Here is a 55285-nt window from a genome sequence, read left to right as displayed (position 1 = left end):
GAGGAGCTCGGCCTGAAGCCGGAGTTCGGCTGCCGGATGGGCATCTGCTTCTCCTGCACCCGCACCAAGACCGCCGGCACCGTCCGCAACGTCCTCACCGGCGAGGAGTCCTCCCTGCCGGACGAGGAGGTCCGCATCTGCGTCACCGCCGCCGCCGGTGACTGCCACATCGACCTCTGAGGAGACCTGATGAGCACCGACACCCTGATCGACGAGAAGTACCACGGCCTGACGGCCGACCAGATCGACCGGCTCGGCGCCGAGCTCGACGCCCTGCGCCAGCGCGTGATCGCCGAGCTCGGCGAGGAGGACGCGGCGTACCTGCGCAAGGTCGTGAAGACCCAGCGCAGCATGGAGGTCGCCGGCCGCGCGCTCTTCTACCTGCCCGTGATCGGCTGGCTGCCCGCCGTCGCCTGCCTGAGCGTGTCGAAGATCCTCGACAACATGGAGATCGGGCACAACGTCATGCACGGCCAGTACGACTTCCTGGGCGACCCGGCGTTCAACTCCCGGATGTTCGACTGGGACACCGTGTGCCCGGGCGAGCAGTGGAAGTACTCCCACAACTACATCCACCACACGTTCACGAATATCGTCGGCAAGGACCGCGACGTGGGCTACGGCATCCTGAGGATGGACCCCGAGCAGAAGTGGCGGCCCTACTACCTCGGCAACCCGCTCTACGCGTTCTTGCTGATGACCTTCTTCGAGTGGGGCGTGGCGCTGCACGACCTCGAGGTCGAGAACATCGTCTCCGGCAAGCGGACCCTCGCCGACAACAAGCCGCTCTACCCGGGCCTGCTGCGCAAGATCCGGCGTCAGGCGGTGAAGGACTACCTGCTGTTCCCGGCGCTGACCGGCCCGCTGTTCCCGCTCACCTTCGCGGGCAACGCGGTCGCCAACCTGGTCCGCAACGTGTGGGCGTTCAACATCATCTTCTGCGGTCACTTCCCGGCCGGCGTGGCGTCCTTCTCCGAGGAGGAGACCGAGAACGAGACGCGCGGCCACTGGTACCTGCGCCAGATGCTCGGCTCGGCCAACATCAAGGGCAGCAAGCTGATGCACCTGATGAGCGGCAACCTGTCGCACCAGATCGAGCACCACCTGTTCCCCGACCTGCCCGCGCGGCGCTACCCGGAGATGGCCGTCGAGGTCCGCGAGATCTGCGAGCGCTACGGCCTGCCCTACAACACCGGGCGCCTGCACCAGCAGCTGTTCAGCGTCTTCAAGAAGATCGTGCGCTACTCCTTCCCCGGCGGGCAGGCGAAGGTCGCGCCCGTGCGCGGACCGGGATCCGTGACCGAGGACTCGTTGGCAGCCTGAGGCCCCGCGAGGGAGACTGACGCCCATGAGCGACGGACGCGACCATCTGACCCGTGCCGAGATCGCCAAGGACGCGCTCCAGGCGGGCGCCGAGGCGGCCGCGCAGACCGTCGGCGAGGTCGCCACCATCGTGACCCGCGCCGTCGGTGACGTCGCGGCCGCGGTGGGCGGCTTCGCGACCGAGATCTTCGAGATCCGGGACTCCTCGCGGCGCGCGCTCGCCGACCAGGACGAGCTCGGGGCCGATGAGCTCGGTGCCGGCGAGGAGCCGGAGTCACTCGAAGTGCAGCCGGAAGCCTGACATCCGGAACGAGCCGAGCTGCCGCGCGTCCCGCAGGAACGCCAGCGGGCCGTCGGCGGCGAAGCTCCACCGGCCGCGACACGGCAGCGCCTTGGCGGTGCCCTTCATCACGACGTCGGCGACCTCGGGGTGCTCGGCGATGCCGGGCTGCTCGACCAGGCCCTTGAAGGGCACCCGCGGCGCCGCGCGGGAGATGTCGGTGAACCGCGCCTCGGCGATCGGACGCCGCTCCAGCGTGGTCGACCACTCGGTCGACGTGACCGGTCCGCGGAAGGACATGTCGAGGTCGAAGTCGCACAGGTCCTTCGGGATCGCCCACAGCTCGCGGCCGCCGGCCTGCGAGGCGGGGGAGTCGACCCAGATGTCGGTGATCGTCACGGCGCTCTCGCCGGCGCGGTTCTTCGTGGTCCGCGCGACCAGGAGCTCGTGGTAGGTGAGCGGGCTGGGCTCCTCGTAGGAGACCAGCGCGACGCCGTACACGCCGGCGGGGCGACGCTCGTCGACGTCGCTGCGCAGCCGGAAGGCCGTCAGCCACATCGAGCCGTGCATCTTCCAGGGGGCGGGGGGATAGAGGGTCACGCGTTCTCCTCGTCCAGGAACAGCTGGGCGGTCTGCTCGATCTCGGCCTCCATCGCCGCCGGCAGGGCGTCGGTGAGCTCGTCGGCGATCGGGCTCTTCTCCCGCGGCCCGAGTCCGGCCGCGGCGCGCTCGACCGCGCCGGCCACGTCGATCAGCGTCGCGTCGCGGACGTAGGGCTGCTTCAGCTCGCGTGCGACGTACTTGGCCACGAACCGGCGCAGCTCGCCCTCCACGTTCGCGGCGCGGCTGGTCAGCGACGCGCGCAGGCCCTGCGCCTTGAGCCGGACGACGACCTGCGCCGGGCTCGGCGGCTCGACGTCGAGCGCGATCGCCAGGTCGCTGCGGGCGTGCGCGGTGATCCGCAGGGGGAGCACGACGTCGGCGTCGAAGCGCTGCTTGTCCATGCCCAGGTCGATGGTGAAGGTGAGCGTCACCGGCAGGTCGACGTGGAAGGACACCGGGTCGGCGCCGACCCGCTCTCCGGTGGCGGTGCCGATCTCGCCCTTCGCGGTGACCTTCGCGATCCGTCCCGGGCCGACGCCCATCGGGCCGACGTCGATCGGGCGCCCGGCCAGGACGTTGACGCCCCGCAGCACCCGCTCGGCGGTGACGGCGGCGGCGAAGAACCGCTCGCCCCAGGCGGCGTAGTCGATCAGCTCCTCGCTCATCTGGGGAACCCTAGTGCGTGCCGGGCCCCTGGCGCGGCAGGCGCGATCGCGGGTCGGTGCGGGGGTGGGTGCCTCAGCGTCGGGCGTGCGGCCCCGTGGCGAGCCCGCGCTCGACCATGTCGAGCGTCCTCTCGATGGCGACCGCGCGCTCGCGCTCGCCCAGATCGGCCAGTGGTCCGTCGATGAGCAGCATCGCCAGTCCGTGGACGGCGGCCCAGGGGCCGGCCTCGGCGTCCGGCCGGTCGGCGGGCGCGAGGTGGCCGACGGCGACCAGCTCGTCGAGCATCTCGCCCAGCAGCAGGTACGGCGCCGGGTCGTCCAGGTCGGGACCCACGCCCTCGCGCGGACCGCCGGTGAAGCAGGTCCGGAAGATCCCCGGCTCGTCGACCGCGAACCGGATGTAGCCGCGGCCGGTCGACCGCAGCCGTGCCAGCGCCCGCTCCACCGGATCGCCGCCGGCCGGCACCTGGGCGAGGAAGTCGCCCATCGCCGCGACCATGCCGTCCATCGCCAGCGCGCGGGCGGCGTCGAGCAGCTCGGCCTGGTTCTCGAAGTGCCGGTACGCCGCGGTTGGGGTGACGCCGACCTCCCGGGCCGCGCCGCGGATGGTCACCGCGTCCGGCCCGCCGGTCGCGGCGAGCTCGGCCGCGGCGCGGGCGAGGGCGTTGCGCAGGTCGCCGTGGTGGTAGCCGCGCTTGCCGCCGGCGGTCGAGGAGGTGCTCACGACCACATGTTGACACCCGCACACATTCGTGCCAAGTTAACGCTTGCAAAGTTTACGGGCATACACATTTCTCCATCGCCTCGAGGAGGCAGGCATGTTCCGCAGGATCGGTGTGCTGGTCACCACCCGCTCGCGCTGGGTGCTCGGGCTCGGCGTCCTCGTCGTGGTCCTCGGCGCCTACGTCGGCATCGGTGCCTTCGCCAAGCTGCAGACCCAGGGCTTCGACGACCCCGGCTCCGACAGCAGCCGCGCCGCGGCCCTGCTCGCGGACCGCTTCGAGGGCACCGCCGACTACGTCTTCGTGGTCCGTCCCGCCGACGGCTCCGTCGACAGCCCGGCCGCGACCGCCGCCGGCAAGGTGCTCACCGAGCGGCTGCGCCGCGACGGCGACCTCGCCGGCGTCACGTCGTACTTCGACACGCAGGCGCCGCCGCTGCGCTCGACCGACGGCGCGCTCGCGCTGGTCACCGCGTCGATCAAGCCGGGCACGGAGGCCGATCCGGGCGCTGTCCTCGACCGCTACGCCGGCAAGGACGGCGCAATCGACGTCCAGGTCGGCGGCTCCGAGGTCGTCGGCGAGGAGATCGGCAGCCAGATCGGCAAGGACCTCGGGCTCGCCGAGAGCATCGCGATCCCACTCATCCTGGTGCTGCTCGTGCTCGCGTTCGGCAATGTCGTCGGTGCGCTCGTCACCCTCGGCATCGGGCTGGTCGCGATCCTCGGCACCTTCGCCGAGCTCTCGCTGCTCGGCTCGGCGACCGACGTCTCGATCTACTCGGTCAACCTCACCACCGGCCTCGGGCTCGGGCTCGCGGTCGACTACGGGCTGCTCATGGTCGCCCGGGTGCGCGAGGAGCGGGCCGCGCGGCGCGACCACCAGGCCGCCGTACGACGGGCGGTCGAGACCGCCGGCCGCACCATCGTGTTCAGCGCGACGACCGTGGCCGTGGCGCTCGCGTCGCTGCTGGTGTTCCCGATGTACTTCCTGCGCTCGTTCGCCTACGCCGGCATCGGCGTCATGCTGATCACGGCCTTCAGCGCCGTCGTGCTGCTGCCGGCCGGGCTGTCCCTGCTCGGCGACCGGATCGACGCCTGGCGCGTGCCGCGGGTGCGGGGCATCCGGGGCGAGGAGGCGCCGACCTGGGCGCGGCTCGCGCGCTTCGTCGTACGGCGCCCGGTGCTGAGCGCGCTGCCGGTCCTGGCCGGCCTGGTCGTGCTGGCCGTGCCGCTCGCCGGCATCAACCTCGGCACGCCCGACGACCGCGTCCTGCCGACGAGCGCCTCGAGCCGGCAGGCCGGGGACGCGCTGCGCTCGGAGTTCGCCGGCGACGGCACCCACCCGATCGAGGTGGTGACCACCTCCGCGCTCGGCGACCGGGCGCTGGCTGACTACGCCGAGCGGCTGGGCGGGCTGCCCCACGTGGTCCGGGTCGAGACCAGGCGCGGTCGCGACGCCGACCTGCTCGCCGTCGTCACCAGCCTCGACCCGCGCTCGTCGCAGGCGCGTCAGCTGGTCGAGGACGTGCGCGCCGTACCGGCTCCGGACGGGACGCAGGCCCTCGTCGGCGGTGCCTCCGCCGCGCTGCACGACCAGATGTCGGGGATCGGCAGCCGGCTGCCGATCGTGGCGGGCTGGCTGGTGCTGTCGACGCTGGTGATCCTGTTCCTGTTCACCGGCAGCGTGATCCAGCCGATCCGGGCGCTGCTGCTCAACGCGGTCGGCCTGGCCGCGACGCTGGGCGCGATGGTGTGGGTGTTCGAGGACGGCCATCTGTCCGGGCTGCTCGGGTTCACGCCGCAGCCGATGGACAGCTCGATGCTGGTGCTGCTGTTCTGCGTCGCCTTCGGCCTGTCGATGGACTACGAGGTGTTCGTGATGGGCCGGATCAAGGAGATGCGCGACCAGGGGATGAGCAACGAGCAGGCGCTGGTCCACGGCCTGGCCCACACCGGCCGGATCGTCAGCACCGCCGCCGCGCTGATCGCGATCAGCTTCTTCGCCTTCCTGGTCAGCTCGGTGAGCTTCATCCAGTTCTTCGGGCTCGGCACAGGGCTCGCGATCCTCATCGACGCCACCCTGATCCGCGGAGTGCTGCTCCCCGCCGGCGTCCGGCTGCTGGGGGAGCGGGCCTGGTGGGCGCCGCGTCCGCTGCGGACGCTGCACCGCCGGGTCGGGCTCTCCGAGGCTGTGCCGGTCTGAGTCCCCGAAAATGCCGCAACGTCATTCGTTCTGCGGGTGAGAGCCCACAGGACGAATGACGTCAGCGCGACAGGTTTGCGACTCAGTCGTCGTCCGGGTCGTCGAGCCGGGCGAGCCAGGTCGCGAAGCGCTCGATCGGCGTCTCGAACTCTGGGTGCACGTCGACGAACTCCTGCAGCCGCTCGCCGAGCCAGGCCAGGGTGACCTCCTCGTCACCCCGGCGCTGCTCGAGCTCCTCGATCCCGCGGTCGGTGAAGTACATCAGCTGAACGCGCGCTCGATCAGCTCGGCCTGCTCGGCCGCGTGCCGCTTGACCGTGCCGACCGCCGTGGTCGACGAGGCGGTGCGGGTGATCGGCTCGACCTCGCGGCCCAGCGCCGGCACCACGTTGAGGTGGTACGACGGCCACGGGCCCTGGTTGAAGGGCTCGTCCTGGACCCACTTGACCTTGGCGTTCGGGTACTTCGCGAGCTCGGCCTGGAGCGCCTCGACGGGCCACGGGTAGAGCTGCTCGACGCGCAGGATCGCGACGTCGTCGCGGTTGCTCTTGGTGCGCTCGACGACGAGGTCCCAGGTGAGCCGGCCGGAGACCAGCAGCACGGTGGAGACCTTGCTCGGGTCGACCGTGGCGTCGGCGATCACCGGGCGGAACTCGCCGCTGGTGAAGTCGGACGGCAGCGACGCCGCCTCCTTGCGCTTGAGCATCGACTTCGGGGTGAAGACGATGAGCGGCTTGTGCTCGCCGCCCAGCGAGTGCCGCCGCAGCAGGTGGAAGTACGACGCCGGGGTGGACGGCTGCGCGACGACCATGGCCTCGTCGGCGCACAGCGTGAGGAACCGCTCGATGCGCGCCGAGGAGTGGTCGGCGCCCTGGCCCTCGTAGCCGTGGGGGAGCAGGAGCACCACGCCGGAGTCCTGGCCCCACTTGGTCTTGCCGGCGGAGATGTACTCGTCGATGACCGACTGGGCGCCGTTGACGAAGTCGCCGAACTGCGCCTCCCAGAGGACGAGCGCCTCGGGGCGGGCCACCGAGTAGCCGTACTCGAAGCCGAGCGCGGCGTACTCGGACAGGAGGCTGTCGTAGACGAAGAACTTCGCCTGGTCCTCGGTGAGGTTGGCCAGCGGCGTCCACTCGTCGGCGTTGACCCGGTCGATGATCGTCGCGAAGCGCTGCACGAAGGTGCCGCGGCGCGAGTCCTGGCCGGCCAGGCGCACCGGGCGGCCGTCCATCAGCAGCGAGCCGAAGGCGAGGATCTCGCCGGTGCCCCAGTCGATCGGGCCGTCGGCGATCGCCGCGGCGCGACGCTGCAGCTGCGGCATCACCTTCGGGTGGACGGTGAAGCCGTCGGGCGGGGTGACGTAGGCGTCGGCGATCCGCTTGAGGACCTCGACCGGCACCGCGGTCTGGGTCTCGCCCGCGGGCTTGTCCGGGTAGTCGGGGACGGTGGTCCACTCCTTGGGCGCGGACGACGCCTCGCGCACCTCGGTGAAGACCCGCTCCAGCTGCTGCTGGTAGTCGCGCAGGACCTGCTCGGCCTCCTCGATCGTGATGTCGCCACGACCGATGAGCGACTCGGTGTAGAGCTTGCGCACCGAGCGCTTCTGCTCGATCAGGTCGTACATCAGCGGCTGCGTGTACGACGGGTCGTCGCCCTCGTTGTGACCGCGACGGCGGTAGCAGACCAGGTCGATGACGACGTCACTGTGGAAGGTCTGGCGGTACTCGAAGGCCAGCCGGGCCACGCGGATGCACGCCTCGGGGTCGTCGCCGTTGACGTGGAAGATCGGCGCCTGCACCATCCGCGCGACGTCGGTCGCGTAGAGGGTCGAGCGCGACGAGCCGGGCGAGGTGGTGAAGCCGACCTGGTTGTTGATGACCAGGTGGATGGTGCCGCCGGTGCGGTAGCCGCGCAGCTGGGAGAGGTTGAGCGTCTCGGCGACCACGCCCTGGCCGGCGAAGGCGGCGTCACCGTGCAGGAGCAGCGGCAGCACCGGGAACTTCTCGCCCTGGTTGAGCACGTCCTGCTTGGCGCGGGCGATGCCCTCGAGGACCGGGTCGACGGTCTCGAGGTGCGACGGGTTCGCGGCGACCGAGACCTTGATGGTCTCGCCGGTGCCGGCCACGAAGGCGCCCTCGGCGCCGAGGTGGTACTTCACGTCGCCCGAGCCCTGGACCGTGCGCGGGTCGATATTGCCCTCGAACTCGCGGAAGATCTGGTTGTAGGACTTGCCGACGATATTCGCGAGCACGTTGAGGCGGCCGCGGTGGGCCATGCCGATGGCGACCTCGTCGAGGCCGGCCTGGGCGGCGGCCTCCGCGATCTCGTCGACGACGGGGACGGTCGTCTCGCCACCCTCGAGCGAGAACCGCTTCTGGCCGACGAACTTGGTCTGCAGGAAGGTCTCGAAGGCCTCGGCCTGGTTGAGCTTGAGCAGGATCCGCAGCTGCTCCTCGCGGGGCGGCTTGCTGTGCGGCTGCTCGACGCGCTCCTGGATCCAGCGGCGCTGCTCGGGATCCATGATGTGCATGTACTCGATGCCGGTGGTGCGGCAGTAGGAGTCGCGCAGGATGCCGAGGATGTGGCGCAGCTTCATGAAGCGCCGGTCGCCGCCGCCGAAGGAGCCGGTGGGGAACTCGCGGTCGAGGTCCCACAGGGTCAGGCCGTGCGACTCGATGCGCAGGTCGGGGTGGCTGCGCTGCTTGTACTCGAGCGGGTCGGTGTCGGCCATCAGGTGGCCGCGCACGCGGTAGGCGTGGATCAGCTCGAGGATGCGCGCCTGCTTGTCGATCTCGTCGTCGTGGGACGTCGCGATGTCGTTGTTCCACCGGATCGGCTCGTACGGGATGCGCAGCGCACGGAAGATCTCGTCGTAGAAGCCGTCCTCGCCGAGCAGGTAGCGGTGCACCTGGCCGAGGAACTCGCCCGACTGCGCGCCCTGGATGACGCGGTGGTCGTAGGTCGAGGTCATCGTCATGATCCGAGAGATCGCGTTGCGCGCGATGGTCTCCTCGGACGCGCCCTGGAACTCGGGCGGGTAGTCCATCGAGCCGACGCCGATGATGGCGGCCTGGCCCTGCATCAGGCGCGGCACCGAGTTGTTGGTGCCGAGGCCGCCGACGTTGGTGAGGCTGACCGTCGTACCGGAGTAGTCCTCCATGGTCAGCTTGTTGTCCTTGGCCTTGCGCACGATGTCCTCGTACGCCGTCCAGAACTGCGCGAAGTCCATGGACTCGCACGCCTTGATGCTCGGCGCGACCAGCTGGCGGGAGCCGTCGGGCTTCTGCTGGTCGATAGCCAGGCCGAGGTTGATGTGCGCCGGCGTCACCATGGTGGGCTTGCCGTCGATCTCGGCGAAGGTGTTGTTCATCGAGGGCTGCGCCTTGATCGCCTTGACGATCGCGTAGCCGATCAGGTGGGTGAAGGACACCTTGCCGCCGCGGGCGCGCTTGAGGTGGCTGTTGATGACGATCCGGTTGTCCCAGAGCAGCTTGACCGGGATGTTGCGGACCGAGGTCGCGGTCGGGACCGACAGCGAGATGTCCATGTTCTTGGCCGTGGCCGCGGGGATGCCGCGCAGCACGGTCAGCGTGGGCTCGTCGCTGGCCGTCACCGGGGCGGGACGGGGCGCGTCCTTGGGGGTCGGCTTGGGGGCGTCGGCCTTGGGGGGCATCGGCGTGGTGGTGGAGGCCGGGCTGACCTGCGGGGCGGGCGTCGCCTTCGGGGTGGGCGCGGGCGCCGGCGCGGCCGCCGCGGCGGCGGCCGGAGCTGATGCCGGGGCGGCGGCCGGGGCCGGAGCCGTGGCGACCGGGGCGGCGGTCGCGGCCGTCGTGCCGTTGGCCGGGGCGCCATTGCCCCTGAAGAACGCGGCCCAGGCAGGATCGACACTGCCCGGGTCGGCCTCGAACCGCTCCTTCATCTCCTCCACGAGCCACTCGTTGGCTCCGAAGTCCGCAGGAACGGGAGATCCGGTGGACTGGTCTGACGACTGCGTCACGACGTGCTTCGCCTCTTCCGATGAGCTTGATCCGACCCGCCGCCGATAGCGGGCGCTGTCGGCAGCAAGGCTAGTCCCATGCCAAGGCAAATACCGACCCTCGGTCACCCTTTGGGGCAGGGTGTTGCGTATCAGACATCCCGGTCGGGTACCGGGGGTCCGACGGAGGGGGGTCTCAGACGTGTGGAGACGACCGGATCGAAGGGGCTGGGCGGTCTGCCTGACCGCGCTCTTGATCGTGCTCGGCATGGTCGTGAGCGGGTGCTCGGGCGGCTCGGACAAGCGGCCGCGGAGCGCCCCGTCGAGTGACGGAGGCAACGCCAGCGAGACCGTCGTCACCAACGCCGCGCTGGGGCGCGTGCGGGGTCCGCTCGGGCGCGCGAAGTCGGACGCCGTCCTGACCGGCGTCACCAAGGTGGTCGACGCCTGGATCGACGCCGCGTACGGCGGCGACTACCCGCGCACCGACTTCAAGGCCGGCTTCGGCGCGTTCACGCCGCAGGCCCGGCGGCTCGCGGTGAAGCAGTCCACGGTGATGACCAACGCCGAGGTCGGCGCGGGCCTGACCGGCGTCGAGCTGACCCGCCGCAAGGTGCTGGTCGACGTCCTCAGCGTCGGACGGCGGGCGAGGGGCGCGACCGCGCGGGTCTGGATCGAGATGCGGCTGGCGGGAAAGACGACCCGCACCGACCTGGTCACCGGCCGGCTGCTGCTGACCCCGACGAAGCAGGGCTGGACGGTCTTCGGGTTCGACGTCCGGCGGGGGAAGGGAGGCGCGTCGTGATGCGCAAGGTGGCACGTGTTCTCGTTCTCGGGCTGGTGCTCGCCGTGACGGCGCTCGTCGTACCGGACAGCACGCCGGCGCCGACCGAGTTCACCCTGGTCAAGCTCGACCGCGCGCGGGGAGTCGACGTCGACCCCGACGTGGTCTGGATCCTCGCCGTCGGCGCCGACACGCGCCCCGGGGAGGACCCGCTCCACAGCCGCGGCGACGCGTTGCAGATGGTCGGCATCGACACCCGTACCGGCGCCGCGACCGCGATCGGCATCCCGCGCGACAGCTGGGTGCCCATCCCCGGCCACGGCTCGAACCGGGTCAACGCCTCGCTCTTCTTCGGCGGCCCCAAGCTGCTCGGCCGGACCGTCGGCAACCTGCTCGGTGTCCAGCCCGACTACGTCATGCTCGCCACGTTCAGCGGCCTGGCCCGGCTGATCAGCAGCATCGGCGGGATCACCGTCGACAACCCGCGAGCCTTCTCCGACGCGCACCTCAACCCGCGCGGCTGGAAGGCGGGGAGGATCCGGATCAACGGCATGCGGGCCGTCGAGTTCGCGCGGGTGCGCAAGTCACTGCCGCGCGGCGACTTCGACCGCTCGGCCAACCAGCAGCGCGTGATCCGCGGCATCCAGCGCAAGATCGCCGCGAACGCCGACCGCCCCGGCTGGATCGAGGGCGGCGTCCTCAGCGTGCTCGCCCACCTGAAGACGCAGGGGGTGTCGCCCACGGAGCTGTTCCGGATCGCCCAGGCGATCGCGCAGGTCGACCAGCGCAGGATCTCGACCTGCGTCGTCCAGGGCGGGATCGGCAATATCAACGGCGCGAGCGTCGTCCTGCCGAACGTCGCCCTGGCCCGTCGCTACGGCGCCGACGCGCGGCACGACGCGACGATCAAGCGTTGCTGAGCGCCGGGCCCCCGTCGCGTGCCTCGCGGGCGCCCTGACCGGCGAGCGCGTCGGCCCGCTCGTTGCCGGGGTCGCCGTTGTGCCCCTTCACCCAGTGCCAGGTCACGTCGTGCTCCGCCGCCGCGAGATCGAGCCGGCGCCACAGGTCGTCGTTCTTGATCGGCGCCTTCGCCGCCGTCCGCCAGCCGTTGGACTTCCACTTCGCGACCCACGACATGATCCCGTTGCGGACGTAGCTGCTGTCGGTGTGGAGGTCGACCTCCGAGTGCCGGGTGAGCTTCTCGAGCGCCTGGATGGCGGCCATCAGCTCCATCCGGTTGTTCGTGGTGGCGGGCTCGCCCCCGTAGAGCTCGAGGGTGTGCTCGCCGTACCGCAGCACGGCGCCCCAGCCGCCCGGACCGGGGTTGCCGAGGCAGGCGCCGTCGGTGTGGATGGTGACGCGGGAGGCGGGGTCGGTCGGCACGGACGAAGCGTAGATGCCCGTCGTACCCGGCATTTCGGTCGGGTCGTCCCGCGAAAGGCGACCTGTCTGCCGGGTGGGACGACCCGCGGGAGCGCAAAAATGAAAGGGCGCCTCCGGCAGGATTCGAACCTGCGACACCTGGTACCGGAAACCAGTGCTCTATCCCCTGAGCTACGGAGGCATACGCCTCACCGAGGCGTGCTCCGGAACCTTACCGGTCCATATCCGTGCAAGAGAAACCGGTGGCCCTCGATACGCTGGGCGCGTGACTCCGGCCCAGCTCTCCACCACCATCGTCGACGCCCTCCAGAACCTCGTCGACCAGGGTTCGCTGACCCTGCCCGACGGGGTTCCGAGCGAGGTGACGGTGGAGCGACCCCGGCAGAAGGGCCACGGCGACTACGCGACCAATGTCGCGCTGCAGCTCGCCAAGAAAGCCGGCACCAACCCGCGGGCGCTCGGCGAGCAGCTCGCCGCCCAGCTGCGGGAGGCCGACGGCATCGCTGACGTCGAGCTCGCCGGCCCCGGCTTCCTCAACATCACCGTCGAGGCGGGCGCGCAGGGCAAGGTGGCGGCCGAGATCGTCGCCGCCGGCGCGGCGTACGGCCACACCGACACGCTCGACGGGCAGCACATCAACGTCGAGTTCATCTCCGCCAACCCGACCGGGCCGCTCCACCTGGGGCACACCCGGTGGGCGGTGCTCGGCGACGCGATCGCGCGGGTGCTGGCGGCGGCGGGCGCCGAGGTGACGCGCGAGTTCTACATCAACGACCGCGGCGTGCAGATGAACAACTTCGCCAACTCGATCATCGCCGCGGCGCTGGGGCAGCCCAAGCCCGACGACGGCTACGCCGGCGCCTACATCGAGGACCTGGCCAAGGCCGTCGACGCCGCGAGCCCGGGCATCTTCGAGCTCGAGGGCGACGAGCGGCTGGCCGCCGTACGGGCGAAGGGCTACGAGCTGCAGCTCAAGGAGCAGCAGGACCAGCTCGACACCTTCAACACCCACTTCGACGTGTGGTTCTCCGAGCTGTCGCTGCACGAGTCGGGCTCGGTGCCCGAGACGCTCGCCAAGCTCAAGGAGCTCGGCCACGTCTTCGAGCAGGACGGCGCGCTGTGGATGCGCACCACCGACTACGGCGACGACAAGGACCGCGTCCTCATCAAGTCCGACGGCGAGCTGACCTACTTCGCCTCCGACACTGCGTATTACCTCAACAAGCGGGCCCGCGGGTTCGACCGCTGCATCTACCTGCTCGGCGCCGACCACCACGGCTACGTCGGGCGGCTGCGCGCGATGGCGGCCTGCGCGGGCGACGACCCGGAGCAGACGCTCGAGGTGCTCATCGGCCAGCTGGTCAAGATCATGCAGGACGGCGCCGAGCTCAAGCTGTCCAAGCGGGCCGGCACGATCGTCACGCTCAACGAGCTGGCCGAGGAGATCGGCGTCGACGCGCTGCGCTACTCGCTGGCGCGCTACCCGGCCGACTCGCCGCTGACGCTCGACGTCGCCGAGATCACCAAGGCGTCCAACGACAACCCGGTCTACTACGTCCAGTACGCCCACGCGCGCACCTGCCGGATGCTCGCCAACGCCGCCGACCTCGGCATGAGCCTGCCCGACGACTTCGACCCGGCGCTGCTCTCCCACGAGCGCGACGGAGAGCTGCTGCGGGCGCTGGCCGAGTTCCCGCGGGTGGTCGCGAGCGCCGCCGAGCTGCGCGAGCCGCACCGGATCGCGCGCTACCTCGAGGACACCGCGTCGGTGTTCAACAAGTGGTACGACACCAAGGAGTGCCGGATGCTCCCGCAGGGCGACGAGCCCGTCGGCCCGGCCAACCTGGCGCGGATGGTCCTCGTCGTGGCGACGCAGACCGTGATCGCCAACGGTCTCGACCTGCTCGGCGTCTCCGCTCCGGAGCGCATGTGAGCGCGCACGTCTCCCCGGGCGGCTTCACCGGTACGTCGCCCGTCTGGCTGCGCGAGCCTGCCGACGTCAACGCGCTGATCCCGGCCCTGTGGTCGTCGTCGGCCCGCAAGGACGACGGCGTACTGCAGGTCGGGGGCCTCGCGATCCCCGACCTGGTCGCCGACGTCAACACGCCGGCGTACGTCCTCGACGAGGACGACTTCCGGTCCCGGGCGCGGGCGTTCCGCGACGGCTTCGCCGGCTACGACGTCTACTACGCCGGCAAGGCGTTCCTCTGCACCGCCGTCGCCCGGTGGGTGGCCGAGGAGGGGCTCTGCCTCGACGTGTGCAGCGACGGCGAGCTGACGGTCGCGCTGCGCGCCGGCACCGCCCCGGCGCGCATCGGCTACCACGGCAACAACAAGACCGCGATGGAGCTGCGTCGTGCCGTCGACGCCGGAGTCGGCCGGATCATCGTCGACTCCTTCCACGAGATCGAGCGGGTCGCCGACGTCGCGCGCCAGCTCGGCGTACGCCAGGGCGTGATGGTGCGGGTGACCGCGGGCGTCGAGGCGCACACCCACGAGTTCATCGCGACCGCCCACGAGGACCAGAAGTTCGGCTTCTCCATCTCGTCGGGCGACGCCTTCGACGCGGCCTCGCGGGTCGTCGCGCACGACAGCCTCGAGCTGCGCGGCCTGCACAGCCACATCGGCTCGCAGATCTTCGACACCTCCGGCTGGGAGGTCGCCGCCCGCCGGGTGCTCGCCCTGCACGCCCGGATCGGCGCCGAGCTCGGCCGGGTGCTGCCCGAGCTCGACCTCGGCGGCGGCTTCGGCATCGCCTACACGACTCAGGACGACCCGGCCGACCCCGCCGTCCTGGCCGAGCAGATCACCAAGATCGTCACGGGGGAGTGTGCCGCCCTCGGCATCCCCGTCCCGCACCTGTCGATCGAGCCCGGCCGCGCCATCGTCGGCCCCGCGATGTGCACCGTCTACACCGTCGGCACGGTCAAGCAGGTCGCCCTCGACGGCGGTGCCAGCCGCACCTACGTCTCCGTCGACGGCGGGATGAGCGACAACATCCGCACCGCCCTCTATGACGCCGACTACTCGTGCACCCTCGCCTCGCGCGCCTCCGCCGCCGCGCCGGTGCTGGCGCGCGTCGTCGGCAAGCACTGCGAGTCCGGCGACATCGTCGTCAAGGACGAGTTCCTGCCCGGCGACATCGCCCCCGGCGACCTGGTCGCGGTGCCCGGCACGGGCGCCTACGGCCGGTCGATGGCATCCAACTACAACCACGCCCTCCGCCCGCCGGTCGTCGCGGTCAAGGACGGCGCGGCGCGGGTGATCGTGCGGCGCGAGACCGTCGAGGACCTGCTCGCCACCGATATCGGCTGAACGGTGGGCTCGGCGTCAGAGCGCGCTTGTAACTCGGTGTTCGGTGATCTACCACGGTGCTGTGACATGTCACAGCACCGTGGTAGGTCACCGAACACCGAGTTACATGCCCCGCCCGCCAACCAGCCGCACCGGCCCGTCGCCGTACTGCTCGAGGACGTCGCCCGGGTTGGCCAGGTTGCACGACTTCAGTGACAGGCAGCCGCAGCCGATGCAGTCGTCAAGCGTGTCGCGCAGCCGCTCCAGGCGGGCGATCCGCTCGTCGAGGGCGCCGCGCCACGAGCGCGAGAGACGGGCCCAGTCGGCCTTGGTGGGGGTGCGGCCCTCGGGAAGGGTGGCGAGGGCGGCGCGGATGTCGGCGAGGGAGACGCCGACCCCCTGTGAGACCCGGATGAACGCCACCCTGCGCAGGACGTCGCGGTGGTAGCGGCGCTGGTTGCCGGCGGTGCGGATGCTCGCGATCAGGCCCTCGCGCTCGTAGAAGTGCAGGGCCGACACGGCCACGCCGGATCGGTGCGCCACCTCGCCGGGCGTCAGGTCGTGGCTCCGCAGGCTGCGGTTGATCTCGCTCATTGACCTCAACCATAGTTGAGGTTGTCGAATGCCGTCATGCACGCGATCCGCCACCATGCCTTCGGGCCCGCCGACCTGCTCCGAATCGAGGAGCTCCCCGACCTCCTGCCCGCGCCCGGGCAGCTGCGCGTCGCCGTCCACGCGGCGGGGGTGCACCTGCTCGACACGTCGATCCGGTCCGGCGAGTCGTTCGGCGCCGGGGAGCCGCCGGAGCTTCCGGTCGTCCCGGGGCGCGAGGTCGCCGGCGTCGTCGACCGGGTCGGCGCCGACGTCGACCCCAGCTGGCTGGGACGACGGGTGGTCGCGCACCTCGGCTTCGCCGGCGGTGGGTACGCCGACCAGGCCGTCGTCGACGCCGCCCGCGCGCACGTCCTGCCCGACGGCCTGGACGAGCCGACCGCGGTCGCCGCGATCGGCACCGGCCGGACGGCCGCCGGGATCCTCGACCTCGCCGGCATCGCCGCCGAGGAGCGGGTCGCGGTCACCTCCGCGGCCGGCGGCCTCGGCGTGCTGCTGCTCCAGGGAGTCCGCAACGCCGGCGCCTCGGCGCTCGGGGTGGCGGGCGGTCCGGACAAGCTCGCCGTCGCCACCAAGTACGGCGCCGACCCGGCCCTCGACCGCCACGACCCGGCCTGGCCGGCCCAGGTCGGCGAGCTCGACGTCGTCCTCGACGGCGTGGGCGGCGAGGTCGGGCAGGCGCTCTACGACCGGCTCGCGCCCGGCGGCCGGCTGGTCCGGTACGGCTGGGCGTCCGGCGTCCAGAACGCCTACGACGACCCACAGCGGCGGGTCGTCGACGTCCTCGGCCCGCCGATCATGAGCCGGCTCGCGGAGTTCGAGGCCGACGCGCTGGCGGCGGCGACCGACGGCTCCCGCGTCCCGTACGTCGGCGCGGTGTTCCCGCTCGCCGAGGCGGCCGCCGCGCACCGGGCGCTCGAGGCCGGCGCGACCGTCGGCAAGGTGGTCCTGCTCGTCGACCGGCCCGCCCGGTGACGGCGTACGCGGAGGCCACAGTCGACTCGCCGTGGCGGGGGCGGCATGGCCGGACCACCGTCGGCGTCTTCGCGTTGGCCTTCCTCTTCGCCTTCGAGGCGCTCGCGGTTGCGACCGTGATGCCGGACGTCGCGGCCGCCCTCGACGGCCTGCGCTGGTACGCCGTCGCCTTCGCCGCTCCGCTCGCCGCCTCGGTCGTCGCGGTGGCCGTCGCGGGCGCTCAGGTCGACCGCCTCGGCCCCGGTCCGGCGATGCGCCGTGGCCTCGTGCTCTTCTGCGGCGGCGTGGTGCTCGCGGGTCTGGCGCCGACGATGCCACTGTTCCTCCTCGGCCGCCTCGTCCACGGGTTCGGCGGTGGCGTCCTCGGCGTCGCGCTCTACGTCCTCATCGCGCAGGCCTACCCGGAGCGGCTGCGGCCGCAGGTGTTCGCCGTCCTGACCATGGGGTGGGTGCTGCCGGCGCTGGTCGGGCCGGTGATCGCCGCGCACGTCGCCGACGCGTTCGGCTGGCGCTGGGTCTTCCTCGGCGTCCCGGTCTTCGCGGTCGCGGCCTGGCTGCTCGTCGCCGACGCGCCGTCGCGGGCGGGAGGCGCGACCGAGCGCCGACCCGGGCGGATGCGGCTGTCCTTCCTCGCCGCCGGGGGAGTGCTCCTGGTCAGCGTCGCCGGCCAGCGCGCCGTCCCGGCCTGGCCCCTGGTGGCGATCGTCGGCGTGGTCGCGATCGGCCTCGGCGGCGCCCGGCTGCTGCCGCCGGGCGCCTGGTCGCTGCGCCCCGGACTGCCCGCCGTCCTCGGCGCCCGCGCCGGCGTCGGTACGGCGTTCGCGGCCGCCGAGATCTACATCCCGCTCCTGCTCACGCTCGACCGCGGCCTCACCCTGACCGAGGCGGGCTGGGTGCTCACCGTCGGCGCGCTCACCTGGTCGTCGGGCGCCGTGCTGTCCGCCCGCTGGCGACGGCTGGCGGACCCGCCGGGTCGCGTCCGCCTCGGCGCCGCGCTCGTCGCCGTCGGGATCGGAACCTTCGCGACGGTCGCGGTGCCCGGAGTGCCGCTCGCCGTACCGATCGTCGGGTGGGGGATGGCCGGCTTCGGGATCGGCATGGCGTTCTCGACGCTGTCGGTGCTCGCGCTCGCGACCGCCGCGCCCGGCGAGGAGGGGCGGGCGTCGTCCGCGCTCCAGCTCAACGACTACCTCACCAACAGCGCGGGCGTGGCGCTCGGCAGTGTCGTCTTCGCCGGTTTCGCGGACACCGCCCCGGTCGCCGCGGCCACCGGACTGGTCGTCGCGGCGGCCGTCGTCGGGGCGCTCGCGCTGGTGCCGGCGTCACGTCTGCGGGCCTGACCCGAGCGTGACCCGGGCCGTGAGAGAGCCGCAAGGTGTCCGCCATTCGCAGCGGGTGGCCGGACGGATCGCCTCCGCCGATACCCTTGCCTCGTGAACAGTCCTCTCAAGGTTGCCGTGCTCGGCTGCGGTTCCGTCGGGTCGCAGGTGGTGCGGCTCCTCGGCGAGCAGGCCGACGACCTGGCGGCCCGGGTCGGGGCTCGTGTGGAGCTGGTCGGCGTCGCCGTACGACGTCTCGACGCGCCGCGCGAGGTCGACGTCCCGGCCGATCTGCTCACCACCGACGCCGCGGCGCTCGTCGCCCGCGAGGACGTCGACGTCGTGATCGAGGTGATCGGCGGCATCGAGCCGGCCCGGACGCTCATCCTGTCCGCGCTCGAGAACGGCGCCTCGGTGGTCACCGCCAACAAGGCGCTGCTCGCCGAGGACGGCCCGACGCTGTTCCAGGCCGCCGAGAAGGCCGGCCGCGACCTCTACTACGAGGCCGCCGTCGCGGGCGCGATCCCGATCCTGCGGCCGCTGCGCGAGTCGCTCGCCGGCGACAAGGTCACCCGCGTGCTCGGCATCGTCAACGGCACCACCAACTTCATCCTCGACAAGATGGACACCTCGGGCGCCGGCTTCGCCGATGCGCTCGAGGAGGCGCAGGCACTCGGCTACGCCGAGGCCGACCCGACCGCCGACGTCGAGGGCTTCGACGCCGCGGCCAAGGCCGCGATCCTGGCCAGCCTGGCGTTCCACTCGCGGGTGACCGCGGCCGACGTCCACCGCGAGGGCATCGTCGACGTGAGCGCCGGCGACGTCCGCTCCGCGCGTGAGATGAACAGCGTCGTCAAGCTGCTCGCGATCGCCGAGCTGCGCAAGGGCGACGGCGACGAGGAGGCGGTCAGCGTCCGCGTCCACCCGGCGATGATCCCGCGCTCCCACCCGCTGGCGAGCGTCCGCGAGGCCTACAACGCGGTCTTCGTCGAGTCCGAGGCCGCCGGCCAGCTCATGTTCTACGGTCCCGGCGCGGGTGGCTCGCCGACCGCGAGCGCCGTCCTCGGCGACCTCGTCACGGTGGCCCGCAACCACCGTCAGGGCACGCGCGGCGTCGGCGAGTCGGCCTACGCCGACCGCGCGGTGCTGCCGATGGGCGAGACCCGCACCCGCTACCACGTCGCCATCGACGTCGACGACAAGGCGGGCGTGCTCGCGGCGGTGGCGCTCGCCTTCGCCGAGCACGGCGTCTCCATCCAGACCGTTCGCCAGGAGGGCCGGGGCGACGACGCCCAGCTCGTCGTCGTCTCGCACGAGGCCACGGACGCGGCGCTGGCCGCGACCGTCGACCACCTGCGTGACATGGACATCGTGCGCGAGGTCACCTCGGTGATGCGCGTCGAGGGAACCGAAGAGTGAGCATGAGCAACACCACCAACGGTCAGTGGCGCGGCGTCATCGAGGAGTACCGCGAGCTCCTCGACATCCCCGCCGGCACCCCCGCCGTCACCCTGCGTGAGGGCGGCACGCCCCTCGTCCACTCCGCGTGGCTCTCGAGCCTGACCGGGGCCCAGGTGTGGCTCAAGGTCGAGGGCAACAACCCGACCGGCTCGTTCAAGGACCGCGGCATGACCACGGCGCTCTCGGTCGCCGTCCACGAGGGTGCCAAGGCCGTCGTGTGCGCGTCGACCGGCAACACCTCGGCGTCGATGGCCGCCTACGCCGCCAAGGCCGGCGTCACCCCGATCGTGCTCGTGCCCGAGGGCAAGATCTCGGCCGGCAAGATGGCCCAGGCCGTGCTGCACGGCTCGCAGGTGATCCAGGTGCGCGGCAACTTCGACGACTGTCTGCGGATGGCGCGCGAGATGGCGGAGAAGTACCCCGTCGCGCTGGTCAACTCGGTCAACCCGCACCGCCTCGAGGGTCAGAAGACCGCCGCCTTCGAGATCGTCGACTTCCTCGGCGACGCGCCCGACTTCCACCTGCTGCCGGTCGGCAACGCCGGCAACATCTCGGCCTACTGGCTCGGCTACACGCAGTACGCCGCCGCGGGTCGGGCGACCAAGCGGCCCGTCATGCGCGGCTTCCAGGCCGAGGGCGCGGCGCCGCTGGTGACCGGCGAGCCGTTCCCCGAGCCCGAGACCGCGGCGACCGCGATCCGGATCGGCAACCCCGCCTCCTGGAAGCTCGCCGAGGCGGCCCGTGGCGAGTCCGGCGGCCGGTTCGCCGCCGTCTCCGACGCCCAGATCCTGGCCGCGCAGAAGGCGCTCGCCGCCAACGACGGCGTCTTCGTCGAGCCGGCCTCCGCGGCCGGTGTCGCCGGCCTGCTCGCCGAGCTCGAGGCGGGGGAGTCCTACGCCGGCGCCACCGTCGCGATCACCGTCACCGGCCACGGCCTCAAGGACATCGCGACGGCGCTCGACGGCCTGCTGCTCCCCGACGTCGTCGTCGACGCCGACGTCGACGCCGCGGCGCAGGCTGCGGGTCTGTGACCTTCGTCGACGGCCCGGTCCGGGTCCGCGTCCCCGCGACGTCCGCCAACCTCGGCCCCGGCTTCGACACCCTCGGCCTCGCGCTCGACCTGCGTGACGAGCTCGAGGCGGAGGTCATCGCCGACGGCCTGCTCGTCGAGGTCAGCGGCTACGGCGCCGGCCAGGTCCCGCTCGACGAGCGGCACCTCGTCGTCCGGGCCATGCGCGCGACCTTCGACCGCCTCGGCAAGCAGCCCACCGGCCTGCGGCTGACCTGCAAGAACGTGATCCCGCACGCCCGCGGCCTCGGCTCGTCGTCCGCGGCGATCGTGGCCGGCGTCTGGTTGGCGCGCGAGCTCGTCGCGGGCGGCCGACTGCTGCTCGACGAGGCCGCGCTGCTCGACCTGGCCGCGCAGCTCGAGGGCCACCCCGACAATGTCGCACCGGCGCTGCTCGGCGGCTTCGTGATCTCCGGCCAGGACGCCGACGGCTCGTTCTGGGCGGTCCCGGCCGGCGTCGACCCGCGGATCAGCGCGGTCGTCTTCGTGCCGTCGTCCCCGGTCTCGACCGAGGCCGCCCGCGGCCTGCTGCCCGCCGAGGTCCCGCACGCCGACGCCGCCGCCAACGCCGGCCGTACGGCGCTCCTCGTCGCCGCGCTCTCCGGCCGCCCCGAGGAGCTGCTCCGCGCCACCGAGGACCGGCTGCACCAGTCCTACCGCCGCTCGGCGATGCCGGAGAGCCTGGCCCTGGTCGAGGCGCTGCGCGCCGACGGCGTCCCGGCGGTGATCTCCGGCGCCGGCCCGACCGTCCTCGCGTTCGCCGACGGACCCGACTCCGCCGCCACCGAGGCGCTGCTCGCCCGCTGTCCGCAGGGATGGGGCGGCCTCGCGCTCGCGGTGAGCGACACCGGAGCCGTCTCGGCCTGACCCGGCGGTTCGCCGTGATGTTCGGCACCGTGGTGGTACATTGACGCAGCGCCGTGGTTCTCGGCGCCCGGCGGGCTCGGCCCGCCCTTCTTTCAGACTCGCCTCCCGGGTGACCGGACGGGTCTTCGCAGGACTCAACCAGTGCGCAGTGCCGCGCCCCTCGACTCGGGCCCGGAGCGCGCGAGATACGTGGGAAGGACTCACGTGACCGAAACTCCCGACTCCACCGCGCCGCAGGGCGACCTCTTCGACGGTGCCGCGGACAAGCCCGCGGCCGCCGCGAAGAAGGCGGCCGCCCCGAAGAAGCGCGCCGCCGGTGGTCTCAACGGCATGCTCCTCGCCGACCTCAAGGCGATGGCGACCGGCATGGGCATCCGCGGCGCCGGCAGCATGAAGAAGGCCGCGCTCGTCGACGCGATCAAGGCCGCCCAGGCCGGTGGCGGCGCGCCCAAGGCGCCCAAGGCGCCCAAGGCAGCCGCGCCGAAGGCCGAGCCCGCCCCTAAGGCCGACCAGGCGCCCCCGGCGGTGCAGGCGCCCAAGGTCGAGCAGGCCCGTCGGGCCGAGCGCGTCTCGAAGGCGGAGCCCGAGCAGCCGAAGGCCGCGCAGGCGCCGAAGGCCGAGGCGGCCCCCAAGGCAGAGCAGCAGCAGCCGAAGCAGCAGCCCGCCAAGCAGCAGCAGGGCAAGCAGCAGCAGAACGCCCAGCAGCAGAACGCCCAGCAGCCGAAGAAGCAGCAGCCGCAGCAGGAGCAGCCCAAGGCCGCCGCCGCGGCCGCGCCGGCGTCCCACACCGACGACGTCGATGGTGACGACGGCGAGGGCGGCGAGGGCGGCAGCCGCCGCAACCGGCGCCGCCGGGGCCGCGACCGCGACCGCACCACCCGCACCGCGGCCGGCCGCGAGCCCGACACCGAGGTCCGCGAGGACGACGTCCTGGTGCCGGCCGCCGGCATCCTCGACGTCCTCGACAACTACGCCTTCGTGCGCACCAGCGGCTATCTCGCCGGCCCGGACGACGTCTACCTGTCGCTGTCGATGGTCCGCCGCTACGGCCTGCGCCGCGGCGACTCGATCACCGGCCAGGTGCGCCAGCCGCGCGACGGCGAGCGCCGCGAGAAGTTCAACCCGATGGTCCGCATCGACACCGTCAACGGCGTCGACCCGGAGCAGGCGAAGAACCGGGTCGAGTTCACCGAGCTCACGCCGGTCTCGCCGACCGAGCGGCTGCGCCTCGAGACGACGTCCGACAACCTGGTCGGCCGGCTGATCGACCTGGCCGCGCCCGTCGGCAAGGGCCAGCGCGGTCTCATCGTGTCGCCGGCCCGCGCCGGCAAGACGACCCTGCTCCAGCAGGTCGCCGCCGCGATCACGACCAACAACCCCGAGTGCCACCTGATGGTCGTCCTCGTCGACGAGCGGCCCGAAGAGGTCACCGACTTCGAGCGCTCGATCAAGGGCGAGGTCATCGCGAGCACGTTCGACCGCCCCGCGGCCGACCACACCACGCTCGCCGAGCTCGCCGTCGAGCGCGCCAAGCGCCTGGTCGAGCTGGGCCACGACGTCGTCGTCCTGCTCGACGGGCTGACCCGCCTCGGCCGCGCCTACAACCTGGCGGCCCCGGCGTCCGGCCGGATCCTGTCCGGCGGCGTCGACGCCTCGGCTCTCTTCCCGCCCAAGCGGTTCTTCGGCGCCGCCCGCAAGATCGAGAACGGCGGCTCGCTGACCATCCTCGCCACCGCGGTCGTCGACTCCGGCTCGCGCGTCGACGAGGTGATCTTCGAGGAGCTGCGCGGCACCGAGAACCTCGAGCTGCGGCTGCGCTCCGACCTCGCCGAGAAGCGGCTCTTCCCGGCCATCGACGTGGTCGCCTCCGGCACCCGCCGCGAGGAGCTGCTGCTCGGCAAGGAGGAGCTCGAGATCGTCTGGAAGCTGCGTCGCGAGCTCGCCGACGGCGACCGTGTCGAGGCTCACGAGGCGCTGCTGCGCCGGCTGCGGAATACCAAGACGAACTATGAGTTCTTGATGCAGGTGCAGCGGGGCTGAAGATCGCCGTAACGTCACTCGCTGCGTGGGTGAGAGCCCACGAAACGAAGGACGTCAGCCCCGCACTCGGCACCCCGACCCGCCGGTTTGGGCGCCGCCCGGCACCGCCGTACAATCATCTGTTGGCTCCGGTTCACGTCCGTAACCCGCGTGACGACCCGGACCCCTGTGAGAGGACACCATGAAGAAGGACATCCACCCCGACTACGTCGTCACCCAGGTCACCTGCACCTGCGGTGCGTCGTTCACCACCCGCAGCACCGCGACGTCCGGCCAGATCCACGCCGACGTGTGCTCGCAGTGCCACCCGTTCTACACCGGCAAGCAGAAGATCCTCGACACCGGCGGTCGCGTCGCCCGCTTCGAGGCGCGCTACGCCAACGTCGGCAAGAAGTAGCCGGCTGACCGCGCCGGTCGTCCCGCCCCAGGGCGGGCGACCGGCGTTCGCCATTTTCGTCCCCACTTCCTGACGGGTTCTTGCGCTTCCTGCCCGTTGCAACCGTCAGGAAGTGCAGGAATCCCCGCTGAAGCGGGGATTCCTGCACCAACCGAGGAGCCAAGGTGTTCGAAGCCGTCGAGGGCATGCTCGCCGAGCACGCCGAGCTCGAGACGAGGCTCGCGCTGCCCGAGACCCACGCCGACGCCCGGCTGGCGCGCACGCTCAACCGCCGCTACGCCGAGCTCAACGCGATCATCGCCGCCTGGCGCGAGTGGCAGCAGTACGGCGACGACGCCGAGGCCGCGCGGGAGCTCGCGGCCGACGATCCCACCTTCGCCGAGGAGGTCGAGGTCCTGCTCGGCCAGCGCGAAGAGGCGGCCGAGCGACTGCGCCGGCTGCTGGTCCCGCGCGACCCGGCCGACGACAAGGACATCCTGCTCGAGGTGAAGTCCGGTGAGGGCGGCGAGGAGAGCGCGCTCTTCGCGGGCGACCTGCTGCGGATGTACAGCCGCTACGCCGAGCGCCGCGGCTGGAAGACCGAGATCCTCGACGCCACCGAGTCCGACCTGGGCGGCTACAAGTCCGTCACCGTGGCGGTCAAGAACACCGGCAGCGCCGAGCCCGGGCAGACGCCGTACGCGCTGCTGAAGTTCGAGGGTGGCGTGCACCGCGTGCAGCGGGTGCCGGTGACCGAGTCGCAGGGGCGCATCCACACCAGCGCCGCCGGCGTCCTGGTGATGCCCGAGGCCGAGCAGGTCGACGTCGAGATCAACGACAACGACCTGCGCATCGACGTCTTCCGCTCGTCGGGCCCCGGCGGCCAGAGCGTCAACACGACCGACTCGGCGGTCCGGATCACGCACCTGCCGACCGGCATCGTGGTCAGCTGCCAGAACGAGAAGTCGCAGCTGCAGAACAAGGAGCAGGCGATGCGCATCCTGCGCGCCCGGCTGCTGCAGGCGGCGCAGGAGGCGGCCGACGCCGAGGCGAGCGACGCCCGGCGCAGCCAGGTCCGCACGGTCGACCGCTCCGAGCGGATCCGCACCTACAACTTCCCGGAGAACCGGATCTCCGACCACCGCACCGGCTACAAGTCCTACAACCTCGACCAGGTGCTCGACGGCGACCTCCAGCCGGTGCTCGACTCCTGCGTCGAGACCGACATGGCCGCCCGGCTGGCCGCGCTCGAGGACTGAGATGGCGCCGAAGCAGCTGCTCCGCGAGGCGGCCGACCGGCTCGGGGCAGCCGGTGTCGCGAGCCCCGAGCACGACGCGGGCGAGCTGCTCGCCCACGTCCTCGGCACCACCCGCGGCCAGCTCTTCCTCGTCACCGAGGTCGACACCGCCCACGCCACCCGGTACGACGAGCTGCTCGCCCGCCGCGCTGCCCGCGAGCCGCTGCAGCACCTGCTCGGCGTCGCGTGGTTCCGCCACGTCGAGGTGGCCGTCGGCCCCGGCGTCTTCGTGCCGCGGCCGGAGACCGAGCTGCTCGCCGGCTGGGCGATCGAGCACGCCCGCGCCGTCGTCGCGGTGGGGGAGACCCCGGTCGTGGTCGACCTGTGCACCGGCTCTGGCGTGATCGCGAAGAGCATCGCCGACGAGGTGCCGCAGGCGCGGGTCCACGCGGTCGAGCTCGACCCGCCGGCGCACGCCTGGGCCGAGCGCAACCTGGCCGGCACCGGCGTCGAGCTGCGCCTGGGCGGCCTGGCCACCGCGTTCGACGACCTGGCCGGGCAGGTCGACGTCCTGGTCAGCAACCCGCCGTACGTGCCGCTGGAGGCGTGGGAGTCGGTCGCCGTCGAGGCGCGCGACCACGACCCCCACCTGGCCCTGTTCTCGGGCGACGACGGGCTCGACGCGATCCGTGTGATCGCGCGGCGCGGCGTCGTCCTGCTCAAGCCCGGGGGAGTGGTCGGCGTCGAGCACGCCGACGTCCAGGGCGAGGCCGCGCCGGCCGTCTTCAGCGGCAGCGGACACTGGGAGGAGGTCCGCGACCACCGCGACCTCGCCGACCGCCCGCGCTACCTGACGGCACGCCGCCCGCGGTGACGACGACCCCGATGGGAGGATGGAGAGCGTGAGTGCCGAGCGGTTCCCGACCCAGACCGACGAGGAGCGCGAGGCGGCGATCGACGCGGCCAGTCGCGCCGTACGCCGCGGACGCCTCGTCGTCCTCCCCACCGACACCGTCTACGGCGTCGGCGCCGACGCCTTCGACCCCGATGCCGTCGCCCGGCTGCTGGCCGCCAAGGGCCGCGGGCGGGAGATGCCACCGCCGGTGCTCGTCGGCACCAAGGGCACGCTCGACGCGCTCGCGACGCGGGTGCCCGCCTACGTCGCCCCGCTGGTCGAGGCGTTCTGGCCGGGCGCGCTGACCGTCGTGTGCCACCAACAGCCGTCGCTGCAGTGGGACCTCGGTGAGACGCGCGGCACGGTCGCCGTACGGATGCCCGACGACGACCTGGCCCGCGCGCTGCTCGACCGCACCGGCCCGCTGGCCGTGAGCTCCGCCAACCTCTCCGGCCGGCCGCCGGCGCTCGACGCCGATGCCGCCGAGGAGATGCTGGGGGAGTCGGTCGCCGTCGTCATCGACGGCGGCACGTCGCCTGGGGGCGTGGCCTCGACCATCATCGACGCGACCGGCGAGCGGCCCCGGCTGCTGCGCCTGGGGGCGATCGCGGTGGCCGACCTCGACGCCGTCCTCGCCGATCTCGAGCTGACCGTGGAGACCGAGCCGACCGATGCGTGAGTACGTCGTCGTCTTCCTCGTCGCGGCGATCGTCACCTACCTGCTGACGGTGGTCGCGCGGGAGATCGCGGTGCGGACCGGGGCGGTGGCCAAGGTCCGCGACCGCGACGTCCACGCCGAGCCGGTGCCCTATCTCGGGGGACTGGCCATGCTGGGCGGACTCTGGGCGGCGTACCTGGTGGCGCGCGAGCTGCCCTTCCTCGGCTCGCAGAACCCGTTCTCGAACGACGCCCTGTCGGTGCTCATCGCCGGCTCGCTGGTCTGCGCGGTCGGGGTGGTCGACGACATCATCGACCTCGACGCCCTGACCAAGTTCGGCGGGCAGGTGCTCGCGGTGGGCTTCCTGGTCTACTCCGGCATCCAGTTCCGCTACTTCTACCAGGCGCAGGGCGAGGTGCTGACCCTCGACACCGCGCAGGGGGCGCTGCTCACCGCGCTCATCGTCGTCACCACCGTCAACGCGGTGAACTTCATCGACGGCCTCGACGGCCTGGCCGCCGGCGTCATCGGCATCAGCGCCTCGGCGCTCTTCCTCTTCTGCTACTCGCTGGCCTATCTCAACGACGTGACCCGCGCGGTCACCGGGGCGCTGCTGGCCGCGGCGCTGGCCGGCGCGTGCGTCGGCTTCCTGGTCCACAACTTCCATCCGGCGCGCCTGTTCATGGGCGACAGCGGGTCGATGCTGCTCGGCCTGGTGCTCTCGGCGAGCGCGATCACGGTGACCACCCAGTTCGCGCCCGGTGACCTGACCCAGGGCGCCGACGGCGCCCGGTCGAGCCTGCTGCCGGTGCTGCTGCCGGTGGCGCTGCCGATCATGATCCTGATCGTGCCGCTCGGCGACCTGGTCCTGGCCGTCGTACGGCGAACCCGGGCCGGGCGCTCGCCGTTCGCCCCCGACAAGCAGCACCTGCACCACCGGCTGCTCGAGATCGGCCACTCCCACCGTCGTGCGGTCATCATCATGTGGCTGTGGGCGGGGATGATCGCCTTCGGCGTCGTCGTCGCCTCGGTGTTCACCGGACCGATCGTGTGGTCGGTGCTCGCGGCCGGGCTGATGATGACCATGGCCCTCACCTTCGCGCTGCCGCGGGTCAACGATCCGGCGGTCGCGGAGCCCCCGTTGGCGGCTCCCGATTCGGGTCCGACCGGCACCTTGTGATAACTTTCACGAACTCGGAAGGGCTCTTCGCGAACCCCTCCGACGCCCGCCTTTACGACGAGCAGAACGGCCGCCGATGATGACGACCGCGACCCGGACCGCACCCTCCGTGGTGAGCCGTGCGGCCGTTGCGTCCGTGATCACCGCGGTGGCCGGCACCGTCGTCGGAGGCCTCGCGGCCGGCTCCTCGGGCGCCGCCGGCGCCGCCGTCGGGGGAGTGATCGCGGTCGCGGTCTTCGCCTTCGGCGCCTTCGCCGTCGACGCCGTGGCCCGGCTGATGCCGGCCGCCTCGCTGCTGTTCGCGCTGGTCACCTACACCTTCCAGGTGGCGGCGATGGCGCTGGTGTTCGTCGCGCTCAACACCTCGGGCCTGCTCGACGACGGCACCCTCGACAGCACCTGGGTCGGCATCGCGATCATCGCGGGCGCCTTCGTGTGGATGGCCGTGCAGATCCGGATGGCCACCACCGCCCGCATCCCGGCCTTCGAGCCGCGCCCCGAGCAGGCCCCCGCGGCCGCCTCGGAGGAGCCCTCGGAGCAGCCTGTTGGCGATGCCTCGGAGGCGGGTGCGTGATGACCGGAGCCTGCTGCTATTGTCCGGGGCGCAATGAGTCAGCCCGAGGAGAAGCCCAAGGGCGATCCCTGGCATGCGTTCGGCTATGTCGTCGCGGGGGTCGCTTTCTACGGACTTCTGGGATGGCTCGCGGACCGCTGGCTGGGCACCACGTTCCTCGTTGCGGTCGGCATCCTCGTGGGCGCCGGCATGGGGATCTACCTGACCGCCGCGCGATTCCGCATGGCGCCACCGGATCCCCCCGACAGCCCGAAGTCCGAACATACAGACGAGCAGTGACCGCAGAGGAGACCTGGTGATCACCGCAGCCAGCGCCACCATCGCCGCCGAGGGCGGCGACGCGTACAACGCCCCGGGCCCGAGCATCTTCGAGCTCCCCGGCATCGCCGGCACCGACGTCACCAAGCCGATGGTGCTGCTGTTCCTCGCGGGCATCCTTGTCTTCGGGTTCTTCTACCTCGCCTCGCGCAAGCGCGCGCTGGTCCCCGGCAAGCTGCAGTTCGCCGGCGAGGGCGCCTACGGCTTCGTCCGCAACTCGGTCGCCCGCGACATCATCGGCAGCCACGACTTCCAGAAGTTCGTGCCCTACCTGGTGACCGTCTTCTTCTTCATCCTGGTCAACAACCTGTTCGGGTCCATCCCGTTCATCCAGTTCCCGACGTTCAGCCGCGCGGGCATGGCCTACGCGCTGGCCGGACTGTCGTGGCTGGTCTACAACGGCGTCGGCGTCTCCAAGCACGGACTGATCGGCTACCTCAAGCTGCAGAGCGTCCCCTCCGGCGTCAGCCCGGTGATGTACCCGCTGCTGGTGCCGCTGGAGTTCTTCTCCAACATCCTGGTCCGCCCGGTCACGCTCGCCCTGCGTCTGTTCGCCAACCTGTTCGCGGGTCACATCCTGCTGGTCCTCTTCTCGACCGGTGGCCTGTACCTCATCGAGCACGTCGGCGGCATCGGCTACGTGGCCGGTCCGGTCGCCTGGGTGCTGGCCATCGCGGTCAGCTTCCTGGAGATCCTGGTCCAGGTGCTGCAGGCCTACGTCTTCGTCCTGCTGAACGCCATGTACATCCAGGGCGCGCTCGCCGACGAGCACTGATTCGCTCCGGCGATCACCGCACCACAACCCCACAGTTCTCGCACGAGAAAACAACCGGAAGGAAAGTAGCCATGGGTGGCTCTCTCAACATGATCGGTTACGGCCTGGCCGCCATCGGCCCGGGTATCGGCATCGGTCTCATCTTCGCCGCGTACATCAACGGCGTTGCCCGCCAGCCCGAGGCGCAGAGCCGCCTCCAGTCGATCGCGATCCTCGGCTTCGCCCTCGCCGAGGCGCTGGCCATCATCGGCATCGCCCTGGCGTTCGTCCTCAAGGCTTCCAACACCTGAGCCGAACCCTCCGCCTGTCAGTACGAGATCTAGGTCAGGTCCATGAAGTCACTCTTGATCGCCGCAGCCGCGGAAGAGCACAACCCACTCATCCCTGAGTGGATCGAGGTCATCCTCGCGCTCGTGGTGTTCGGCATTCTCTTCTTCGCCATCAAGAAGTTCGTCGTTCCGAACTTCGAGAAGACGTTCGCCGAGCGTTCACAGGCGATCGAGGGCGGCATCGCCGCGGCTGCGACCAAGCAGGCCGAGGCGGACGCCAAGCTCGCCGAGCTCGAGCAGCAGCTGGCGGACGCCCGGCACGAGGCCGCTCGCATCCGCGAGGAGGCTCGCGAGCAGGGTGCCGCGATCATCGCCGAGCTGCGCGAGCAGGCCAACGCCGAGTCCGCCCGCATCATCGAGCACGGCAAGGCGCAGATCGAGGCCGAGCGCCAGCAGGCGGTCACCTCGCTCCGTGCCGAGGTCGGCACCCTCGCGACCGGTCTCGCCGGCCGCATCGTCGGTGAGTCGCTGGAGGACGACGAGCGTCAGGCTCGCGTCGTCGAGCGCTTCCTCGCCGAGCTGGAGACGGCGGACGCCTCCGCGGCCGGGGACGCCTGATGGTGTCCTTCCGCGGCGCCTCCGCCGAGGCCATGGCCCACCTCACCGACCGGGTCGGTGGGGTGGCCGAGGGCTCGGCCGCCACGGTGGCCGAGAACCTCTTCGCCGCGGCCGGCAGCTTCCGCTCCGAGGGCTCGCTGCGCCGCTTCGCCATCGACCAGTCGGTGGCCGTGGAGGCGCGCACGGGCGTCGTCCGTGACGTCTTCGCCGGCAAGATCGACCCGGCCGCGCTCGACCTGGTCGCCGCGGCGGCCGGTCAGCGCTGGACCAAGCCCCGCGACCTCGCCGACGCTCTCGAGCAGCTCGGCGTCGTCGCCGCGGTCCGCTCGGTGGGTCTGCAGGCCGCGACGCTGGTCGACGAGCTCTTCGGGGTCCGTCGGCTGGTCGACGGCAACACCGACCTGCGCAACGCCCTGTCCGACCCGGCCCGCTCCGCGGCCGACAAGTCGGGCCTGGTGGAGAGCCTGCTCTCGGGCAAGGTCCTCGCCGCCACCGTGCTCCTGGTCCGCCAGGCGCTCGCCGGGTCCCACCGCACCGTCACCGCGGCGCTGGAGGACTACGAGCGCACCGCCGCGCAGGTCAACGGCGAGGGGGTCGCGACGGTGCACTCCGCGCGTCCGCTCGACGAGGCCACGCAGCAGCGGCTCACGTCGGCGCTGACCCGCCAGTACGGCCGCCCGGTCCACCTGAACATCGTCGTCGACCCCGCCGTCGTCGGCGGCCTCCGGGTCGAGATCGGCGACGACGTCATCGACGGCACCGTCTCGGCCCGCCTCGACGACGCCCGCCGCAAGATCGCCGGCTGAACCGCCCGGTTTCGACACCCCACTGACTTCAGAGCAGCAGAAGAAGAGAGAAGGCACCAGAGATGACGGAACTCTCCATCCGTCCGGACGAGATCCGCGACGCCCTCGCCAAGTACGTCGCTGACTACCAGCCCGCGGCCGCCAGCAAGGAGGAGGTCGGCACCGTCGCCTCCGCCGGCGACGGCATCGCCCGCGTCAGCGGCCTTCCGTCGGCCATGGCCAACGAGCTCCTCGAGTTCGAGGACGGCACGCTCGGCATCGCGCTGAACCTCGAGGACCGCGAGATCGGTGTCGTCATCCTCGGTGACTTCGACAAGATCGAGGAGGGCCAGACGGTCCGCCGTACCGGCGAGATCCTCTCGGTCCCCGTCGGCGAGGGCTACCTCGGCCGCGTGGTCGACCCGCTCGGCAAGCCGATCGACGGTCTCGGCGAGATCGCGACCGAGGGCCGCCGCGCCCTCGAGCTCCAGGCGCCCGGCGTCATGGCCCGCAAGTCGGTCCACGAGCCCCTCGCCACCGGCATCAAGGCCATCGACTCGATGACCCCGATCGGCCGTGGCCAGCGTCAGCTGATCATCGGCGACCGCGCCACCGGCAAGACCACGGTCGCGATCGACACGATCATCAACCAGAAGCAGAACTGGGAGTCGGGCGACCCGTCGAAGCAGGTCCGCTGCATCTACGTCGCCGTCGGCCAGAAGGGCTCGACCATCGCCTCCGTGCGTGGCGCCCTCGAGGAGGCCGGCGCCCTGGAGTACACCACCATCGTGGCGGCTCCGGCGTCCGACAGCGCGGGCTTCAAGTACCTCGCCCCCTACACCGGCTCGGCCATCGGCCAGCACTGGATGTACGACGGCAAGCACGTCCTCATCGTGTTCGACGACCTGACCAAGCAGGCCGAGGCCTACCGCGCCGTGTCGCTGCTGCTGCGTCGTCCGCCGGGCCGCGAGGCCTACCCGGGTGACGTCTTCTACCTGCACTCCCGCCTGCTGGAGCGTTGCGCGAAGCTGTCCGACGAGCTCGGCGCCGGCTCGATGACCGGTCTGCCGATCATCGAGACCAAGGCCAACGACGTCTCGGCGTTCATCCCGACCAACGTCATCTCGATCACCGACGGCCAGATCTTCCTGCAGTCGGACCTGTTCGCGGCCAACCAGCGTCCCGCGATCGACGTCGGCATCTCGGTCTCGCGCGTCGGTGGCGCCGCGATGACCAAGGCGATGAAGGCCGTCACCGGCTCGCTCAAGGTCGACCTCGCGCAGTACCGCGCGATGGAGGCGTTCGCCATGTTCGCCTCCGACCTCGACGCCGCGTCGAAGCAGCAGCTGGCCCGCGGCCAGCGGCTGATGGCGCTCCTCAAGCAGCCGGCCTACTCGCCGTACCCGCTCGAGGAGATGACCGTCTCGCTGTGGCTCGGTACGTCGGGTCGCCTCGACGCCGTCGCCACCGGTGACGTGCTCCGCTTCGAGGGCGAGTTCCTCGACTACCTGCGCCGCTCGCACGAGGGCCTGCTGGCCGCGATCCGCGAGACGCAGAAGTTCGAGGACGAGGCCGGCCTGGTCGCCGCCTACGAGTCCTTCCTGAGCCAGTTCGAGACCTCCGAGGGCGGCAGCATCAAGGTCGGGCACGAGCCCGAGGCCGAGGCGCTGGGCGACGACGAGCTCGAGCAGGAGCAGATCGTCAAGCAGAAGCGGGGCTGACACATGGCCGTATCGCTGCGTGAGTACCGCGCGCGGATCAGATCGACCGAGTCGATGAAGAAGATCACGCGCGCCATGGAGCTCATCGCTGCGTCCCGGATCATCAAGGCGCAGCAGCGGGCCACGGCGGCAGCGCCGTACGCTCGTGAGCTGACCCGTGCCGTGTCGGCGGTGGCGACGTTCTCGAACGTCGACCACCCGCTGACGCGGGAGCAGGAGAACCCCAAGCGCGCCGCCGTCCTGGTCATCACCAGCGACCGCGGTCTCGCCGGCGCCTACTCCTCGAGCGTCATCAAGGAGGCCGAGCGGCTCACCGAGCGGCTCCGCGCCGAGGGCAAGGAGCTCGACTTCTACCTCGCGGGTCGCAAGGCCGAGGCGTACTTCAAGTTCCGCGGCCGCCCCTACGTCCAGGCCTGGACCGGCTTCTCGGACCAGCCGACCTACGACAAGGCGGCCGAGATCGGTGCGGCGCTCATCGAGGCCTTCCTGGCTGAGGAGGGAGCGCAGGGCGAGGACGGCGCCGGTACTGCTGTCGACGAGGTCCACGTGGTCTACACCCGCTTCCGCTCGATGCTCACCCAGGAGCCGACCGCGATCCGGCTGCTGCCGCTCGAGGTCGTCGAGGGCGAGGAGGCGCCGGCGGCCGACGAGCTGCTGCCGCTCTACGAGTTCGAGCCCTCCGCCGCGCAGGTTCTCGACGGGCTGCTCCCGCAGTACGTCCAGAGCCGGATCTTCTACAGCCTGCTGCAGGCGGCGGCCTCCGAGCTCGCCGCGCGCCAGAAGGCGATGAAGGCCGCGACGGACAATGCGGAGGAGCTGATCAAGAAGCTCACCCGGATCGCCAACCAGGCGCGCCAGGCGGGCATCACCCAGGAGATCAGCGAGATCGTCGGTGGCGTCAACGCGCTGGCCGACGCCCAGGCTGCGAACGACTGACCCCACCAGAGAAAACACCAAACGGAGTAAGACATGACTGCAACGGTTGAAGAGACCACCGCCAGCGGTGCGGCCTCGGTGGGTCGGATCGCGCGGGTCATCGGCCCGGTCGTCGACATCGAGTTCCCGACCGACGCCATGCCCGAGATCTACAACAAGCTCGAGGCCGAGATCACCCTCGACGGCGAGACCACGGTCCTGCCGCTCGAGGTGGCCCAGCACATCGGCGACGGCATGGTCCGCGCCATCTCGCTGAAGCCCACCGACGGCCTGGTCCGCGGCCAGTCGGTCGCCGACACCGGCAGCCCGATCACGGTGCCCGTCGGCGACGTGACCCTCGGCAAGGTCTTCAACGCCACCGGCGACTTCCTCAACCTCGCCGAGGGCGAGAGCGTCGAGGTCAACGAGCGCTGGGGCATCCACCGCAAGGCGCCGGCCTTCGACCAGTTGGAGTCGAAGACCCAGATGTTCGAGACCGGCATCAAGGTCATCGACCTGCTCGCGCCGTACGTGACCGGTGGAAAGATCGGTCTGTTCGGTGGCGCCGGCGTCGGCAAGACCGTGCTCATCCAGGAGATGATCGCGCGTGTCGCCAAGAACCACGGTGGTGTGTCGGTGTTCGCCGGTGTCGGCGAGCGCACCCGTGAGGGCAACGACCTGATCGTCGAGATGCAGGAGGCCGGCGTCTTCGACAAGGTCGCCCTGGTCTTCGGCCAGATGGACGAGCCGCCGGGCACGCGTCTGCGCGTCGCGCTCTCCGCCCTGACCATGGCGGAGTACTTCCGCGACGTCCAGGGCCAGGACGTGCTGCTGTTCATCGACAACATCTTCCGGTTCACCCAGGCGGGCTCCGAGGTGTCGACCCTGCTCGGCCGGATGCCGTCCGCGGTGGGCTACCAGCCCAACCTGGCCGACGAGATGGGCACCCTGCAGGAGCGCATCACCTCGACCCGCGGTCGCTCGATCACCTCGATGCAGGCGATCTACGTCCCCGCCGACGACTACACCGACCCGGCGCCGGCCGCGACCTTCGCGCACCTCGACGCGACGACCGAGCTCTCCCGTGAGATCGCGTCGCTGGGTATCTACCCGGCCGTCGACCCGCTGACCTCGACCTCGCGGATCCTCGACCCGCAGTACATCGGTCAGGCGCACTACGACTGCGCGGTCCGGATCAAGCAGATCCTGCAGCGCAACAAGGAGCTCCAGGACATCATCGCGATCCTCGGTGTCGACGAGCTCTCCGAGGAAGACAAGATCATCGTCTCCCGCGCCCGTCGTATCCAGCGGTTCCTGTCGCAGAACACCTACGTCGCCAAGCAGTTCACCGGCATCGAGGGCTCGACCGTTCCGCTGGCCGAGACCATCGAGGCGTTCAACAAGATCGCCGACGGTGAGTACGACCACGTCGCCGAGCAGGCCTTCTTCATGTGCGGTGGTCTCGACGACGTCGAGCGCAACTGGGCCGAGATCCAGAAGAGCCTCTGATCATGGCTGACCAGGTGGAGCACCTGCACGTGGAGCTCGTCGCTGCCGACCGGACCGTGTGGTCCGGGGAGGCGGCGATGATCATCGCGCGCACGCTCGAGGGCGACATCGGCGTGCTGCGCGGCCACGCGCCGACGCTGTCGCTGCTGACGCCCTCGGTGATCGAGATCCAGGTCGCGGGCACCAACCAGCTCGTGGTCGCCGCCGTCGACGGGGGCTTCCTGTCGGTGGCGAACGACCGGGTCTCGATCCTCGCCGAGCGCGTCGAGCGGGCCGAGGACATCGAGGTCGACCAGGCTCGCGTCGACCTCGAGGAGGCCCGCCGCCTGCTCGACTCGAGCAACGAGGCGGAGCAGCGCGTGCGTCACGCCGAGGCGCGCATCCGCGCGGCAGAGAAGGTCTCGTAGTACGAATGGCATGGTGGGAGTGGCTGCTCGACATCTGTGGCTCCCTCCTGCTCGTGTGTGTGCTGTACGGCGCCGGACTCATCGTCCGGCGCCGTCTGCTCTCCCGGGACGGTGGCACCTTCGAGCTGAGCCACCGCTACCGGATGGACACCCCGGAGCGCGGCTGGATGCTGGGCCTGGGCCGATACTCCGGCGAGCGGCTGGAGTGGTTCCGCGTGTTCACGCTGTCACCGCGGCCCAAGCGCGTCTGGCGCCGTGACGAGCTCGTCTACGACGGCCGCCGGCAGCCGCTCGGCACCGAGCAGGCGTCGCTCTACCCCGACCACCTGGTCATCCAGTGCCAGTCGCCCACGGGGCCGGTCGAGCTGGCGATGAGCGTCTCCTCGCTGACCGGCTTCCAGTCCTGGCTCGAGGCGATGCCGCCGGGCACCGACTGGAACCGACGCTAGGCTGGCCTCGACGTTGGCGAGAGGAGCGCCGTGGAGCCGACCTGCGCCGAGGTCACCTTCGGCTCGCGCACGGCGCGCGTCGTCCTGGCCGCCGCCGTTCTCGGCTCGTCGATGGCGCTGCTCGACAGCACCGTCGTCAACGTCGCCCTGCACCAGATCGGCAAGGAGCTCGACGCCAGCCTCGGCGAGCTGCAGTGGGTCTCGAACGGCTATCTGCTCAGCCTCGCCTCGCTGACCCTGGTCGGCGGCTCGCTCGGCGACCGCTTCGGGCGGCGCCGGATCTTCATGCTCGGCGTGCTCGGCTTCGCCGTGATGTCCGCCGCCTGCGGCCTCGCCCCGACCGCGCCGGTCCTCATCGCCGGACGGATCCTGCAGGGCGTCGCCGCCGCGATGCTGGTCCCGGGCAGCCTGGCGATGATCCAGGGGACCTTCGCCGAGTCCGACCGAGGACGCGCGATCGGCGCCTGGTCGGGGCTGGGCGGGATCGCCACCGCGATCGGGCCCTTCGTCGGCGGCTGGCTGGTGCAGTCGGTGAGCTGGCGCTGGGTGTTCCTCATCAACCTGCCGGTGGCGGTGCTGACGCTGGCCGCCGCGCGCGCCGTACCGGAGACGCGTGACCCGAGCGTGGTCCGCGGCTTCGACGTGCTGGGCGCCCTGCTAGGCGCGCTCGGCCTCGGCGGCGTGACCTATGCGCTCATCGAGTGGCGGACGACGCCCGCGGCCGCGCTGCCCGCCGCCATGGTGGGCGTGATCGCCGCGGTCGCCTTCCTGGTGCACGAGCGGCGCAGCCGGAACCCGATGCTGCCGCCGTCGCTGTTCACGTCCCGGCAGTTCTCGGCGGCCAACGCCATGACCCTGCTGACGTACGCCGCGCTCGGCGGCGTGCTGTTCTTCCTCGTGCTGCAGCTGCAGACCGTCTCCGGCTTCGGCGCCCTCCGGGCGGGCCTGGCCACGCTGCCGATCACCGTCATCATGCTGCTGCTCGCCGGGCGCGGGGGAGCTCTCGCCGGCCGGATCGGCCCCCGCCTCCCGATGACCGTCGGCCCGCTCCTCTGCGCCGTCGGCGCCCTGCTGCTGTCGCGCGTCGGAGCCGACCTGAACTACTGGACCGACGTCGCGATCCCGCTCACCGTCTTCGGCCTGGGCCTCGCGGCCCTCGTCGCGCCGCTCACGGCCGCCGTCTTGGCCGCGGCGCCGGCGGAGCACGCCGGCGTCGCCTCCGGCGTCAACAACGCCGTCGCCCGCGCCGGCTCGCTGATCGCGGTCGCCGCCTTGCCCCTCGTGGTCGGGCTGTCGGGCGAGGACTATGCGCTCGCCTCGGCCTTCAGCGCGGGCTACCACGCGGCGATGCTGTGGTGCGCGGTGCTGCTGGTCGGGGGAGGGGTGCTGTCGTTCGCGCTGATCCGCAACCCCGGCCGGCTCAGCGCCGTACCCGCACCACCGCCGGGGCGGAGCGCGCACCCGTGAGGACGGCGCTGCCGCGGTAGACCGCCACCAGCCGGTGCTTGCCGATGCGCGTGCCGAGCCGCACCTTCACGACGCGGCTGCCGCCATCGCCGACGCGGAGCGCCACCCGGGCCAGGACCTTCCGGCCGTCCTTGAGGACCACCGTCCCCGTACGCGGAGCGGTTCCCGCGACCGTCAACCCGATCCGGACCCGGAGCGCCTTGGCACGCGCCACGGCGCGCCTGACGGGAACGAGGACGACGCTCGGGCGGGCCCGGGTGACCTGGAGCGTGGCGTCGGTGGAGACGGTCGGGGCGGAGGGCTCCGCAGGGTCCCAGGTGGCGTGGACATGGTGCGCGCCGACGCCGAGTGACGCGGGCAGGTCGTAGATCCACCAGCCGTAGACGCTGTCTGCTCGCGCGGTGACCGTGTCGTCGTCGACGGTCAGCGTCGCGCCGCCGAGGACGCTGTCGGTGCGCACCACGACCTCGTGGACGGAGCCGTACGCCGTCCCGGACGGCAGGTCGATCGCGACCTGCGGGTCGGGAAGGGAGATCCAGCCGTACTTCGGATCGGCGACGAGCGAGGCCCCGGCCGACCAGTCGACGGTCGGGGTGCAGGAGAAGAAGAAGCCCACCTGTGCGCCGCGGTCGAAGCGGTTGTCGAGGTCGAACGCGTAGCCGAAGGTGCCCGACCCCGACGCGTCGGTCGCGTGGTCGAGGTTCACGTGGCTGCCGGGCTTGGCGGTGTCCCAGATGTCGATCGAGACGGGCGCGCCGGCGGGGCAGCCGCTGCCGAGCATGCCGACGGTCTGATCGGGCGCGTACGGCCCGGAGGTGATCGCCAGCGAAGGCGTCGCCGCGGCGGCCGGCCCCGCGAGAGCGACTACCCCTCCGAGCGAGACGACCAGGGCGAGGAGGAGGCGGGGCGCTCGCGTCATGGCGCAAGCATGGCGGCTGCGTCAGTCGGCGAACAGCCCCCGGATGTCGTCGGCCCCGATCGACGTGCTCATCGCCCCGTCGCCGTCGATGACCTGGGCGAACAGCTCGGCCTTGCGCGCCTTGAGCTCCATCACCTTCTCCTCGATCGTGTCGGTGGCGACGAGGCGGTAGACGTGGACGTGGGCGGTCTGGCCGATGCGGTGGGCGCGGTCGACGGCCTGGGCCTCGGCGGCGGGGTTCCACCACGGGTCGAGGACGAAGACGTAGTCGGCCTCGGTGAGGGTGAGGCCGACGCCGCCGGCCTTGAGCGAGATGAGGAAGACGGGCGCGGCGCCCGAGCGGAACTCGTCGATGACGGCGCCGCGGTCGCGCGTCGCGCCGTCGAGGTAGGTCGTGGCGATGCCCGCGTGCTCGAGTCGGTTGCGGACCCGGCCCAGGAAGGAGGTGAACTGGCTGAACACGAGCGCGCGGTGGCCTTCGGCGGTGATCTCGGCCAGGTGGTCGACCAGGACGTCGAGCTTGGCCGAGCCCACCTTGTCGTGCTCGGCGTCGACGAGCGCGGGGTCGAGGGCGAGCTGGCGCAGCTTGGTGAGCGCGCTGAAGATGGCGACCCGGTTGCGGTCGAAGTCGTCGACCAGGCCGAGGATCCGCTGCCGTTCCTTGGCCAGGTGGGTGTCGTAGATCTTGCGGTGCTTGGGGTCCAGGTCGACCTCGAGGACCTGCTCCTGCTTCGGCGGCAGGTCGTCGGCCACCAGCTCCTTGGTACGGCGCAGCAGGAACGGCTTGATCCGCGCCCGGAACCGGTCCAGGACGGCGACGTCGGCGTCGCGCTCGACCGGCCGGACGACGCGGTCGGCGAAGTGCCGCGGCCACGGGTAGAGCCCGGGGACCGTGATCGACAGCAGCGACCACAGCTCCATCAGCCGGTTCTCGAAGGGCGTGCCGGTGACGGCGAGCTTGAACGGCGCGTCGATCGTGCGCACCGCCTGGTAGGTCTTGCTCTGGTGGTTCTTGGCCTGCTGCGCCTCGTCGAGCACCACCCCCGACCACGTCACCTCGGCATAGGCCTCGTGGGCGAGCCGGAGCAGCGTGTAGGTGGTCACCACGACGTCGTTGTCGCGCGCGAGCGCCGCCACGTCGTCGGTACGGCGGGCGGAGACGCCCACGCGCAGCCCCGGAGCGTGCCGACCGGCCTCGGCCGCCCAGGCGGTGACCACGCTGGTGGGCGCGACGACGAGGAAGGGCGCGTCGGTGGGTCGCTCGGCGCGCGCGTGCGAGATCAGCGCGAGCACCTGGAGCGTCTTGCCGAGGCCCATGTCGTCGGCCAGGATGCCGCCGAGCCCGTTGTGCCACAGGAACGCCAGCCACCAGAAGCCCTCGCGCTGGTAGCTGCGCAGCTCGGTCACCAGCCCGCGCGGCGTGGGCCGGGGGAGGTCGGTGAGGTCGCGGAGCCGCTGCGCGCGCTCGACCCAGGCGGCCACCTGGGCGTCGACCAGCCCGGTCTCGGCGAGCTGGGCCCACAGCCCGAGGTCGTGGTGGCCGATGCCGATCGTGTCGCCGTCGCGCTCGCGCAGCTCGGCCGCCGCGTCGACGACCTCGCGCAGCCGCGCGAACTCGGGCCGGTCGGTGGTCACGTAGAGCCCGCTCGGCAGCACCAGGAACTCCTGGTCGAGGGTCAGCGCGGCCAGCACCTCGGGCAGCGGGATCTGCTCGCCGTCGACGCTGACCGTCACCGCGAGGTCGAGCCAGTCGGTCGCCCCGGCGTCGGGCTCGACCAGTTCGAACCGGATCTCGGGCGCCACGTCGGCCTCGCGGAAGTGCGGCCGCTCCTCCTCGACCACGCGGACGCCGTCGAGGGTGCGCAGGTGCGGCAGCTCGTGGATGGCGAGCGCCAGCGCCTCGCCGTCGGTGACGGTGGCGGTGTGCAGCAGGGTGGGCGGCACCGCGAACAGGATCTCGCGCTCGGCCGCCCGGTCGCGGACGCCGCCGAGCGGGTCGCTGCTGCCGATCGCGCAGCTGCGCACCTGGCCGCCGGAGTCGTCGGAGTCGTCGGAGTCGTCGGAGTCGTCGGGGCCGCCGTACTGCCACGTCCATGCCAGCCCGGCCTTGGTCGCCGTATGCCAGGTGACGGTCAGCACCAGCGTCGGCGCGAGCGGCTCGGGCAGCTCGACCGCCGACTCGTCGGTGCGCACGGACAGGTGGCGCATCAGCCCGGGCAGGGCGGTGCGGAAGTCGCCCAGATCGGCCGGCGGGACGACGATCGGCGGCCCGTCGACCAGGTGGCGCAGCGCCGGGGGCACCGGTGCGCTCGTCGCCGCGAGGACCAGCCGGCCGCCGTCGACCAGGCCGACCACCGAGGTGGGGGAGCCGACCGGGATCACGTCCTCGCCGCGCCAGGTCTGCTCGCCGAGCGTCACGGCCGCGCGCAGCGTGGTGCTGCCGTCGACGTCGCTGAGCTCGGCGACCACCTCGGCCGGGTCGTCGGCGATCTCGACCGAGGTGAGCGGCCGGGCCGGAAGCAGGGTGACGCCGGCGTCGCGGGCGTGGCGCAGTGCGCGGACGACGTGCTCGCCGAACTCGTCGAGCGAGGGTGCCACGCCCGCGTAGTAGTAGGAGCGGTGACCCGCCCACAGCGCGTGCAGCGCCGAGACCGCGTCGGCCTGCGCCGGCGGGAAGCCCTGGGCGGTGCCGCCGAGCCCGACGTCGCTCCAGTCGGCGCCGGTCTTGATCCACGGCTTGTTCTTGCCGCGCCGCATGGGCCGGATGCGCAGCGCCGGACCGACCGTGCGATAGCTGGAGCGGCCCTTCTCGAGGCTGATCTCGAGCGCGAGCGGCACCTCCTCGACCGGCGCCGGCTGCTGCTTGTCGAGCTCGGTCACCAGCCGCTCGAGCGAGCGCCGCCACGCCGCCTCGCCGGCCGGCTGGGTGAACGTCTGACGCAGGGTCAGCGCCAGCGCGGCGCCGTGCTTGCACACCGAGCGGACCGGGCAGCTGCACACGGTGAACAGCCAGCCGGCGTAGCCCTCGGCGGGCGCCTCGGCGTGCAGCTGCACCTGGTAGGGGATCTCGCGCGAGCCCTGCACCTCGGCGGTCGCCGTGACCGACGCGGCCGACAGCATGCCGATCTCGGGGCGGCGCACGCGCCCGGTCGCGACGACCTCGCGGGCTCGCTCGAGCGTCCCGGCGTCGAAGTGCCGCGCCAGGAAGTCGTCGGTGAGCTGCGAGAGGACGTTCATCGTCCGCTCATCGTGGCATGCACCCCCGACGCAACCACCTTCCGGCGGAGGGTCTCACTCCCCGCGCTCGCCCCCGGGCACCCAGAGCACGTCGCCCTGCTCGCGGTTGGCGTGCCGGGCCAGGATGAAGACCAGGTCGGAGAGCCGGTTGAGGTAGGTGATCGCGATCTTGTTCATCACCGCGCCGTGCACCTCGTACGCCGCCCACGCGCCCCGCTCGGCGCGCCGGATGACGGTGCGCGCGACGTGCAGGTGGGCCGCGCCGGGCGTGCCGCCGTTGAGGATGAACGAGCGCAGCGCGGGCAGGTGCTCGTTGTACTCGTCGCACCACCGCTCGAGGCGGTCGACGTACGACTGCTCGATGCGCAGCGGCGGGTACTCCGGGTCGGGGACGACGGGCGTGCACAGGTCGGCGCCCACGTCGAACAGGTCGTTCTGCACCCGGGTGAGGATCGCGACCACGTCGTCCTCGAGCCCGCCGGTCGCGATCGCGACGCCGAGGTGGGCGTTGGCCTCGTCGACGTCGGCATAGGCGAGCAGCCGCAGATCGGTCTTCGTGGTCACGCTCATGTCGCCGAGCCGGGTCTCCCCGGCGTCGCCGGTGCGGGTGTAGATGCGGGTGAGGTTGACCATGACTTCAGAGCGTAGTCCGGCGAGCGCCGCGAAAAATTCCGGTCCGGGGTGCAACCGATGTGAGTGCTGGCGCGTCATGGTGGGTAGTAGGTGAAGCAGACGGCGCAATCTCGGGAGGAACCATGGGAGCACGGCACGTGACCGACGTCCGGATCGACCCGATCCACGGCGAGCCCGTCCTCGTCCTCGCCGGCGATCTCGACGTCCGCAGCACCGGGCGGCTCCGCACCGCCGTCTACGACCACATCCACCGCTGCGGTACCGACCTGATCAGCCCCGTCGTCATCGACGTCACCGACGTCTCCTCGATCGACGCCACCGCGCTCAAGGTGATCGCCGCGGCGAGCCGCGAGGCGCAGCGCTACGGCGTCCGGGTGGTCCTGCGCGGCGCCCGTCCCGCGGTCCGCCGGATGCTCCACCTCACCCACCTGATCCGGCTGGTCGAGCTCGAGCGGGAGCCGATCCCCGCCTGACGCGAGGGTGCTCTCGCGCCGTTCCCGCCCTGGCGCGCCCCGCGCGTTGTGGACTACCCCACACGTCCGGACGGTTACCTGGCGGTAGTGATCGTCCTAGTCTTCGCACTATGAGCACCTCGTCCGACGCGGCCAACGGCGCCGAGAAGCACACCAAGGACCGTCCGTGGGTGATGCGGACCTACGCCGGTCACTCGACCGCCGAGGCGTCCAACGCGCTGTACCGGACCAACCTGGCCAAGGGCCAGACCGGTCTCTCGGTCGCCTTCGACCTCCCGACCCAGACCGGCTACGACCCCGACAGCCCGCTGTCGCGCGGTGAGGTCGGCAAGGTCGGCGTCCCGGTGCCCCACCTGGGCGAGATGCGCAAGCTCTTCGACCAGATCCCGCTCACCGAGATGAACACCTCGATGACGATCAACGCGACCGCCATGTGGCTGCTCGCGATGTACCAGGTCGCGGCGGAGGAGCAGAACCCCGACCTGTCGCCGTCCGAGGTCGCCCACAAGCTCGCGGGCACGACCCAGAACGACATCATCAAGGAGTACCTCTCGCGCGGCACGTACGTGTTCCCGCCCGAGCACTCCCTGCGCCTGATCGGCGACATGATCGCCTACACGGTCCACGAGATCCCCAAGTGGAACCCGATCAACATCTGCAGCTACCACCTGCAGGAGGCCGGCGCGACGCCCGTGCAGGAGATCGCCTACGCGATGTGCACCGCGATCGCCGTCCTCGACCAGGTCAAGAACTCCGGCCAGGTCTCCGACGACGACTTCGAGAAGGTCGTCGGCCGGATCTCCTTCTTCGTCAACGCGGGCGTCCGCTTCGTCGAGGAGATGTGCAAGATGCGCGCCTTCGTCGACCTCTGGGACGAGATCACGCGGGAGCGCTACGGCGTGACCGACGAGAAGATGCGCCGGTTCCGCTACGGCGTCCAGGTCAACAGCCTCGGCCTGACCGAGGCGCAGCCCGAGAACAACGTCCAGCGCATCGTGCTGGAGATGCTCGCGGTCACCCTGTCCAAGAAGGCCCGCGCCCGCGCCGTCCAGCTGCCGGCGTGGAACGAGGCGCTCGGCCTGCCGCGTCCGTGGGACCAGCAGTGGTCGCTTCGGCTGCAGCAGGTGCTGGCCTTCGAGTCCGACCTGCTCGAGTACGACGACATCTTCGACGGCTCGCCCGTCATCCAGGCCAAGGTCGAGGCGCTGATCGCGGGCGCCAAGGCCGAGATCGACCGGGTCCAGGCGATGGGCGGCGCGATCGCCGCGGTCGACTCGGGCTACATGAAGCAGGAGCTGGTCTCCTCGCACGCCCGCCGCCGCGCCGCGATCGAGAACGGCGACGAGATCATCGTCGGCGTCAACAAGTTCGACACCACCGAGCCGTCGCCGCTGACCGCCAACCTCGACGACGCGATCATGGTCGCCGACCCGAAGGCGGAGGAGGCCGCGCTCGCGTCGGTCGCCGCCTGGAAGGCGCAGCGCGACCAGGGCGAGGTCGAGACCGCGCTCGCCCGGCTCGCCGACGACGCCAAGTCCGGCGTCAACCTGATGCAGGCCACCCTCGCCGCCGCCCGCGCGGGCGCGACCACGGGGGAGTGGGCCGGCGTGCTGCGCGAGGTCTTCGGCGAGTTCCGCGCCCCGACCGGCGTCGCCGGCGCGGTCGGCGTGGCCGAGGCGGGCGCCGAGCTGACCGCCGTCCGCGAGGCCGTCCGTACGACGGGCGACGAGCTCGGCGGCCGGCTGCGGCTGCTCGTCGGCAAGCCCGGCCTCGACGGTCACTCCAACGGCGCCGAGCAGGTCGCGGTCCGGGCGCGTGACGCGGGCTTCGAGGTCATCTACCAGGGCATCCGGCTGACCCCGGAGCAGATCGTCGCGGCCGCGGTGGCCGAGGACGTCCACTGCGTGGGTCTGTCGATCCTCTCCGGCTCGCACATGGAGTTGGTGCCCGCCGTCCTCGACGGACTGAAGGCCGCCGGCATGGGCGACGTCCCGGTCATCGTCGGCGGGATCATCCCCGAGTCCGACGGCAAGGCGCTGATCGACCTCGGCGTGGCCGCGGTCTACACCCCCAAGGACTTCGGGCTGACCGAGATCATGGCCGGCATCGTCCAGGTCATCCGCAAGGCCAACGACCTGGCCTGAGCGCTCCGCTCCACGACGAAGGCGGCTCTCCCGGATGCCGGGGGAGCCGCCTTCGTGCGTGCGGGCCGAGTCTCAGCGCGGCTGCGCGAGCTCGCCCTCGAAGCGCCGCTGTCTCAGTTGTAGTAGCTGTTGGTGGTGTAGCGCGTCGTGCAGTTGATCAGCGTTGCGTAGTCAGCCTTGTAGATGCACAGCTTCACTCGGATCAGGGCGCCTACCGGCTGGAACGATCCCGACGCCCACCGAATGTTCTTCGCGCCGTCCGGGAGCCACCGATCGAGATAGGAATGCCAGGTCCCACCTATCCTGGTATGAACCTGGACGCGGGTCGGCCGGCCGTCCAGACCGTAGTCAGACAGTTGCAGGAGCCCGTCGAAGTCCGAGCCCTGGCACCTGTACTGGTAGCTCTCGTTGCCTTGTGCATCGCAGTCGACGTACCGGAAGTACCCCTGAGCCCTTCCTGCGGAGTCGTCGTAGTAGTCCCAGACCGTCGATGCAGACGCTGAACCCGCAAACGCCAGAATTGATGCCATGGCCAACGCCGTGGCGAGCACTGCTTTCTTCAGCATGATCGCTCCTTCGTGCAAGGGGGCTGGTGGGTGCACGAAGCGTCACCTGACGAGAAATGTCAACGGCGAGGCGGCAATAGCCAAGTCGGCCGTTGCTCTCGGGCCGCATCCCTCATTCGATCCCGGAGACGTCGCTGCCACCCCGGAGTGGAGGGGTAGCACTCGGGAATCACGGGCGACGAGGGAGAGACTGCGCGAGTGGACCATCGAGATGGCCCTCGTCGCCGACGCTGCCCACCGGCTTCGTCGAGGGACGGCGTGTGTGCAGGGTCGAGCCATCGGGCGACGCGCGGCTGGGCGGTCCCGGCTCCCTTCGGGCCAGCGAGCTGACGGGCGCTCAGTCGGCCGCGATCACCCGCGACAGCGCCTCGGGGTCGCGGCCGACGACCGTCGTACCGTCGGATGCGGTGAGGATCGGCCGCTGGATGAGCCTGGGCTCGGCGGCCATCGCAGCCAGCCACTCGGCGCGGTGCTCGGCGTCCTTGGCGGGCAGCGTGACGCCGAGCTTGCTCGCGTCGGCAGTGCGGGCGATGTCCCAGGGCTCGAGCCCGAGCCGGGCCAGTACGTCTTCGAGCTCGGCGACCGTCGGCGGCTCATCGAGGTAGCGGCGCACGGTGTAGTCGACGCCGGCGGCCTTGAGCTCGCTCTCGGCGGTGCGGCACTTGGAGCAGGCGGGATAGAGCCAGATCTCGATCACGCCGCCGACCCTAGTGGGGCGCCCGACCCTCCCGGGGAGCGGGAGCGCGACCCGCGTCACCTGTGACCTGGGTCACGTCAGTTAGGTCTGCCTTGCCTTTGTCGCTTACCCTCGATCCATGGGCAAGGACAAGAAGTCGAAGGGGAAGGTGCGCAAGCTCCCCAAGACCAAGTGCTGCGTGTCGAAGTCGCGCTGCGGTCGCTGCCCCATCCGCATGCTCAAGGAGGGCACCCTCCCGGCCGGCTACACCGTCAAGAAGCGCGTGCTCGTGCGCGCCGACGGCAAGAAGGTCACCAAGAAGGGCCTGCAGAAGGCCGCGTGACCCGGGCGCACGCCGCTGGCCACTAGGGTTCTCCCCATGGCCGCACCCCGCTTCACCGACCAGCTCAACGTCCAGATCGGCAACGAGTTCGCCGCGCACAACCAGTACCTCGCCTGCGCCGTCTACTACGACGCGCTGACGATGCCGCAGCTGGCGGGCTTCTTCTACGGCCAGGCGCTCGAGGAGCGCGAGCACGCGATGATGATGGTGCAGTACCTGCTCGACACCGACGCGCCCGTCCAGATCCCCGGCGTCGACGCGCCGGTCGCGACCTTCGACGACATCGTCGCGCCGATCACGCTCGCGCTCGAGCAGGAGCGCAAGGTCACCGCGCAGATCAACGAGCTGACGCGCATCGCGCGCGAGGAGTACGACTTCGCCTCCGAGCAGTTCATGCAGTGGTTCATCAAGGAGCAGGTCGAGGAGGTCGCCACCATGAGCGACCTGCTGACCGTCGTGACCCGCAGCAAGGACGACGTCAACGCGATCGAGGACTGGGTCGCCCGCGAGCAGGGCGGCGCCGACGCCGACCCGACCGCGCCGCCCGCCGCCGGCGCCGCGGGCTGAGGCTCGGCCCCTAGGACGTCGGCGACGTCGTACGGGCGTGGCGGCGGCGATAGAGCCACACCGCCGCCGCGGCCCCGACGACGAGTCCCACCAGGCCGCCCAGTCCGGGTGCCTTGTCGCCACCCAAGGCCAGGCCGAGCACGATGCCGAGGCCGCTCGCGCCGATGACGACGCAGAGCACGGCCATGTTGAAGAACATCTCGCGGAAGTAGGTGCGCGAGAAGCTCTCGCCACCCGGCACCGCCTGCGGCTGTGCCGGCGCGGGCTGCTCGGGCTGTCCGGGCTGCTCGGGCTGTCCGGGCCGGTCGCCGAGCGGGATCGCCTTGACCACCGCCGCGGTGGGCAGCCGCCCGTAGATGTGCGGGAACGTCTCCGTCATCCCCGGTGCCGGCACCTCCTCGACCACCGGTACGTCGAGCAGGTCGGTGTCGATGTGGAGCAGCACCAGCGGCTCGGTGACCTCGGCGTAGAACCGGTCGCGCACGCCCGTCCACTGATCCGCCCGGCTGGCGTGGATGAATCCCTCCTCGGCCAGGGTGCGCCCCAGCGTCGAGGTCGTGTACGACCCCGCCACCAGCGCGGCGTCCCACTCCGAGGCGAGGGCGATGTGGAAGATCGTGGCCATCGCCGCCCATCCTTGCGCATTCCGGCGCCTGGGCGCCGGATGCCGCGCAGGGACGGCCGTCGAACGGACCTATCGTGCTGAGCCCCGCTCGTGGTGGCCTCAGTGGTCACCTGAGTCACATGCGTCCCGAACGGTCCGTCAGGCGGCGATCAGAACAGCCGATCCTCGGCGTTGTCGATGCCGCGCAGCGCGTCGTAGTCGACGACCGCGCACGTGATCCCGCGGTCCTCGGCGAGCACCCGCGCCTGGGGCTTGATCTCCTGCGCCGCGAAGATGCCGCGCACCTCGCCCTTGCCGGTCAGCAGCGGGTCGCGGTTGAGCAGCTCGAGGTAGCGGGTGAGCTGCTCGACGCCATCGATCTCGCCGCGACGCTTGATCTCGACGGCGACGCTCAGGCCGGACTCGTCGCGGCACATCAGGTCGACCGGGCCGATGGCGGTGGGGAACTCGCGGCGCACCAGGGTCAGGCCGGAGGCGAGGGTGGCGGGGTGCTCGGCGAGGAGCTCCTGGAGGTGCTTCTCGACGCCGTCCTTCTGCAGGCCGGGGTCGATCCCGAGGTCGTGCCGCGTGTCGTGGTGGATCTCCTCGATGAGGATCCGCAGCGTGTCCGGGGTGGCGCCCTTGGCGGCCTTGGCGGTGACGGTCCACTCGACCTGGCCCTCGTCGGTGGTGCCCTCGCGGACGGTGCACGGCGGCGACATCCAGTTCAGCGGCTTGTACGAGCCGCCGTCGGAGTGGACGAGCACCGAGCCGTCGGCCTTGATCATGAGCACCCGGGTCGCCATCGGCAGGTGGGCGGTCAATCGGCCTGCGTAATCCACCTGGCAGCGCGCTACGACGAGTCTCACGGGCGACGAATCTACAGTCTGTCCCGTGGAGATCGACGACCAGCCGTGGTGGCGCCCCGAGCCCGGCAGTACGACGGCCTGGCTGCTCGCCGTCCGGGTCCAGCCGGGCGCCTCCCGGACCGGCCCGGCCGGACCGACCGGCGTGGCCGGCGACGAGCTCAAGATCCGGCTCGCGTCGCCGCCCGTCGACGGCCGCGCGAACGACGAGCTGGTCCGCTGGCTGGCCAAGGAGCTCGGGGTGCCGCGCTCGGCGGTCACCCTGCTGCGCGGGCAGACTTCCCGTTCGAAGGTGCTTCGGGTGGAGACCCTGCAGCGGCGGGTGTGACGTCGGTCTCGATGATGCCCGATCGGGTTACCGACGGGTAGTCAGGGCCGCTTTCCGGTGTCATCATGCGGCCCATGACTTCGAGCGAGCAGATCTTCAACACGCTGGTGCTGCCGTACCTCAACCACGCGGTCCGCACCTACGAGTCGGGCTACGCCTCGGTGACCGACATCGACGCCGCGATGCGCTTCGGCTGCGGCTACCCGAAGGGTCCGCTGACCGTCGTCGACGAGATCGGCGCCGCGCAGGTCCGCGACCTGCTGGCTGCTCGCTTCGCCGAGACCGGCGACCACCTGCACGAGCCGGCCGGCCTGCTCGACAAGCTCGTCGCCGAGGGGCGCACCTTCGCCGACGAGGCCGCCGCCGCGGGTGAGGCCGCCGCGCCGCAGTTCAAGCACGACATCGCCAAGGTCGGCGTCGTCGGCACCGGCACCATGGCGTCCGGCATCGTCCAGGTCTTCGCCCAGGCCGGCTACGAGGTCATCTACGTCGGCCGCAGCCAGGACAAGCTCGCCGGCGTCCTCGGATACATCACCAAGAACCTCGACCGCGCCATCGCCAAGGGCAAGGGCACCGAGGGCGACAAGGACGCGCTGCTCGGCCGGCTCACCGGCTCCACCGAGCGCGAGGCGCTGGGCGGCGTCGACATCGTCGTCGAGGCGATCGCCGAGGACCTCGACATCAAGCTCGAGCTGTTCCGCGACCTCGACTGGATCGCCAAGCCGGGCGCGATCCTCGCGACCACGACCTCGTCGCTGCCGATCACCAAGCTCGGCGAGGCCACCAGTCGGCCGCAGGACGTCATCGGCATGCACTTCTTCAACCCGGCCCCGGTGATGAAGCTCGTCGAGATCATCACCACCGCCGACACCGCGGCCGACGTCGACGAGACCGTTCGCGCGCTGACCGCCAACGTGGGCAAGGTCGGCGTCTCTGCCGGCGACCGTGCGGGCTTCATCGTCAACCTGCTCCTCTTCCCCTACCTCAACGACGCGATCAAGCTCGCCGAGGGCGGCGAGGAGCTGGCCACCATCGACGCCGCGATCAAGGAGACCGCCGCCTTCCCGATGGGTCCCTTCGAGCTGCTCGACGTGGTCGGCAACGACGTCTCGCTGGCGATCCAGAAGGAGCTGTACGGCGAGTTCGGCGAGCCCGGCTTCGTGCCGGCCGCCACCCTCGAGGAGAAGGTCGCCGCCGGCAAGCTCGGCCGCAAGACCGGCGAGGGCTTCCACAGCTACGCCTGACCGCGCTCCCGCCACGCTGCCGCGCTAGTCTCTGGCGCGTGACGCTTCACCACACGGCTCTCGGCTCGACCGGGAGCCGTGTGGTCTTTCTGCACGGTCTCTTCGGCCAGGGCAAGAACTGGACGGGGATCGCCAAGCAGCTCGCCGACCGTCATCGGGTCCTGCTCGTCGACCTGCCCCAGCACGGTCGCTCGCCGTGGACCGAGCGCTTCGACTTCGCGGAGGTGGCCGCCGACGTCGTGGCGACCTTGCCGGACGAGGAGCCGGTGGCGCTGGTCGGGCACTCGCTGGGCGGCAAGGTCGCGATGATGCTGGCCCTGCTGCATCCGGAGCGGGTGGAGCGGCTCGTGGTCGCCGACATCTCCCCGGTGGCCTACGCGGCGAGCCGTGAGTTCCCGGGCTACATCGCGGCGATGCGCGCAATCGACCTGAGCCGGGTCGAGCGCCGCTCGGACGCCGACCGGATGCTCGAGCCCGCCGTGCCCGACGACACGGTGCGGTCGTTCCTGATGCAGAACCTACGCCGCGACGCCGCGGCGGCGAGCGGGTGGAGCTGGCAGGTCAACCTCGACGTGCTCGACCGGGACCTCCCGGTCATCAGTGACTGGCCGGCGGAGCAGCTGGCCGGCGTGACGCCGTACGACGGGCCGGTGCTGTGGCTCGCCGGCAGCCGCTCGAACTATGTCCGGCCGGAGTACGAGGCCGCCATGGACCGCTGGTTCCCCCGCAACCGCCGGGTCACCATCAAGGACGCCGGCCATTGGCTGCACTCCGAGCGTCCGGAGATCTTCCTCCAGGTGCTGCAGCGCTTCCTCGGCGACTAGCGAGAGGCGCCTACTCGGCGTCGGCCTGGCGTGCCCGGTAGGCCGCCACCGCGTTGCGGTTGCCGCAGGTCACCGAGCAGAACCGCTTGGAGCGGTTTCGCGAGAGGTCGAGGACCAGGCCCTCGCAGGTGTCGTCGGCGCACACCGCGAGCCGGGACATCTCGTCGGCGCGGATCACGTCGATCATCGCCATCGCGGTCTCGACGATGATCCGCTCGGCGAACGGCCGGTCGGCGTCGATGGCGTGCAGGTGCCAGTCGTAGCCGTCGTGGCGCAGCAGCTGGGGGAGCGCGGAGGCCTCGCGGAGCATCGCGTTGACGATGGCGACGGCGGCGTCGCGGTCGGCGGTGAGCAGCTCGCGCAGCTGCGGGACGATCGCCCGGACGGCGTCGACCTCGGCCTGGTCGCCGTCGTGGCGGCCGGTGTAGCAGTGGTCGGCGAAGAACTCGTCGAGCTCGTCCGGGGTGCTGATCGTGACCGGATCGAGCGCGGAGTTCACCAGGGCGACGGCGGCCTGGAGGGACAGCGAGGTGTCATGGGCAAAAACCACTTTGACAGGTTACTGCATCCGGGCCTACTGTCATGAGTCATGACGATGTTGACTCGTGACACCACGGCCCGCTCGGGCCTGGTGCTCGCCCTGGCCTCGGCGGCCTCCTTCGGCCTCGCGGGCGCCTTCGCGCGCCCGCTGCTCGACGCCGGCTGGACTGCGGGCAGCATCGTCCTGCTCCGCATCGCCATCGGCGCGGCCGTCGTCCTGCCGTTCGGCCTCGTCGCCCTGCGGGGGCGCTGGGCGCTGCTGCGCGACGCGGCCCCCACCGTCGTCCTGTACGGCGGCCTGGCGGTCGCCGGCGCGCAGTACTGCTACTTCTCCGCGGTCCGCACGCTCGAGGTCGGCCCGGCGCTGCTCATCGAGTACACCGCGCCCGCCGCCGTGGTGATCTGGATGTGGCTCGCCCACGGCCAGCGGCCCGGCCGGCTGACGGTGGTCGGCGCCGTCGTCGCGGCGCTCGGCCTGCTGCTCGTGCTCGACCTGTTCTCCGGCTCCGACTTCGACCTGCGCGGCGCCGCCTGGGCGATGGGCGCGATGGTGGGCGCCGCGGCGTACTTCGTGATCTCGGCCGACGACCGGTCCGGCATCCCGCCGATCACCCTCGCCGCGTGCGGCCTGGTCGTGGGTGGCGTCCTGCTCGGGGTCCTCGGCCTGGTCGGCCTGATGCCGATGGCCGCCACCTCGGCCCCCGTTGCCTACGCGGGCGTCTCGGTCGCGCCGTGGGTGCCGATCGTGCTGCTCGGCCTGGTGACCGCGGCCCTGGCCTACACGACCGGCATCGAGGCCAGTCGCCGGCTCGGCTCGAGGCTGGCGTCCTTCGTCGCGCTGAGCGAGGTCGTCGCCGCGGTGATCTGGGCCTGGCTGCTGCTCGACCAGCTCCCCGGCCTGGTGCAGCTCGGCGGAGGCGCGCTGATCGTGGCGGGCGTGGTCGGCGTGAAGCTGGGGGAGCGGAGCATCGTGGTCGGCACCGATCCGCTGCCGGTCACCTCACCCGAGCACGAGACCGCCGCTGCCCAGCCGGGACGCTCGAGCTAGCGCAGGTCCTGCTGGCGCACCACGACCTCGCGCATGATCAGCAGCACCGCGGCGGCCGCGGGGATCGCCAGGAGCGCGCCGATCGGCCCGAGCAGGGCGGCGCCGACGAGGGCGGCGATGACCGTGACCGCGCCCGGGACGTCGACCGAGCGGCTCATCACGCGCGGGTAGACGACGTAGTTCTCGATCTGCTGGTAGACCACGTAGAAGACCACGCAGGCGATGCCGGTCTTGATGTCGGTCGCGAAGGCGATCGCCGAGACGATCACCGCGCCGATGGTCGCGCCGACCATCGGGATCACGTCGAGGACGGCCACGACGAAGGCCAGCGCGACGGCGTACTCGCTGATCTCGGTGAGCGACAGGAAGACCAGCGACGAGATGCCCGCGCACAGCGCCACGATGAACGCACCGGAGACGTAGCCGCCGATATTGGCGATCACCTTGTCGCCGAGCTTGGAGACCCGCTCGCGGCGCGAGGCCGGGGCGAGCTTGTAGATCGCGCCGGTGGTGGTCTTCAGCGAGGCGAGGAAGTAGAGCGTCAGGACGACGATCACGAACAGGTTGAACAGCGCCGAGATCAGCTTGAGGCCGAACCCGAGCACCCCGCCGAACAGGTTGGAGAGGAAGTCGCCGTCCTCGATGTACTGCTTGGCCTTGTCGATGATGTCGTACTCGCGGTTGAGGTCCTGGATCCGCTGGTTGCGCTGCAGCTCGTCGAGCCAGCCGGGCGCGTTCTTCGTGATCGCGGCGACCTGGTCGGTGATGACCGGCACGATCGCGACCAGGAACAGGCCGACGGCGAGGGCGGCGACCGCCAGCACGACCGTCACTGCCAACGGACGGCGCAGGCCGCGCCGCTCCAGGAACTCCACGGCCGGGTTGAGGCCGGCGGCGAGGAAGAACGCGACCACCACGAGCATCAGCACCGAGCTGATGCCGAGCAGCGCGTTGAAGACCGCGAACGCGGTCAGCGCGCCGAGGCCGCCGACGAAGCCGTAGAAGAACGGCGAGCGGCGGTCGAAGGGCTTGCCGGGCTCGCCGTACGGCGAGCCGTCGGCGGCGCCGACCGGCGCGGCCGGATCGACGCCGGCGTGCTCGTCGACGGCGTCGACCCGGTCAGCCCCGTCGACCCCGTCGACCCCGTCGGCGAGCTCGGCGGCGCTCAACTGTCGTCCTCGCCGAAGCCGGCCACGAGGTCGGCGAGCGAGGAGAGCTGGGCGGTGATGGCGGCGCGACGCTTGGTGAGCCGGTCGAGCTCGGAGCGACGGGCGGCGATCTCGCGCTCGAGCTCGGAGTCGCCGCTCGCGGCGACGGCCGCGGCCTGGGTGCGGGCGGAGACGATGACCTGCTCGGCCTCGCGGCGGGCGCGGTTGAGGGTGTTCTCGGCCTCGGTCTGCGCGGCGGCGCGGCTGGCCGCGGCGCGCTTGCTCGCCTCGGCGGCCCGCTCCTCGGCGGCGGTGGCGCGCTGCTCGGCCTCCTCGACCAGGCGGCGGGTCTCGGCGACGGCACTGTTGTGGTGGTCGCTCGCCTCGCGGGCGAGACGCTCCTTCTCCATCGCCAGCGCGCGGCGGGCCTCCTGGACCTCGCGGTCGACCGCCGCGCGGGCCTGCTCGACCTCGCGCTGGGCCTGGCTGCGCTGCTCGGAGGTCTCCTGCTGGGTGGCCAGGCGGAGCTGGTCGGACTCGCGGCGCGCGGAGGCGAGGATGTCCTCGGCCTCGGCCTTGGCGAGGGCGAGCTCCTGCTCGGCGTCGGCGAGCAGGCGGGTGCGGTTCTCCTCGAGCTCGCGCAGCTGGACCGCGCGCATGTCGTCGGCCTCGCGGGCGGCCTCGGCGCGGATCGCCTTGGCGTCGCGGGTGGCCAGCTCGCGGATCTCGGCGGCGTCCTTCTCGGCGGTGTCGCGGATCTCAGCGGCCTCCTCCTCGGCGAGGCGCAGCATCGCGCTGGCCCGCCCGCCCAGACCGGCGTACGACGGGTTGTCGGTCTCGGCGAGCTCGCCCTTGAGCCGATCGACCTCCTGCTCGAGGTCGATGACCCGCTGCTCGGAGTCGGTCAGGCTGGCGCCGAGCGCGGCCTTCTCGCTCGACAGCTGGCGGATCTGGGCGTCGACGGCGTCGCGGTCGTAGCCGCCCTTGCGGACCACGGGCAGCCCGCCGGCAGCCGCGCCCGGGGCGGTGAAGCCGACCGGGCGGCTCGCGCCGCCGGCGCTCGCGCCGGGCCGGGCCGGGGGCGTCGCCGGCTTCGGCTGACCCTGCTGCCCCTGCTGCCCCTGCTGCCCCTGCTGACCGGCCTGGGCCTGCGGGCGCACCGCGGGCGTCTCAGCGGTCTTGACGGCCGGGATGACCTGGGTGGGCTCTTCGTCGGTGGCCTTGCTGCTCACGGTCTTGCTCTCCTGGGTGGGGGTGGGCTCGTCGTCGAAGATGGACAGACCCTCGTCGCTCATAGGGAACTGAGCCTCCCTGGCTCTCGCTGGCGGTCTGGGGGGACCGACCCATGATCCCCGATGAGGTGGGTGTTTCCCACCCCGCCCCGCCGAGGCGCCGCG

General features: G+C 71.5%; 56 protein-coding genes and 1 tRNA gene (1 of these 57 running past the window's edge). 39 read left to right on the top strand and 18 right to left on the bottom strand.

Annotated features, from left to right (window positions below):
* The 3 genes in view from AB4880_RS13960 to AB4880_RS13950 are tightly spaced (at most 25 nt apart) and all read left to right on the top strand, a layout consistent with a single transcriptional unit that may run on beyond the window.
* On the top strand, positions 1–180 hold the 3' portion of the coding sequence (locus AB4880_RS13960) for a flavin reductase family protein (protein WP_367919819.1). Its footprint begins 981 nt before the window's first position; 180 of the gene's 1161 nt are visible here — the last part of the coding sequence; its start codon lies off the left edge, out of view; the stop codon is at positions 178–180.
* A gap of 9 nt (positions 181–189) precedes the next feature.
* Entirely contained in the window at positions 190–1323 is a 1134-nt protein-coding gene (locus AB4880_RS13955) for a fatty acid desaturase family protein (protein WP_367919818.1), read from the top strand.
* A 25-nt stretch (positions 1324–1348) separates the two neighbouring features.
* Positions 1349–1624 (top strand): hypothetical protein, encoded by a 276-nt coding sequence (locus tag AB4880_RS13950; RefSeq protein ID WP_367919817.1) that lies wholly within the window; start codon positions 1349–1351, stop codon positions 1622–1624.
* Here the strand turns inward: AB4880_RS13950 and AB4880_RS13945 are convergent.
* The 3 genes from AB4880_RS13945 to AB4880_RS13935 form a co-directional block, all read right to left on the bottom strand.
* Complete coding sequence (locus AB4880_RS13945; protein WP_367919816.1) at positions 1598–2203, bottom strand: acetoacetate decarboxylase family protein; 606 nt, start codon at positions 2201–2203, stop codon at positions 1598–1600. The genes AB4880_RS13950 and AB4880_RS13945 overlap by 27 nt on opposite strands.
* A complete protein-coding gene (locus tag AB4880_RS13940) occupies positions 2200–2871 on the bottom strand; it encodes a hypothetical protein (RefSeq protein WP_367919815.1) in 672 nt (223 codons plus the stop codon). The genes AB4880_RS13945 and AB4880_RS13940 overlap by 4 nt, the downstream gene beginning before the upstream one ends.
* A gap of 73 nt (positions 2872–2944) precedes the next feature.
* Positions 2945–3595 (bottom strand): TetR/AcrR family transcriptional regulator, encoded by a 651-nt coding sequence (locus AB4880_RS13935; RefSeq protein WP_367919814.1) that lies wholly within the window; start codon positions 3593–3595, stop codon positions 2945–2947.
* Positions 3596–3689: 94 nt separating this feature from the next.
* Between AB4880_RS13935 and AB4880_RS13930 the strand changes: the two genes are divergently transcribed.
* On the top strand, positions 3690–5795 hold the full coding sequence (locus AB4880_RS13930; RefSeq protein WP_367919813.1) for an MMPL family transporter: 2106 nt from the start codon (positions 3690–3692) through the stop codon (positions 5793–5795).
* A gap of 82 nt (positions 5796–5877) precedes the next feature.
* Here AB4880_RS13930 and AB4880_RS13925 read toward each other — a convergent pair whose 3' ends face one another.
* Positions 5878–6057 carry a DUF6104 family protein gene (locus tag AB4880_RS13925; RefSeq protein ID WP_367919812.1) on the bottom strand — a complete coding sequence of 60 codons (180 nt, stop codon included), beginning with the start codon at positions 6055–6057 and terminating at the stop codon, positions 5878–5880.
* The gene (locus tag AB4880_RS13920; RefSeq protein WP_437440504.1) at positions 6057–9713 is read right to left on the bottom strand and encodes a multifunctional oxoglutarate decarboxylase/oxoglutarate dehydrogenase thiamine pyrophosphate-binding subunit/dihydrolipoyllysine-residue succinyltransferase subunit; all 3657 of its coding nucleotides are present in this window, start codon (positions 9711–9713) and stop codon (positions 6057–6059) included. The genes AB4880_RS13925 and AB4880_RS13920 overlap by 1 nt, the downstream gene beginning before the upstream one ends.
* A gap of 325 nt (positions 9714–10038) precedes the next feature.
* On the opposite strand from AB4880_RS13920, the gene AB4880_RS13915 reads away from it, so the two are divergent.
* The gene (locus AB4880_RS13915; protein ID WP_367919810.1) at positions 10039–10575 is read left to right on the top strand and encodes a hypothetical protein; all 537 of its coding nucleotides are present in this window, start codon (positions 10039–10041) and stop codon (positions 10573–10575) included.
* Positions 10575–11474, top strand: a complete 900-nt coding sequence (locus tag AB4880_RS13910) for an LCP family protein (protein WP_367919809.1) — start codon at positions 10575–10577, stop codon at positions 11472–11474. Before AB4880_RS13915 ends, AB4880_RS13910 begins: the two co-directional genes overlap by 1 nt.
* On the opposite strand, the gene rnhA is transcribed toward AB4880_RS13910, so the two are convergent.
* On the bottom strand, positions 11461–11937 hold the full coding sequence (gene rnhA / locus AB4880_RS13905; RefSeq protein WP_367919808.1) for a ribonuclease HI: 477 nt from the start codon (positions 11935–11937) through the stop codon (positions 11461–11463). The genes AB4880_RS13910 and rnhA overlap by 14 nt on opposite strands.
* 108 nt (positions 11938–12045) lie before the next feature.
* A tRNA-Arg gene (locus tag AB4880_RS13900) sits at positions 12046–12118 on the bottom strand.
* Between the two features lie 84 nt (positions 12119–12202).
* Here AB4880_RS13900 and argS point away from each other — a divergent pair.
* Both argS and lysA read left to right on the top strand, forming a co-directional pair.
* Positions 12203–13870: an arginine--tRNA ligase gene (argS, locus tag AB4880_RS13895; RefSeq protein ID WP_367919807.1), complete on the top strand. Its 1668-nt coding sequence runs from the start codon at positions 12203–12205 to the stop codon at positions 13868–13870.
* Positions 13867–15252 carry a diaminopimelate decarboxylase gene (gene lysA, locus AB4880_RS13890; RefSeq protein WP_367919806.1) on the top strand — a complete coding sequence of 462 codons (1386 nt, stop codon included), beginning with the start codon at positions 13867–13869 and terminating at the stop codon, positions 15250–15252. The genes argS and lysA overlap by 4 nt, the downstream gene beginning before the upstream one ends.
* Positions 15253–15354: 102 nt before the next feature.
* Here the strand turns inward: lysA and soxR are convergent, their stop codons facing one another.
* The gene (gene soxR, locus AB4880_RS13885) at positions 15355–15825 is read right to left on the bottom strand and encodes a redox-sensitive transcriptional activator SoxR (protein WP_367919805.1); all 471 of its coding nucleotides are present in this window, start codon (positions 15823–15825) and stop codon (positions 15355–15357) included.
* Between the two features lie 36 nt (positions 15826–15861).
* On the opposite strand from soxR, the gene AB4880_RS13880 reads away from it, so the two are divergent.
* From AB4880_RS13880 to AB4880_RS13770, 23 genes are all read left to right on the top strand, one after another.
* Entirely contained in the window at positions 15862–16818 is a 957-nt protein-coding gene (locus tag AB4880_RS13880) for a zinc-binding dehydrogenase (RefSeq protein WP_367919804.1), read from the top strand.
* On the top strand, positions 16815–18158 hold the full coding sequence (locus AB4880_RS13875; RefSeq protein ID WP_367919803.1) for an MFS transporter: 1344 nt from the start codon (positions 16815–16817) through the stop codon (positions 18156–18158). Before AB4880_RS13880 ends, AB4880_RS13875 begins: the two co-directional genes overlap by 4 nt.
* A gap of 93 nt (positions 18159–18251) precedes the next feature.
* Entirely contained in the window at positions 18252–19556 is a 1305-nt protein-coding gene (locus AB4880_RS13870) for a homoserine dehydrogenase (protein ID WP_367919802.1), read from the top strand.
* Positions 19557–19558: 2 nt separating this feature from the next.
* The gene (gene thrC, locus AB4880_RS13865; protein ID WP_367919801.1) at positions 19559–20629 is read left to right on the top strand and encodes a threonine synthase; all 1071 of its coding nucleotides are present in this window, start codon (positions 19559–19561) and stop codon (positions 20627–20629) included.
* The gene (thrB, locus tag AB4880_RS13860; protein WP_367919800.1) at positions 20626–21534 is read left to right on the top strand and encodes a homoserine kinase; all 909 of its coding nucleotides are present in this window, start codon (positions 20626–20628) and stop codon (positions 21532–21534) included. Before thrC ends, thrB begins: the two co-directional genes overlap by 4 nt.
* 330 nt (positions 21535–21864) lie before the next feature.
* On the top strand, positions 21865–23574 hold the full coding sequence (rho, locus tag AB4880_RS13855; RefSeq protein WP_367919989.1) for a transcription termination factor Rho: 1710 nt from the start codon (positions 21865–21867) through the stop codon (positions 23572–23574).
* A 181-nt stretch (positions 23575–23755) separates the two neighbouring features.
* Entirely contained in the window at positions 23756–23971 is a 216-nt protein-coding gene (gene rpmE, locus AB4880_RS13850; RefSeq protein ID WP_367919799.1) for a 50S ribosomal protein L31, read from the top strand.
* A 164-nt stretch (positions 23972–24135) separates the two neighbouring features.
* The gene (prfA, locus tag AB4880_RS13845) at positions 24136–25209 is read left to right on the top strand and encodes a peptide chain release factor 1 (protein WP_367919798.1); all 1074 of its coding nucleotides are present in this window, start codon (positions 24136–24138) and stop codon (positions 25207–25209) included.
* 1 nt (position 25210) lies between these two features.
* Positions 25211–26062, top strand: coding sequence for a peptide chain release factor N(5)-glutamine methyltransferase (gene prmC / locus AB4880_RS13840; protein WP_367919797.1), 852 nt, complete (start codon positions 25211–25213; stop codon positions 26060–26062).
* Positions 26063–26090: 28 nt separating this feature from the next.
* The gene (locus AB4880_RS13835; protein ID WP_367919796.1) at positions 26091–26762 is read left to right on the top strand and encodes an L-threonylcarbamoyladenylate synthase; all 672 of its coding nucleotides are present in this window, start codon (positions 26091–26093) and stop codon (positions 26760–26762) included.
* Complete coding sequence (locus AB4880_RS13830) at positions 26755–27921, top strand: glycosyltransferase family 4 protein (protein ID WP_367919795.1); 1167 nt, start codon at positions 26755–26757, stop codon at positions 27919–27921. The genes AB4880_RS13835 and AB4880_RS13830 overlap by 8 nt, the downstream gene beginning before the upstream one ends.
* A gap of 76 nt (positions 27922–27997) precedes the next feature.
* The gene (locus AB4880_RS13825) at positions 27998–28495 is read left to right on the top strand and encodes a hypothetical protein (RefSeq protein ID WP_367919794.1); all 498 of its coding nucleotides are present in this window, start codon (positions 27998–28000) and stop codon (positions 28493–28495) included.
* 33 nt (positions 28496–28528) lie between these two features.
* Positions 28529–28774 carry a hypothetical protein gene (locus AB4880_RS13820; protein ID WP_367919793.1) on the top strand — a complete coding sequence of 82 codons (246 nt, stop codon included), beginning with the start codon at positions 28529–28531 and terminating at the stop codon, positions 28772–28774.
* A 16-nt stretch (positions 28775–28790) separates the two neighbouring features.
* Positions 28791–29588 (top strand): F0F1 ATP synthase subunit A, encoded by a 798-nt coding sequence (gene atpB, locus AB4880_RS13815; protein WP_367919792.1) that lies wholly within the window; start codon positions 28791–28793, stop codon positions 29586–29588.
* Between the two features lie 71 nt (positions 29589–29659).
* Positions 29660–29878 (top strand): ATP synthase F0 subunit C, encoded by a 219-nt coding sequence (gene atpE, locus AB4880_RS13810; RefSeq protein WP_036542107.1) that lies wholly within the window; start codon positions 29660–29662, stop codon positions 29876–29878.
* 42 nt (positions 29879–29920) lie between these two features.
* On the top strand, positions 29921–30475 hold the full coding sequence (locus AB4880_RS13805) for a F0F1 ATP synthase subunit B (protein ID WP_367919791.1): 555 nt from the start codon (positions 29921–29923) through the stop codon (positions 30473–30475).
* Positions 30475–31281 carry a F0F1 ATP synthase subunit delta gene (locus AB4880_RS13800; RefSeq protein ID WP_367919790.1) on the top strand — a complete coding sequence of 269 codons (807 nt, stop codon included), beginning with the start codon at positions 30475–30477 and terminating at the stop codon, positions 31279–31281. The genes AB4880_RS13805 and AB4880_RS13800 overlap by 1 nt, the downstream gene beginning before the upstream one ends.
* Positions 31282–31343: 62 nt before the next feature.
* Positions 31344–32981 carry a F0F1 ATP synthase subunit alpha gene (gene atpA, locus AB4880_RS13795; protein ID WP_367919789.1) on the top strand — a complete coding sequence of 546 codons (1638 nt, stop codon included), beginning with the start codon at positions 31344–31346 and terminating at the stop codon, positions 32979–32981.
* Between the two features lie 3 nt (positions 32982–32984).
* A complete protein-coding gene (locus AB4880_RS13790; RefSeq protein ID WP_367919788.1) occupies positions 32985–33917 on the top strand; it encodes a F0F1 ATP synthase subunit gamma in 933 nt (310 codons plus the stop codon).
* A 33-nt stretch (positions 33918–33950) separates the two neighbouring features.
* Positions 33951–35405, top strand: a complete 1455-nt coding sequence (gene atpD, locus AB4880_RS13785; protein WP_367919787.1) for a F0F1 ATP synthase subunit beta — start codon at positions 33951–33953, stop codon at positions 35403–35405.
* A gap of 2 nt (positions 35406–35407) precedes the next feature.
* Positions 35408–35812, top strand: coding sequence for a F0F1 ATP synthase subunit epsilon (locus tag AB4880_RS13780; RefSeq protein WP_367919786.1), 405 nt, complete (start codon positions 35408–35410; stop codon positions 35810–35812).
* Between the two features lie 5 nt (positions 35813–35817).
* Positions 35818–36261: a DUF2550 domain-containing protein gene (locus AB4880_RS13775; protein WP_367919785.1), complete on the top strand. Its 444-nt coding sequence runs from the start codon at positions 35818–35820 to the stop codon at positions 36259–36261.
* A 30-nt stretch (positions 36262–36291) separates the two neighbouring features.
* Entirely contained in the window at positions 36292–37728 is a 1437-nt protein-coding gene (locus tag AB4880_RS13770; protein WP_367919784.1) for an MFS transporter, read from the top strand.
* On the opposite strand, the gene AB4880_RS13765 is transcribed toward AB4880_RS13770, so the two are convergent.
* Genes AB4880_RS13765 through AB4880_RS13755 form a run of 3 tightly spaced genes read right to left on the bottom strand, consistent with a single transcriptional unit; the run spans position 37682 to position 42517 of the window.
* On the bottom strand, positions 37682–38647 hold the full coding sequence (locus AB4880_RS13765; protein ID WP_367919783.1) for a hypothetical protein: 966 nt from the start codon (positions 38645–38647) through the stop codon (positions 37682–37684). The genes AB4880_RS13770 and AB4880_RS13765 overlap by 47 nt on opposite strands.
* 21 nt (positions 38648–38668) lie before the next feature.
* Positions 38669–41884, bottom strand: coding sequence for a DEAD/DEAH box helicase (locus AB4880_RS13760; protein WP_367919782.1), 3216 nt, complete (start codon positions 41882–41884; stop codon positions 38669–38671).
* 54 nt (positions 41885–41938) lie between these two features.
* Positions 41939–42517 (bottom strand): cob(I)yrinic acid a,c-diamide adenosyltransferase, encoded by a 579-nt coding sequence (locus tag AB4880_RS13755; protein WP_367919781.1) that lies wholly within the window; start codon positions 42515–42517, stop codon positions 41939–41941.
* Positions 42518–42639: 122 nt separating this feature from the next.
* Here AB4880_RS13755 and AB4880_RS13750 point away from each other — a divergent pair, with 122 nt between their 5' ends.
* A complete protein-coding gene (locus AB4880_RS13750) occupies positions 42640–42990 on the top strand; it encodes an STAS domain-containing protein (protein WP_367919780.1) in 351 nt (116 codons plus the stop codon).
* A gap of 110 nt (positions 42991–43100) precedes the next feature.
* Positions 43101–45134, top strand: a complete 2034-nt coding sequence (locus tag AB4880_RS13745; RefSeq protein WP_367919779.1) for a protein meaA — start codon at positions 43101–43103, stop codon at positions 45132–45134.
* 113 nt (positions 45135–45247) lie between these two features.
* Here the strand turns inward: AB4880_RS13745 and AB4880_RS13740 are convergent, their stop codons facing one another.
* Together AB4880_RS13740 and AB4880_RS13735 are read right to left on the bottom strand one after the other, a co-directional pair.
* Positions 45248–45700: a hypothetical protein gene (locus tag AB4880_RS13740; protein WP_367919778.1), complete on the bottom strand. Its 453-nt coding sequence runs from the start codon at positions 45698–45700 to the stop codon at positions 45248–45250.
* Between the two features lie 337 nt (positions 45701–46037).
* Entirely contained in the window at positions 46038–46397 is a 360-nt protein-coding gene (locus AB4880_RS13735; RefSeq protein ID WP_367919777.1) for an ArsC/Spx/MgsR family protein, read from the bottom strand.
* A 118-nt stretch (positions 46398–46515) separates the two neighbouring features.
* Here AB4880_RS13735 and AB4880_RS13730 point away from each other — a divergent pair, with 118 nt between their 5' ends.
* Both AB4880_RS13730 and AB4880_RS13725 read left to right on the top strand, forming a co-directional pair.
* Entirely contained in the window at positions 46516–46719 is a 204-nt protein-coding gene (locus AB4880_RS13730) for a hypothetical protein (protein WP_367919776.1), read from the top strand.
* Between the two features lie 36 nt (positions 46720–46755).
* Complete coding sequence (locus AB4880_RS13725; protein WP_367919775.1) at positions 46756–47286, top strand: ferritin; 531 nt, start codon at positions 46756–46758, stop codon at positions 47284–47286.
* A gap of 10 nt (positions 47287–47296) precedes the next feature.
* Here the strand turns inward: AB4880_RS13725 and AB4880_RS13720 are convergent, their stop codons facing one another.
* Positions 47297–47911: a DUF952 domain-containing protein gene (locus AB4880_RS13720; RefSeq protein ID WP_367919774.1), complete on the bottom strand. Its 615-nt coding sequence runs from the start codon at positions 47909–47911 to the stop codon at positions 47297–47299.
* Positions 47912–48060: 149 nt separating this feature from the next.
* Positions 48061–48759 carry an endonuclease NucS gene (nucS, locus tag AB4880_RS13715; protein ID WP_367919773.1) on the bottom strand — a complete coding sequence of 233 codons (699 nt, stop codon included), beginning with the start codon at positions 48757–48759 and terminating at the stop codon, positions 48061–48063.
* A gap of 25 nt (positions 48760–48784) precedes the next feature.
* On the opposite strand from nucS, the gene AB4880_RS13710 reads away from it, so the two are divergent.
* The 3 genes from AB4880_RS13710 to AB4880_RS13700 all read left to right on the top strand — a co-directional run bounded on the left by AB4880_RS13710 (position 48785) and on the right by AB4880_RS13700 (position 51152).
* Positions 48785–49084: a DUF167 domain-containing protein gene (locus AB4880_RS13710; protein WP_367919772.1), complete on the top strand. Its 300-nt coding sequence runs from the start codon at positions 48785–48787 to the stop codon at positions 49082–49084.
* Between the two features lie 74 nt (positions 49085–49158).
* Complete coding sequence (locus AB4880_RS13705; protein ID WP_367919771.1) at positions 49159–50328, top strand: 3-hydroxyacyl-CoA dehydrogenase family protein; 1170 nt, start codon at positions 49159–49161, stop codon at positions 50326–50328.
* A 38-nt stretch (positions 50329–50366) separates the two neighbouring features.
* Complete coding sequence (locus AB4880_RS13700) at positions 50367–51152, top strand: alpha/beta fold hydrolase (protein WP_367919770.1); 786 nt, start codon at positions 50367–50369, stop codon at positions 51150–51152.
* Between the two features lie 10 nt (positions 51153–51162).
* Here the strand turns inward: AB4880_RS13700 and AB4880_RS13695 are convergent, their stop codons facing one another.
* On the bottom strand, positions 51163–51702 hold the full coding sequence (locus AB4880_RS13695; RefSeq protein ID WP_367919769.1) for a CGNR zinc finger domain-containing protein: 540 nt from the start codon (positions 51700–51702) through the stop codon (positions 51163–51165).
* 39 nt (positions 51703–51741) lie between these two features.
* On the opposite strand from AB4880_RS13695, the gene AB4880_RS13690 reads away from it, so the two are divergent.
* Complete coding sequence (locus AB4880_RS13690) at positions 51742–52740, top strand: EamA family transporter (protein ID WP_367919768.1); 999 nt, start codon at positions 51742–51744, stop codon at positions 52738–52740.
* Here the strand turns inward: AB4880_RS13690 and AB4880_RS13685 are convergent.
* Complete coding sequence (locus tag AB4880_RS13685; protein WP_367919767.1) at positions 52737–53909, bottom strand: AI-2E family transporter; 1173 nt, start codon at positions 53907–53909, stop codon at positions 52737–52739. The two genes, AB4880_RS13690 and AB4880_RS13685, sit on opposite strands and share 4 nt — an antisense overlap.
* The gene (locus AB4880_RS13680) at positions 53906–55183 is read right to left on the bottom strand and encodes a coiled-coil domain-containing protein (protein ID WP_367919766.1); all 1278 of its coding nucleotides are present in this window, start codon (positions 55181–55183) and stop codon (positions 53906–53908) included. The genes AB4880_RS13685 and AB4880_RS13680 overlap by 4 nt, the downstream gene beginning before the upstream one ends.
* Between the last annotated feature and the right edge of the window lie 102 nt (positions 55184–55285).

Source organism: Nocardioides ginsengisoli (assembly GCF_039537225.1).
Lineage (GTDB): Bacteria > Actinomycetota > Actinomycetes > Propionibacteriales > Nocardioidaceae > Nocardioides > Nocardioides ginsengisoli.
Note: the sequence above shows the minus strand (reverse complement) of the source record. Positions and strands in the feature narration are given on the sequence as shown.

Bases quoted from the DNA above. Each gene is read 5' to 3' on its own strand.
- AB4880_RS13955 (WP_367919818.1), top strand. From the start codon at position 190: ATGAGCACCGACACCCTGATCGACGAGAAGTACCACGGCCTGACGGCC.
- AB4880_RS13950 (WP_367919817.1), top strand. From the start codon at position 1,349: ATGAGCGACGGACGCGACCATCTGACCCGTGCCGAGATCGCCAAGGAC.
- AB4880_RS13940 (WP_367919815.1), bottom strand. From the start codon at position 2,871: ATGAGCGAGGAGCTGATCGACTACGCCGCCTGGGGCGAGCGGTTCTTC.
- AB4880_RS13930 (WP_367919813.1), top strand. From the start codon at position 3,690: ATGTTCCGCAGGATCGGTGTGCTGGTCACCACCCGCTCGCGCTGGGTG.
- AB4880_RS13925 (WP_367919812.1), bottom strand. From the start codon at position 6,057: ATGTACTTCACCGACCGCGGGATCGAGGAGCTCGAGCAGCGCCGGGGT.
- AB4880_RS13920 (WP_437440504.1), bottom strand. From the start codon at position 9,713: ATGAAGGAGCGGTTCGAGGCCGACCCGGGCAGTGTCGATCCTGCCTGG.
- AB4880_RS13915 (WP_367919810.1), top strand. From the start codon at position 10,039: ATGGTCGTGAGCGGGTGCTCGGGCGGCTCGGACAAGCGGCCGCGGAGC.
- AB4880_RS13910 (WP_367919809.1), top strand. From the start codon at position 10,575: ATGCGCAAGGTGGCACGTGTTCTCGTTCTCGGGCTGGTGCTCGCCGTG.
- soxR (WP_367919805.1), bottom strand. From the start codon at position 15,825: ATGAGCGAGATCAACCGCAGCCTGCGGAGCCACGACCTGACGCCCGGC.
- AB4880_RS13880 (WP_367919804.1), top strand. From the start codon at position 15,862: ATGCACGCGATCCGCCACCATGCCTTCGGGCCCGCCGACCTGCTCCGA.
- thrC (WP_367919801.1), top strand. From the start codon at position 19,559: ATGAGCAACACCACCAACGGTCAGTGGCGCGGCGTCATCGAGGAGTAC.
- rho (WP_367919989.1), top strand. From the start codon at position 21,865: ATGCTCCTCGCCGACCTCAAGGCGATGGCGACCGGCATGGGCATCCGC.
- rpmE (WP_367919799.1), top strand. From the start codon at position 23,756: ATGAAGAAGGACATCCACCCCGACTACGTCGTCACCCAGGTCACCTGC.
- prmC (WP_367919797.1), top strand. From the start codon at position 25,211: ATGGCGCCGAAGCAGCTGCTCCGCGAGGCGGCCGACCGGCTCGGGGCA.
- AB4880_RS13830 (WP_367919795.1), top strand. From the start codon at position 26,755: ATGCGTGAGTACGTCGTCGTCTTCCTCGTCGCGGCGATCGTCACCTAC.
- AB4880_RS13825 (WP_367919794.1), top strand. From the start codon at position 27,998: ATGATGACGACCGCGACCCGGACCGCACCCTCCGTGGTGAGCCGTGCG.
- AB4880_RS13820 (WP_367919793.1), top strand. From the start codon at position 28,529: ATGAGTCAGCCCGAGGAGAAGCCCAAGGGCGATCCCTGGCATGCGTTC.
- atpE (WP_036542107.1), top strand. From the start codon at position 29,660: ATGGGTGGCTCTCTCAACATGATCGGTTACGGCCTGGCCGCCATCGGC.
- AB4880_RS13805 (WP_367919791.1), top strand. From the start codon at position 29,921: ATGAAGTCACTCTTGATCGCCGCAGCCGCGGAAGAGCACAACCCACTC.
- AB4880_RS13800 (WP_367919790.1), top strand. From the start codon at position 30,475: ATGGTGTCCTTCCGCGGCGCCTCCGCCGAGGCCATGGCCCACCTCACC.
- atpA (WP_367919789.1), top strand. From the start codon at position 31,344: ATGACGGAACTCTCCATCCGTCCGGACGAGATCCGCGACGCCCTCGCC.
- AB4880_RS13790 (WP_367919788.1), top strand. From the start codon at position 32,985: ATGGCCGTATCGCTGCGTGAGTACCGCGCGCGGATCAGATCGACCGAG.
- atpD (WP_367919787.1), top strand. From the start codon at position 33,951: ATGACTGCAACGGTTGAAGAGACCACCGCCAGCGGTGCGGCCTCGGTG.
- AB4880_RS13780 (WP_367919786.1), top strand. From the start codon at position 35,408: ATGGCTGACCAGGTGGAGCACCTGCACGTGGAGCTCGTCGCTGCCGAC.
- AB4880_RS13775 (WP_367919785.1), top strand. From the start codon at position 35,818: ATGGCATGGTGGGAGTGGCTGCTCGACATCTGTGGCTCCCTCCTGCTC.
- AB4880_RS13765 (WP_367919783.1), bottom strand. From the start codon at position 38,647: ATGACGCGAGCGCCCCGCCTCCTCCTCGCCCTGGTCGTCTCGCTCGGA.
- AB4880_RS13760 (WP_367919782.1), bottom strand. From the start codon at position 41,884: ATGAACGTCCTCTCGCAGCTCACCGACGACTTCCTGGCGCGGCACTTC.
- AB4880_RS13755 (WP_367919781.1), bottom strand. From the start codon at position 42,517: ATGGTCAACCTCACCCGCATCTACACCCGCACCGGCGACGCCGGGGAG.
- AB4880_RS13750 (WP_367919780.1), top strand. From the start codon at position 42,640: ATGGGAGCACGGCACGTGACCGACGTCCGGATCGACCCGATCCACGGC.
- AB4880_RS13745 (WP_367919779.1), top strand. From the start codon at position 43,101: ATGAGCACCTCGTCCGACGCGGCCAACGGCGCCGAGAAGCACACCAAG.
- AB4880_RS13740 (WP_367919778.1), bottom strand. From the start codon at position 45,700: ATGCTGAAGAAAGCAGTGCTCGCCACGGCGTTGGCCATGGCATCAATT.
- AB4880_RS13730 (WP_367919776.1), top strand. From the start codon at position 46,516: ATGGGCAAGGACAAGAAGTCGAAGGGGAAGGTGCGCAAGCTCCCCAAG.
- AB4880_RS13725 (WP_367919775.1), top strand. From the start codon at position 46,756: ATGGCCGCACCCCGCTTCACCGACCAGCTCAACGTCCAGATCGGCAAC.
- AB4880_RS13720 (WP_367919774.1), bottom strand. From the start codon at position 47,911: ATGGCCACGATCTTCCACATCGCCCTCGCCTCGGAGTGGGACGCCGCG.
- AB4880_RS13705 (WP_367919771.1), top strand. From the start codon at position 49,159: ATGACTTCGAGCGAGCAGATCTTCAACACGCTGGTGCTGCCGTACCTC.
- AB4880_RS13690 (WP_367919768.1), top strand. From the start codon at position 51,742: ATGACGATGTTGACTCGTGACACCACGGCCCGCTCGGGCCTGGTGCTC.
- AB4880_RS13680 (WP_367919766.1), bottom strand. From the start codon at position 55,183: ATGAGCGACGAGGGTCTGTCCATCTTCGACGACGAGCCCACCCCCACC.